56 protein-coding genes (1 of these 56 running past the window's edge) are annotated in these 57,671 nt (G+C 40.6%); 47 read left to right on the top strand and 9 right to left on the bottom strand.

The genetic code is table 11. The features are described 5' to 3' along the window. Nucleotides 1–73: 73 nt before the first annotated feature. From DWZ33_RS06700 to DWZ33_RS06675, 6 genes are all read left to right on the top strand, one after another. On the top strand, nt 74–751 hold the full coding sequence (locus tag DWZ33_RS06700; RefSeq protein ID WP_118454261.1) for a response regulator: 678 nt from the start codon (nt 74–76) through the stop codon (nt 749–751). Continuing rightward, a complete protein-coding gene (locus DWZ33_RS06695; protein WP_118454260.1) occupies nt 748–1,899 on the top strand; it encodes a sensor histidine kinase in 1,152 nt (383 codons plus the stop codon). The genes DWZ33_RS06700 and DWZ33_RS06695 overlap by 4 nt, the downstream gene beginning before the upstream one ends. A gap of 90 nt (nt 1,900–1,989) precedes the next feature. Continuing rightward, nucleotides 1,990–3,744 (top strand): HlyD family efflux transporter periplasmic adaptor subunit, encoded by a 1,755-nt coding sequence (locus DWZ33_RS06690; RefSeq protein ID WP_182425566.1) that lies wholly within the window; start codon nt 1,990–1,992, stop codon nt 3,742–3,744. A gap of 3 nt (nt 3,745–3,747) precedes the next feature. Beyond that, entirely contained in the window at nt 3,748–4,956 is a 1,209-nt protein-coding gene (locus tag DWZ33_RS06685; protein ID WP_118454258.1) for an ABC transporter permease, read from the top strand. Nucleotides 4,957–4,985: 29 nt separating this feature from the next. Next, nucleotides 4,986–5,516, top strand: a complete 531-nt coding sequence (locus DWZ33_RS06680; RefSeq protein ID WP_118454257.1) for a hypothetical protein — start codon at nt 4,986–4,988, stop codon at nt 5,514–5,516. Next, a complete protein-coding gene (locus DWZ33_RS06675; protein WP_182425564.1) occupies nt 5,513–6,187 on the top strand; it encodes an ABC transporter ATP-binding protein in 675 nt (224 codons plus the stop codon). The genes DWZ33_RS06680 and DWZ33_RS06675 overlap by 4 nt, the downstream gene beginning before the upstream one ends. A gap of 45 nt (nt 6,188–6,232) precedes the next feature. Here DWZ33_RS06675 and DWZ33_RS06670 read toward each other — a convergent pair whose 3' ends face one another. Beyond that, the gene (locus DWZ33_RS06670; RefSeq protein ID WP_118454255.1) at nt 6,233–7,264 is read right to left on the bottom strand and encodes a MerR family transcriptional regulator; all 1,032 of its coding nucleotides are present in this window, start codon (nt 7,262–7,264) and stop codon (nt 6,233–6,235) included. Between the two features lie 191 nt (nt 7,265–7,455). Between DWZ33_RS06670 and DWZ33_RS06665 the strand changes: the two genes are divergently transcribed. From DWZ33_RS06665 to DWZ33_RS06655, 3 genes are all read left to right on the top strand, one after another. Continuing rightward, complete coding sequence (locus DWZ33_RS06665; RefSeq protein ID WP_118454432.1) at nt 7,456–9,237, top strand: FAD-dependent oxidoreductase; 1,782 nt, start codon at nt 7,456–7,458, stop codon at nt 9,235–9,237. A 121-nt stretch (nt 9,238–9,358) separates the two neighbouring features. After that, nucleotides 9,359–9,772, top strand: a complete 414-nt coding sequence (locus tag DWZ33_RS06660; protein ID WP_118454254.1) for a DUF3788 domain-containing protein — start codon at nt 9,359–9,361, stop codon at nt 9,770–9,772. A 29-nt stretch (nt 9,773–9,801) separates the two neighbouring features. After that, a complete protein-coding gene (locus DWZ33_RS06655) occupies nt 9,802–10,194 on the top strand; it encodes a hypothetical protein (protein WP_118454253.1) in 393 nt (130 codons plus the stop codon). 163 nt (nt 10,195–10,357) lie between these two features. Here the strand turns inward: DWZ33_RS06655 and DWZ33_RS06650 are convergent, their stop codons facing one another. Further along, the gene (locus DWZ33_RS06650) at nt 10,358–12,082 is read right to left on the bottom strand and encodes an FAD-binding protein (protein WP_022937297.1); all 1,725 of its coding nucleotides are present in this window, start codon (nt 12,080–12,082) and stop codon (nt 10,358–10,360) included. Nucleotides 12,083–12,225: 143 nt separating this feature from the next. Between DWZ33_RS06650 and DWZ33_RS06645 the strand changes: the two genes are divergently transcribed. The 13 genes from DWZ33_RS06645 (at nt 12,226) to DWZ33_RS06585 (ending at nt 22,273) form a co-directional block, all read left to right on the top strand. Further along, the gene (locus DWZ33_RS06645; RefSeq protein WP_118454252.1) at nt 12,226–13,098 is read left to right on the top strand and encodes a LysR family transcriptional regulator; all 873 of its coding nucleotides are present in this window, start codon (nt 12,226–12,228) and stop codon (nt 13,096–13,098) included. Between the two features lie 438 nt (nt 13,099–13,536). Then, complete coding sequence (gene upp, locus DWZ33_RS06640) at nt 13,537–14,157, top strand: uracil phosphoribosyltransferase (protein ID WP_022937295.1); 621 nt, start codon at nt 13,537–13,539, stop codon at nt 14,155–14,157. Further along, nucleotides 14,157–14,345: an AtpZ/AtpI family protein gene (locus tag DWZ33_RS06635; RefSeq protein WP_022937294.1), complete on the top strand. Its 189-nt coding sequence runs from the start codon at nt 14,157–14,159 to the stop codon at nt 14,343–14,345. The genes upp and DWZ33_RS06635 overlap by 1 nt, the downstream gene beginning before the upstream one ends. Further along, complete coding sequence (locus tag DWZ33_RS06630) at nt 14,338–14,700, top strand: ATP synthase subunit I (protein ID WP_022937293.1); 363 nt, start codon at nt 14,338–14,340, stop codon at nt 14,698–14,700. The genes DWZ33_RS06635 and DWZ33_RS06630 overlap by 8 nt, the downstream gene beginning before the upstream one ends. Further along, the gene (locus tag DWZ33_RS06625) at nt 14,701–15,417 is read left to right on the top strand and encodes a FoF1 ATP synthase subunit A (protein ID WP_022937292.1); all 717 of its coding nucleotides are present in this window, start codon (nt 14,701–14,703) and stop codon (nt 15,415–15,417) included. Between the two features lie 21 nt (nt 15,418–15,438). Then, nucleotides 15,439–15,687 carry an ATP synthase F0 subunit C gene (atpE, locus tag DWZ33_RS06620; RefSeq protein ID WP_022937291.1) on the top strand — a complete coding sequence of 83 codons (249 nt, stop codon included), beginning with the start codon at nt 15,439–15,441 and terminating at the stop codon, nt 15,685–15,687. A gap of 34 nt (nt 15,688–15,721) precedes the next feature. Next, nucleotides 15,722–16,240 carry a F0F1 ATP synthase subunit B gene (atpF, locus tag DWZ33_RS06615; RefSeq protein WP_060695860.1) on the top strand — a complete coding sequence of 173 codons (519 nt, stop codon included), beginning with the start codon at nt 15,722–15,724 and terminating at the stop codon, nt 16,238–16,240. Beyond that, nucleotides 16,228–16,767, top strand: a complete 540-nt coding sequence (gene atpH / locus DWZ33_RS06610; RefSeq protein ID WP_118454251.1) for an ATP synthase F1 subunit delta — start codon at nt 16,228–16,230, stop codon at nt 16,765–16,767. The genes atpF and atpH overlap by 13 nt, the downstream gene beginning before the upstream one ends. A 14-nt stretch (nt 16,768–16,781) precedes the next feature. Next, a complete protein-coding gene (gene atpA / locus DWZ33_RS06605) occupies nt 16,782–18,302 on the top strand; it encodes a F0F1 ATP synthase subunit alpha (RefSeq protein WP_026880825.1) in 1,521 nt (506 codons plus the stop codon). A 4-nt stretch (nt 18,303–18,306) separates the two neighbouring features. Further along, entirely contained in the window at nt 18,307–19,143 is an 837-nt protein-coding gene (gene atpG / locus DWZ33_RS06600; RefSeq protein WP_022937287.1) for an ATP synthase F1 subunit gamma, read from the top strand. Between the two features lie 11 nt (nt 19,144–19,154). Next, nucleotides 19,155–20,561 carry a F0F1 ATP synthase subunit beta gene (gene atpD, locus DWZ33_RS06595; protein WP_026880824.1) on the top strand — a complete coding sequence of 469 codons (1,407 nt, stop codon included), beginning with the start codon at nt 19,155–19,157 and terminating at the stop codon, nt 20,559–20,561. 1 nt (nt 20,562) lies between these two features. Further along, nucleotides 20,563–20,958, top strand: a complete 396-nt coding sequence (gene atpC, locus DWZ33_RS06590) for an ATP synthase F1 subunit epsilon (RefSeq protein WP_022937285.1) — start codon at nt 20,563–20,565, stop codon at nt 20,956–20,958. Between the two features lie 163 nt (nt 20,959–21,121). Further along, the gene (locus DWZ33_RS06585) at nt 21,122–22,273 is read left to right on the top strand and encodes an O-antigen ligase family protein (RefSeq protein ID WP_118454250.1); all 1,152 of its coding nucleotides are present in this window, start codon (nt 21,122–21,124) and stop codon (nt 22,271–22,273) included. Nucleotides 22,274–22,300: 27 nt separating this feature from the next. Here the strand turns inward: DWZ33_RS06585 and DWZ33_RS06580 are convergent, their stop codons facing one another. Continuing rightward, the gene (locus DWZ33_RS06580) at nt 22,301–23,152 is read right to left on the bottom strand and encodes an AraC family transcriptional regulator (RefSeq protein WP_022937283.1); all 852 of its coding nucleotides are present in this window, start codon (nt 23,150–23,152) and stop codon (nt 22,301–22,303) included. 51 nt (nt 23,153–23,203) lie between these two features. Next, nucleotides 23,204–24,643, bottom strand: a complete 1,440-nt coding sequence (locus DWZ33_RS06575) for an arylsulfatase (RefSeq protein WP_118454249.1) — start codon at nt 24,641–24,643, stop codon at nt 23,204–23,206. 275 nt (nt 24,644–24,918) lie between these two features. Between DWZ33_RS06575 and DWZ33_RS06570 the strand changes: the two genes are divergently transcribed. The 7 genes from DWZ33_RS06570 (at nt 24,919) to DWZ33_RS06545 (ending at nt 31,819) form a co-directional block, all read left to right on the top strand. Next, entirely contained in the window at nt 24,919–26,274 is a 1,356-nt protein-coding gene (locus tag DWZ33_RS06570; RefSeq protein WP_118454248.1) for a carbohydrate ABC transporter substrate-binding protein, read from the top strand. 70 nt (nt 26,275–26,344) lie between these two features. Beyond that, nucleotides 26,345–27,235 carry a carbohydrate ABC transporter permease gene (locus DWZ33_RS06565; RefSeq protein ID WP_118454247.1) on the top strand — a complete coding sequence of 297 codons (891 nt, stop codon included), beginning with the start codon at nt 26,345–26,347 and terminating at the stop codon, nt 27,233–27,235. A 9-nt stretch (nt 27,236–27,244) separates the two neighbouring features. Beyond that, the gene (locus DWZ33_RS06560) at nt 27,245–28,129 is read left to right on the top strand and encodes a carbohydrate ABC transporter permease (RefSeq protein ID WP_022937279.1); all 885 of its coding nucleotides are present in this window, start codon (nt 27,245–27,247) and stop codon (nt 28,127–28,129) included. A gap of 12 nt (nt 28,130–28,141) precedes the next feature. Continuing rightward, on the top strand, nt 28,142–30,313 hold the full coding sequence (gnpA, locus tag DWZ33_RS06555) for a 1,3-beta-galactosyl-N-acetylhexosamine phosphorylase (RefSeq protein ID WP_022937278.1): 2,172 nt from the start codon (nt 28,142–28,144) through the stop codon (nt 30,311–30,313). Further along, complete coding sequence (locus DWZ33_RS17955; RefSeq protein ID WP_022937277.1) at nt 30,306–30,473, top strand: DUF6903 family protein; 168 nt, start codon at nt 30,306–30,308, stop codon at nt 30,471–30,473. The genes gnpA and DWZ33_RS17955 overlap by 8 nt, the downstream gene beginning before the upstream one ends. An 11-nt stretch (nt 30,474–30,484) precedes the next feature. After that, complete coding sequence (locus DWZ33_RS06550) at nt 30,485–31,576, top strand: ABC transporter ATP-binding protein (protein WP_118454246.1); 1,092 nt, start codon at nt 30,485–30,487, stop codon at nt 31,574–31,576. A 48-nt stretch (nt 31,577–31,624) separates the two neighbouring features. After that, entirely contained in the window at nt 31,625–31,819 is a 195-nt protein-coding gene (locus DWZ33_RS06545; RefSeq protein ID WP_022937275.1) for a DUF1146 domain-containing protein, read from the top strand. Between the two features lie 108 nt (nt 31,820–31,927). On the opposite strand, the gene DWZ33_RS17950 is transcribed toward DWZ33_RS06545, so the two are convergent. The 3 genes from DWZ33_RS17950 to DWZ33_RS06535 form a co-directional block, all read right to left on the bottom strand. Beyond that, on the bottom strand, nt 31,928–32,074 hold the full coding sequence (locus DWZ33_RS17950) for a hypothetical protein (RefSeq protein ID WP_182425562.1): 147 nt from the start codon (nt 32,072–32,074) through the stop codon (nt 31,928–31,930). 167 nt (nt 32,075–32,241) lie between these two features. After that, nucleotides 32,242–33,573, bottom strand: a complete 1,332-nt coding sequence (locus tag DWZ33_RS06540) for an HAD hydrolase family protein (RefSeq protein ID WP_182425560.1) — start codon at nt 33,571–33,573, stop codon at nt 32,242–32,244. A 108-nt stretch (nt 33,574–33,681) separates the two neighbouring features. Then, nucleotides 33,682–34,965, bottom strand: coding sequence for a patatin-like phospholipase family protein (locus DWZ33_RS06535; protein WP_182425558.1), 1,284 nt, complete (start codon nt 34,963–34,965; stop codon nt 33,682–33,684). A gap of 108 nt (nt 34,966–35,073) precedes the next feature. Here DWZ33_RS06535 and spoIID point away from each other — a divergent pair, with 108 nt between their 5' ends. The 14 genes from spoIID (at nt 35,074) to DWZ33_RS06465 (ending at nt 52,234) form a co-directional block, all read left to right on the top strand. Then, complete coding sequence (gene spoIID / locus DWZ33_RS06530) at nt 35,074–36,006, top strand: stage II sporulation protein D (RefSeq protein ID WP_118454243.1); 933 nt, start codon at nt 35,074–35,076, stop codon at nt 36,004–36,006. 40 nt (nt 36,007–36,046) lie between these two features. Then, a complete protein-coding gene (locus tag DWZ33_RS06525; RefSeq protein WP_022937270.1) occupies nt 36,047–36,637 on the top strand; it encodes a M23 family metallopeptidase in 591 nt (196 codons plus the stop codon). Between the two features lie 112 nt (nt 36,638–36,749). Beyond that, a complete protein-coding gene (mreB, locus tag DWZ33_RS06520) occupies nt 36,750–37,739 on the top strand; it encodes a rod shape-determining protein (protein WP_118454242.1) in 990 nt (329 codons plus the stop codon). Between the two features lie 19 nt (nt 37,740–37,758). Next, nucleotides 37,759–38,838: an MraY family glycosyltransferase gene (locus DWZ33_RS06515; RefSeq protein WP_118454241.1), complete on the top strand. Its 1,080-nt coding sequence runs from the start codon at nt 37,759–37,761 to the stop codon at nt 38,836–38,838. A 47-nt stretch (nt 38,839–38,885) separates the two neighbouring features. Further along, nucleotides 38,886–40,130 (top strand): hypothetical protein, encoded by a 1,245-nt coding sequence (locus DWZ33_RS06510; protein ID WP_118454240.1) that lies wholly within the window; start codon nt 38,886–38,888, stop codon nt 40,128–40,130. A gap of 169 nt (nt 40,131–40,299) precedes the next feature. Beyond that, nucleotides 40,300–40,860: a hypothetical protein gene (locus DWZ33_RS06505; RefSeq protein WP_022937266.1), complete on the top strand. Its 561-nt coding sequence runs from the start codon at nt 40,300–40,302 to the stop codon at nt 40,858–40,860. Nucleotides 40,861–40,917: 57 nt separating this feature from the next. Further along, nucleotides 40,918–42,777 carry a SpoIIE family protein phosphatase gene (locus tag DWZ33_RS06500; RefSeq protein WP_118454239.1) on the top strand — a complete coding sequence of 620 codons (1,860 nt, stop codon included), beginning with the start codon at nt 40,918–40,920 and terminating at the stop codon, nt 42,775–42,777. Between the two features lie 120 nt (nt 42,778–42,897). Next, complete coding sequence (gene tilS, locus DWZ33_RS06495; RefSeq protein ID WP_118454238.1) at nt 42,898–44,097, top strand: tRNA lysidine(34) synthetase TilS; 1,200 nt, start codon at nt 42,898–42,900, stop codon at nt 44,095–44,097. 29 nt (nt 44,098–44,126) lie between these two features. Continuing rightward, nucleotides 44,127–44,666 carry a hypoxanthine phosphoribosyltransferase gene (gene hpt / locus DWZ33_RS06490; protein ID WP_022937263.1) on the top strand — a complete coding sequence of 180 codons (540 nt, stop codon included), beginning with the start codon at nt 44,127–44,129 and terminating at the stop codon, nt 44,664–44,666. Nucleotides 44,667–44,693: 27 nt separating this feature from the next. Continuing rightward, nucleotides 44,694–46,748 (top strand): ATP-dependent zinc metalloprotease FtsH, encoded by a 2,055-nt coding sequence (gene ftsH, locus DWZ33_RS06485; protein WP_022937262.1) that lies wholly within the window; start codon nt 44,694–44,696, stop codon nt 46,746–46,748. Nucleotides 46,749–46,810: 62 nt separating this feature from the next. After that, nucleotides 46,811–47,728: an Hsp33 family molecular chaperone HslO gene (gene hslO / locus DWZ33_RS06480; RefSeq protein ID WP_118454237.1), complete on the top strand. Its 918-nt coding sequence runs from the start codon at nt 46,811–46,813 to the stop codon at nt 47,726–47,728. Then, nucleotides 47,700–48,698 (top strand): tRNA dihydrouridine synthase DusB, encoded by a 999-nt coding sequence (gene dusB / locus DWZ33_RS06475; RefSeq protein WP_118454236.1) that lies wholly within the window; start codon nt 47,700–47,702, stop codon nt 48,696–48,698. Before hslO ends, dusB begins: the two co-directional genes overlap by 29 nt. A gap of 9 nt (nt 48,699–48,707) precedes the next feature. Beyond that, nucleotides 48,708–50,210: a lysine--tRNA ligase gene (lysS, locus tag DWZ33_RS06470; protein ID WP_022937259.1), complete on the top strand. Its 1,503-nt coding sequence runs from the start codon at nt 48,708–48,710 to the stop codon at nt 50,208–50,210. A 467-nt stretch (nt 50,211–50,677) separates the two neighbouring features. Beyond that, a complete protein-coding gene (locus DWZ33_RS06465; RefSeq protein WP_182425556.1) occupies nt 50,678–52,234 on the top strand; it encodes a GGDEF domain-containing protein in 1,557 nt (518 codons plus the stop codon). Between the two features lie 81 nt (nt 52,235–52,315). Here DWZ33_RS06465 and DWZ33_RS06460 read toward each other — a convergent pair whose 3' ends face one another. Further along, nucleotides 52,316–53,479 carry an iron-containing alcohol dehydrogenase gene (locus DWZ33_RS06460; RefSeq protein ID WP_118454234.1) on the bottom strand — a complete coding sequence of 388 codons (1,164 nt, stop codon included), beginning with the start codon at nt 53,477–53,479 and terminating at the stop codon, nt 52,316–52,318. A 16-nt stretch (nt 53,480–53,495) separates the two neighbouring features. Continuing rightward, entirely contained in the window at nt 53,496–54,254 is a 759-nt protein-coding gene (locus DWZ33_RS06455; RefSeq protein WP_118454233.1) for a DeoR/GlpR family DNA-binding transcription regulator, read from the bottom strand. Between the two features lie 194 nt (nt 54,255–54,448). Between DWZ33_RS06455 and mtnK the strand changes: the two genes are divergently transcribed. The 4 genes from mtnK to DWZ33_RS06435 all read left to right on the top strand — a co-directional run. Further along, nucleotides 54,449–55,651: an S-methyl-5-thioribose kinase gene (mtnK, locus tag DWZ33_RS06450; protein WP_118454232.1), complete on the top strand. Its 1,203-nt coding sequence runs from the start codon at nt 54,449–54,451 to the stop codon at nt 55,649–55,651. A 9-nt stretch (nt 55,652–55,660) separates the two neighbouring features. Further along, a complete protein-coding gene (locus DWZ33_RS06445; RefSeq protein ID WP_118454231.1) occupies nt 55,661–56,713 on the top strand; it encodes an S-methyl-5-thioribose-1-phosphate isomerase in 1,053 nt (350 codons plus the stop codon). Nucleotides 56,714–56,723: 10 nt separating this feature from the next. Continuing rightward, nucleotides 56,724–57,392, top strand: coding sequence for a class II aldolase/adducin family protein (locus DWZ33_RS06440; protein ID WP_118454230.1), 669 nt, complete (start codon nt 56,724–56,726; stop codon nt 57,390–57,392). A gap of 199 nt (nt 57,393–57,591) precedes the next feature. Then, on the top strand, nt 57,592–57,671 hold the beginning of the coding sequence (locus DWZ33_RS06435; protein ID WP_244925858.1) for a ketose-bisphosphate aldolase. 790 nt of this gene lie beyond the right edge of the window; 80 of the gene's 870 nt are visible here — the first part of the coding sequence; the start codon lies at nt 57,592–57,594; its stop codon lies beyond the right edge, outside the window.

Here is a 57,671-nt window from a genome sequence, read left to right as displayed (position 1 = left end):
ACTATCACCTTTTTCTTATCCTTAACCGCATCTTAACCTTCGTGTGATAAGATTATTGAAAGGATGTGTTAAAATGAAAATACTGATTATTGAGGATGAGATTGATCTGTTGGAAGCGCTGGCTTTGGGCTTTAAAAAGAAAGGCTACGCGGTAGATATTGCCGATGAGGGCAGTTTGGGCTTAGAGTACCTGCTTACAAATGACTATGATCTATTAATTTTAGATTTGAATTTACCGTCTATGGATGGTATTGAAGTCCTGCAGGCGATAAGAAAAGAAAACAAGGAATTAAAGATATTGATTCTTTCCGCGAGAACAGAAATTGATGATCGAGTGAAGGGACTTGAATTAGGGGCTAATGATTATTTGATTAAACCCTTTGCATTTGCGGAATTAGAAGCTCGCTCAGCAGCTTTATTAAGACGTAATTTTATACAGCGTGATCCTTTGCTTCGCCATGGCAGCCTGACGCTTGATATGAATCTTCGAAGTGTTATGATTAATGAAAATAAAATTGAATTAGCACCTAAGGAATATGCCATCCTTGAATATCTGCTGTTTAATGCCGGCCGGGTTGTGAGCGCGGAGGAGCTGATTGAACATGTATGGGAAAGTGATGCTGATTATTTCAGTACATCACTTAAGGTTCATATGAGCAATCTAAGAAAAAAATTAGTGGAAGCAAGCGGTGCGGAAATAATTCTTACGATCCGCGGCGCCGGTTATTTGATTGAGGAGTGTAAAGAATGAAAAAAATATCCTTACGCTGGCGGGTAACGATAGCGGCCGCTTTTGTATTGACCTTGTTTTGTGTGGCGATGACGCAGTCTTCAATCCGTGATGCCAACATTATTATAGCCGATCCAATTCTTAAACTAAGAACCGCGATGAAAGCCGATCCGATTCTTAATGGTGATCAAAATTTTTCGCCGGATACGGCGCTTGATGAGACAGTATATAATGGCTTAGATAATTTTACCCAAAGGAGCTATTTGTTTATGCTGGCAGCGATTGGCGGCGGATCTTTTTTAGTTTATCTATTGGCGGGTTATTCATTGCAGCCAGTTAAAAAGCTAAGCAGCAGCATTGAAGCAATCAGTGAAAAACAGCTGTCATCACGAATTCAAGGCTTTGACAGCAAAGATGAAATTGCGAAACTGGCAGATGATTTTAATGCGATGATGGATCGTTTGGAAATTGCTTTCCTTCGTGAAAAGCGCTTTTCTTCAAATGCCGCTCATGAATTGCGCACACCCTTAACGATTATCCGTACTAATTTAGAAATTTTGGCGATGAATGAAACACCGGCAATAGAAGATTATGAACATGTTGTGAAAATCATTAAAAAACAAAATCAGCGGATGATTGCCCTCGTTGAGGATTTGTTTGCTTTATCGGCAATGAAATCATCAAGCATTGAGGATGTCTTTGACGTCAAGGAGATAATTGTGGATATTATACGGGAAATGCAGCCTTTGGCAAATCAGCGAAAGATTGATATTCAATCAGAATTATCATCAGGACTGATTAAGGGTAATCCAATTATCTTCCGACAGGCAGTAGCCAATTTGATTGAAAACGGCATCAAGTATAATACTGAGCAAGGCACTTTAAAGGTGCGTTCTTTGATTGAAAAGAATCAATATATAATTGCCGTTGAAGATACGGGGATCGGTATTGATCAGGAGCAGGCAGCGCATATTTTTGAACCCTTTTATCGAATTGAAAATTCACGTTCAAGAAATACCGCCGGCGCCGGTCTTGGTTTAGCGCTGTGCCGTGAAATCATTGAGGGACATGGCGGCAGTGTTGCATACAGCCCGCTGGAACATGGCAGTTTGTTTACCATTCAGCTGCCTTTAAATCAAAATCTAACAGCTGTCAACGAACCGGATTAAACCGGTTTTTTTTCTGTAACTTATGCTGAGTCTTAACTTAGTCTTAACCTAATCCCTGATAAACTAAAACCCGGGAAGCGAGGTTTGATGATGAATTTATTAAATAAAAGTGTACATTGGTTTAAAAAGAATCCCAAACGTCTGATTATAGTCGCAGCAGCCTCGGCGATCATACTGGGCGGCTGGTCATTGTTTAAACCAAAGGATATTGATGATGGCGCAATCTTGCGCGAATATCCAGTTACACGCGGTAATATTACGGTAGGTGTAGAAGCAAGCGGCAAATTAACTTCAAAGCGAACGATTCATACTTTTGCGGAAGGTTTGATATTTGAAGAATATTTAGTACCGCAGGGAGGTGAGGTCAAGAAAGGTGACGCACTTGCCAGAATTTCACTGACTAATTTGAATGAGGTGATTGATCGATTAGAAAAAGAGGCAGCAGACGCGAAAGATGCCTATCTCCAAGCAGGCAACGCGATTACCCGCTTTCAGCTTCAGTCTTCTTTATCAGCAGAGGAGAAGCAGCAGAATTCAAAATTAAAATATGAGGCTGATTTGAAGCAGATTACAGAGGAACTGGATGATCTTGCTAAGCAGTTGGAAGCATTGGAAAAGCAGAAGCTGACGCTGTCGCCTAACAATAAGGAAGCGTTGGAAGAGGAAAAGCAAACACTTGAAAAGAGCTTAAAAGCAGCCCGAGCGGAATTAGACGCGCTAGAAGAAGCTCGTGAAGCAGAGCTGGAACGTGAAATGGAAGAGGCTGCTTATCAAAGTAACATTAATAAGGAACAGCTGATTGCCTATCAAAATGCGATTGAGGAAGCCGCAGCGGCATTAAAAAAAGCTGAAGCGGAGGCCGAAGAGGAAGCTATAAAGCGTGCTAAAGCGGCGCTTGAACAGGCGGAAGCAGCCAAGCGTCTTTATCTGATGCAGAGTAATAAGGGCTTAAGTGACCGCTTTGAAGCAAGCCGTTTAGCCTATGAGGAAAAGAAAAAGCAGGCCGAACAAAATATCTCTGATCTGCGTGCGAAAATCAGAAATCTCGCAAATAAATCAGAGGAAGTGCTGGCCAAGCAAAGCGCTGAGCTGGATACTCAGATTGCGGAAATAAAGGATAAAATTGAAAAGGCAAACCGTCGGCTGGAGGATTTGAAAAAGCAAAGAAATGAAGAGCTGGAAAGAGAAGCGGCTGCTGGAGATACACAGGATAAGCTGAACGAACTTGAGCTATCTTCTTTGAGAGCCAGTGAACAAAGAGCTTACCGGACTTATGATACTGCACAGCAGGAACTTGAAAAAGCAATAAAACTGTTGGATGAGCCTATATTATATGCCGAGACGGACGGTATTGTTTTGACCGCACCTTACCGCAGTCAGGAAAAGATAACGAATGAGAAAGCGGTTGTTGAGATTGGCAGCTTAAAAGACATGGAGCTTGAATTAGTCATTGAGCCGGTGGATATTAACGATATTGAAATCGGTCAGTTTACATCAATCAGTGTCAGCGTCTTTCCATCTGATGAATTAGAAGGTGAAGTCATCTCTAAAAACTTGGCGGTGAATGACGGTAACTATAGCATTAAAGTAAAACTGAAAGAGAATCCATTAAGTCTGCTTGAAGGAATGGCGGCAAATGCGACCATCGTTACAAAACAGAAAAAAGATGTTCTGATATTATCCAATAAAGCAATTAAGCTTGTTGATGGAAAACAGGTTGTAAAGGTTAAGGATGAAAAAGGACATTTACAGACAATTGAAATCACGGCGGGATTTTCAGATGGTCAGGTTAGTGAAATACTCAGTGGTCTTTCTGAAAATGATGTAGTTATCGTAGAGGATTAGGTCATGAAAATAACCGAGCTGATCCGTCTGATTTGGATCAATGTTAAACAGAATCGATTCAAGGTAATGCTGACATCATTGGGTATTATTGTTGGTACGCTGACTATCGTTTTAGTTATAGCGATCGGCCGCGGCGGTGAACAGGAGGCAGCCCGTCAATTCTCGGGGTTGTCGGCGGATACGATTTATATAAAGCCTGATTGGGCATCCATTTATTCAATGCAGGGCAGTAATAAGATTGAAAAGCTGGATGAGGAAGACCTTGGTCACATCATGGATGAAACAACGGTACTGAGTGGTATTTATCTAAGAGAAAGCGGCTATAAGCAAGTAAAGATTAAACGTCAAAAGGCTAATCTTTCAATTGTTGGTGTAACAGAAGGATATGCGGAAATATCAAACTTCACCTTTGCCGCCGGCAATGATTTCTCAGAATCGGACTATGAACAAGGAAGCAGTATTGTTGTGATCGGACATGGAATCGCAGAGACATATTTTAATGGCGCTGAGGGTGCTGTCGGAGAAAAGTTGGTGATTGATCAGACCGTCTATAAAGTCGTTGGCGTACTCAGCAGAAGCGGTGATGGCTTACAAGGATTAACCAGTGATGATTCAGTTTTTATGACTTATAAAACTTTTAAAAAAGCAAAAATCACTGCCGAGGATAACTATGCTGAAGCGGTAGGCAAGGCAATCAGTATAAAAGCTGTTCCCCGTGCGATTAAAGAAATCACCAGCACCTTGAATTATTATATGGTGAATGGCGATAAGTACAATGTTGAGGATGCCGGCAGCCGTATTGAAGCGGCTACCAAATCAGCACGGACGATGAAACTGCTGCTGATCGCGGTGGCGGCGATTGTCTTTGTGGTCGGTGGTATCGGCATTATGAATGTACTGTTTGTGACGATTAAAGAGCGAACTAAGGAAATCGGTATTCTAAAAGCTCTTGGTTCCAAGCAGCATGACATATTACTGCAATTTCTGCTTGAATCGGTAGCAATCGGCATCTTTGGCGGCGGTGTCGGAGTGTTATTGAGCTTTGGTGCATTACCGCTCCTAAGCCGTTATACAGATATTCCAATTGCCCCGTCATTTGAAGGCTTTGTGCTGGCATTTGGATTCGCGGTATTGACCGGAACTTGTTTTGGCTTCTATCCAGCATATAAGGCATCACAGCTTGTACCGGTGGAAGCATTAAATCATGATTAACGCTGTAAACAGCAAGAAAGGAACAATTTATGAAAAAAACAATTAAATTTATGAGCGCATTACTTTGCGTTTTGGCATTAGCTGCCTGTTCAGCACAGCCAAAAGAAAATACAAATCAAAATCCAGGCAATGATGTAAACATCAGTGATAACGGAGCGCAAGAAACGCCAAAAGAAGAAAGCAAAGAATACTTTGGCCGTGTAGAAAGTGTAGCCGGTAATGAAATTGAATTGCAATTAGCACAGACGCCTGGAATTACGGACGGCAATAATGAAGGTTCAGCCGGCGGCATGGAAGGCGAAACAGCAATCGGCGGTGTGGCAGACGGCGGCGGTTCAGATGCAACCGCTAAAGACCCGGTTACCGAGTCACCGAAAAAATTATCCGAAATGATCGAATACAGCGGTGAAAATAAATCATTTATCCTGCCGGCGGGCATAACAATTAACAGCCTAAGCGGCGGCAAAGCTGATTTGACATCAATTCGCAAAGGCTCCGTCATCCTAATTCAAGTTGATGAAGCTGGCAATGTTACAGCTTGTGAGATTTGGGAATCATGATTACGCTGAAAAATATCAACAAATCTTATTGGATCGGCGAAAATAGGCTGCATGTCTTAAAAGACGTAAACCTTACCGTTAAGCAAGGTGACTTTGTAACGATTCTTGGTGCTTCAGGTTCAGGCAAAAGTACGCTGATGAATATTATCGGCTGTATGGATAACTTTGACAGCGGCAGCTATGAATTAGATGGTTTATCAATCACGCCCGATGACGAAGATCGCATGGCGGAAATCCGCAATCATAAGATTGGCTTTATCTTTCAGAAATACCATCTTATTCCCCAGTATGATGTGCTGCAAAATGTCGTAATGCCTTTGTTGATTCGAGGCGTGGATCGGAAACAGGCAATTGAAAGAGCCTATCAAGCAATTGAAATGGTTAATCTTAGTGAAAGAACCGATCATTTGCCCAATGAATTATCCGGCGGTCAGCAGCAGCGTGTTGCGATTGCCCGTGCCTTAATTACTCAGCCCTCACTGCTTTTGGCTGACGAACCAACGGGTGCGTTAGATTCAAAAACAAGTGAAGACATCCTGGCACTGTTTAAAGAATTAAATGCGAAAAGAAATACCATTATTCAAATCAGTCATGATGTGAAGGTGGCGCAAGCAGGAAAACGCATCGTTTATATTAAAGATGGTGTATTAAGTGATACGGAAAGCGATTAAGAAACAGAAAGCCATGGTGAATTTCAATCCCATGGCTTCATTTAATTATTCACTGGCTAAAATCTTCTTCATAACTGGAATCGGTAATTGTGTATATAATGCTTTTTCAAATGAATTATAACCAATAATACCTGGATAATTTTCAATATCAAATTGATCATGCAGCACTTGTTTTAAAGATTGATATAAATTATTCAGACTGCCATGCAGCAATTCCCATGCTACTTCATTTACACAGATATTTAAGTGATCTAGGTAGAGCTTATAATTTTCATTGTATTGGATCATCAGCTCATTAAGCGGGCCGTTTTTAAGATTGAATATAGGAAACATAACCTTTTCATAATTAAGATTCCAATAGATCTGCAGCGTTTCATCATTTGACAGTGTAACTAAATCATTGATGAGCCGCTGTTTTACATTTTCTTTAGAAGCATTGTTCATTTTGATCACCAGCATCGAATCCTGATAGCGATTTAATGAATTACTGCGGATATATTTAGGGTCTGTGGAATAAATTACCTTGGCTACATAACGCAGAGAACCGCTTAATTCTTTCTGGGTTAATTCAGTCATTTTACGCCATAAAAAGTGCCGGTATTCACTTTCTTCCACATCCAGAAAAGTACACCAGATAAATATTGATACCATGCGGGCGTCCTGTGATGGGCATAAGAAATCAAGGGCCGAACGTTCCTGATCGGTTAATTGATATTGGCGGTCTAAAAATTCATCAAGTGAATCAATGTTGTACTGAGGCGGCATCGACAATAATAACGAACTGATTGAACGTACGTTTTCAAGATTGGAGGCAAGCTGCTGACGCAGAGTTTCCATATGCTGATGCATAAAAAAATTAACCATATTCGGATAGCGGAAGGCTAATTTCATCTGTTCACAGGACATGCCAAAGTTACGCATGACCGCGATAATGCGCAGACGGTGAAGATCTTCCTCACTAAAATGATGATAGCTGTTATGCTTATCGCGTTCAGGATTTAAAAGTTGGGCATTTATATAATAATAAATCGCTTTCTTAGTTAAACCGGTCGCTTTGCAGACATCGCTGATTTTCATTCTATCATCCTTTCAAACTGTTCCCTGGGGTATGCTTTATTTTACATGATTTTGTTAATTATTGCACTAATTTCAGGAAAATTGCTTTAAAAATATTAAATAAAGCTTGAAAAAAGGAGGGTTGACTCGTGCTTCACAGGACAGCTTATAATTTAATTGCGAAAGCATTAACAAAGAAAGAGGAGGATATAATGAAACAAAACATGATTAAATTATCTTCATTGCTGATGTGTGCGGCTTTGGCCTTATCACTAGGTGCATGCAGTAAGCCGGCAGAGCCTGAAACAGAGGCAGGCAGTTATACAGCTGGTACTTATACAGGTGAAGCAGCCGGCATGAAGGGGCCAATTGTGGTTGAGGTAACATTTACTGACAGTGAGATTAAGGAAGTAAAGGTAAAGGAGCATAACGAAACATTTGGTATCGGTTATGGTATGACAACGACACCTATTGAAGTGCTGCCAAATGAAATCGTGGAAACACAGTCATTGAACCTTGATGCTATTACGGGTGCGACAATTACTTCAGCGGCTGTTAAATCAGCGGTTGCTGAGGCGGTGAAGCAGGCTGGCGCAGATCCGGAAGTCTTAAAAGCTGTGCCGGCAGTAAAGGATGAAGCAAAGGATGAGGTTTATGATGTGGACATTGTCATTGCCGGCGGCGGTGTAGCCGGTTTGAGTGCAGGCATTGAAGCGGCTGCTCAGGGCGCTAAGGTACTGATTGTTGAAAAACAGGGAATTGCCGGCGGTACGACTTCACGCAGCGGCGGTAAATTATTAGCAAGCGGTACTTCTTGGCAGACAGCGCAGGGTTTTGATGACAATCCTGAATTAATGTTTGAATACTTAAAAAGTGTCGGCGGTGATCTGCTTGATGATGCTAAGCTGATGGAATTCTGCAATGAATCGGTGGCCAATCTTGATTGGGTTGCTGAACAAGGTGTTCCAGTACAGGATGTAGAAGCCATTCATTCATCATTAACCCCTTGGCGTGTTCATAATGTAGAAGGCGGCGGCGGAATGACCAACGGTCATGGCGGTCAGATTATTGTACCGCTGTTAGATAAATTCTTATCACTTGGCGGTGAAATCATTTATAATACCGCGGCTGATGAACTGCTGGTTGATGAAAACGGACTTGTCAGCGGTCTGCATGCGCTAAAGAGTGATGGTTCGAATGTTACTGTAAATGCGCAGGCCACAATACTGGCAACCGGCGGTTTCTTCCAAAATAAAGAATTAATGTCACGCTATCCAGCAGCTGTTAACGCTAATACAAGCGCGCCAAAAGGGAATGTCGGTGACGGCTTGAAAATGGCAGAAAAAGTGGGCGCTGATGTATTCATGAGCAATGGTGTACATATCGTATTCTGTAATTTCGCAAGCGGTGTCGGTATTAATGAAGAAGCGGGACTGATTGTCAATGAGGAAGGCAAGCGGTTTGGCAATGAATATACATATCAATATCACGTTGCTAAGAATCTGATGGATACCGGCAGTGTGAAAGGGTATTATATCGCTGCTGAAAATGATCCTAATAAAACTGTACAATATGCATTAACCCTTGATTCAACATTAAAATCTGACAGTATTGAAGGACTTGCTGAACTGATGGGTGTTGATGCCGAAACATTAAGGGCTACAGTGGATCGTTATAACGAATTATGCGCGGCTGGCAATGATGAAGATTTCAATAAGCCGGCGGATAAAATGATTCCTGTTGAAGGTACGACCTATTATGCATTAGAAATGAAACCAGCCGGTTCAGTGACTTACGGCGGTTTAGTCACCGATCTTGATTCAAGAGTATTGGATAAGGAAGGCACGCCAATCGATCATCTGTATGCTGCCGGTGAGGTTGCTTTTACAGGCTTCTTTGGTGAAGAATATCCATGCTGCGGGATGGCTATATCAACAGGTGTTTACATGGGCAGAGATGCTGCGAGAATAGCTGTTGCTGAATTAAAGAAATGAGCTGAATAGGTACTCGGCAGAGTGCCTTTTTATTTGATTTATTGAGCTGAGGATGCTTTGACATAAACCATAAAATCAATTAAACTGATAGTAGATCATGATAAAGCAGGAGGTAGTTAACATGGGCGAGCGAATGCTTAATAAACAAGTAATGCCAACGATGGATGAAATGAGGGCCACCTGCGGCAGCAACGCAGAATTATTTACAAAACTGAATCAATGGCTGCATGAAACTTACAACACTGAGGAAAAGATTGTTTTTCCTTACGGCAATAATTACGGCTGGGGAGTAGCGCATAAAATTAAACAGAAATTAATATGTAATGTATTTGCGGAAAAAGATGCATTTACGGTAATGTTACGCTTAACAAATAAACAGTTTGATGCTGTTTATGATCAGGTGCGGAAGGATACGCAAGTCTGTATAGATAATAAATATCCATGCAATGATGGCGGCTGGATCCATTATCAGGTTACAAACATGGAGAATTTTGAGGATATTCAGCAATTGCTGGCGGTTAAGTGTGGGAAATAAGCAGTCAGCGTAATATTGGGGGAACAATTATGAAAAATAAATGGCTAATATCAGCGATAATTGTTTTAGTGCTATGTAATTTAGGTTTGCTTTCTATGTACATGAGTGAAAAAAGCGATAAAGTATATCCGCTTTTGGGTACTTATTCAAATCAAACTGAAATAAATGATAATCTTATCTATTTTGTGTTTGACCGCGATAATAATTATTACTTTTATAAGGTCAATACTTTGGTTGATCAAGGTAATTGGCGCAAAGCAGAGGATAATGTCTACCTGATACAAGGTGATCATACAGATACGATGGTTGTTACCGATGAGGATCATTTTTATTATTATTTGCCGGATTATCGTAAAGAGGTGATTGAGTTTAAACGCGTTTCCTTTACACCAACACTTTTTGGATCAGAGGATCAGGAATAATCCTTATCTTTAAGCTATTTTATGACAGCGCTTGAGAGTGCATTGCTAGTAATCAAGTGGGGTAGCTGAACGGAATTATGAATCATTTAAATTTTTATAAACATGAAAAAATCTGTGACTTTCGCGTATTTCAGCTGAATCACAGATTTTTAATTTATTAATCTTATTCTAAACTAGCCGCAGCATTTTCACCAGCCACACGACCGAATGAAACTGACTGTGAATAACCGCCTGACTGCCATGTAACTTCACCAGAAGCGTACAGTCCTTTTACAACTGAACCATCTTCATAAAGTACCTGAGCTTTTTCGTTTGCAACGACACCGCCCTTAGTCATATGATTGGCTGATTCAACACGTACTGCGTAATAAGGCCCCTGAGCATCCATTGGACGATTTTCAGGCTGACCTGAGAATTCATCATTTTCACCAGCTGCCGCTGCTGCGTTGAAGCTGTCAAAAGTTGCCTGTAATTGTTCAGCATCAATACCTAATTGTTCAGCAATTTCAGCCATTGTCTGACCTGTTACATAATAACCAGCATTTACATGCTTTCTGATACGATAGAAAGAATCATAGCCTGATTGGTCAGTGATATAATAAGCTGCACCATCGCTCTGAGCTTGGATTGTTGTACCTAATTTAATACCGCCGGCACTTTCAGCAATGAAACGATTACCTTCTTTATTAACAAGAATGAATTGATCGGCACCGCCAGTTAAATCACGGCGTACAGAAATAATTAATGGGAATACACGAACCATGTCCATGTTCTCCATTGCGAAACCATTCTTTTCAAATACTTTTACGAAATCACCTGTTGTACCTAATTGATTGGATGTATTTAATACTTCATAACCAGGAGCGTATTCAGCAACCAATTCCTTGTTAGAACAGAAGCCGCCGGTTGCGATGATTGTTGCAGCTGCCAGAATGTTATAGCTTTCATTGTTATTGTTAGTAACCATAACACCTTTGCATTCACCGTTTTCCATGATTAAGTCATTACCCTTAGTACCAGTGCGGATATCAATATTTAATGCCTGTGCACGTTTTTCTAAACCAGCTTGTACAACCTCACCGGCATATTGGTCTTCTTTAGCCATGTGGTTTGTACTGCCATAGTTGTAATCAAGTTCAACACCCATGCCTCTCAGCCATGCATCAAGCTGTGCTTCCTGCTCAGCCCATACCTGCAGACGCTCAGCCGTATCACCGGCATCCTTCATATCTTCAATGAAGTTTTCCACAGCATTTTCAGTGTAGCGTTCTGTACCTGCTGCTTTTTGTGCTTCAGAATTAATCAAGTCATAGAAGTTCATATCGAACTTACCATTACCGCTCAGAATATCAAATTTTTCTACCAGAATAACATTCGCATCAGGATTTGCTTCTTTAGCCGTAATTGCTGCAGCCAATCCAGAAGGACCGCCGCCGACAACTACGATATCAGCATTTACATCTTCAATCGTTTTAGCTTCTTTAGCTGGGCCTGCAGTTGTCATGGTGATCGCCTCAACCTCCATGCCAGCCTGTTTCATTGCGTCAGCTACAGCGCTCTTTACTGCGAAAGATGAGAATGTAGCAGCACTCACGCTGTCAACGACAGGTGAATTAGCTTCTAAAATACGATCCCTGATAATTGGGAATGCGCGGTCGATAACGACATTTGTTTCATGGTTTTCACCTAATGCGATATCTGTAATAACATTGTTGTCAATGGTAACTGTCAGATTCAGTTCACCACCGTAGCCTGAAGCTTTCGCTTCAAATGTGCCAGCTGCTGTTTCTGGTTCTTTGTTGTCAACCGGAGCATTGCTGCTGGAACAAGCGCCAAGACTTACAGCCATTAAGCCGGCAAGACTTGCCTTTACAAATTTGTTGTTCATATTTCCCTCCAAGAAAAAGGTTCCTGACCTTTTAGTTAATATATTATCAAGCCTAAAACATTATGTAAAATTATGATTACTTATTTAACGATAAGAATATCTTATAGATAAAAAATAAGTTATACTTAATATGAGGTGATTTTATGTTAGACGTTAAAGTTGAAACCTTTTTAGTTGTCTGTGAAACCATGAATTACACAAAGGCGGCTCAGCTGCTGCATATTACCCAGCCGGCAGTCTCCCAGCATATTCGAGCTTTGGAGGCTCAGGTAGGTACCCGGCTTATCAGCTATGAAGGCAAACAGCTGATACTGAGTGAGGCTGGCATGATGTTTCGGCAGGCGGCTACTACGATGCGTCATGACGCGCAGAAGCTGATTGAAATGATTCATCAGCAAACCTCAAAAAGAGTTCTGCATTTCGGAGCTACCCTGACGATTGGGGAATATATCATGCCGAAGGTCTTGCTGAAGGTTTTAGAACGTGAACCTGACGCGGAAATACGCATGTTTGTTACCAATACAGCAAAGCTGATTCAAATGCTGGATGATGGAGATATTGACTTTGCGATAGTTGAAGGCTTCTTTGCAAAGTCCTCCTATGACAGCATCGTATATAGCTGTGAGCGATTTCTGCCGGTTTGCGCCTATGATACTCAATGCTCAGCAAAATCAATGGCTGATCTGCTGAATGAAAGACTGCTCGTCCGTGAAGCTGGTTCAGGAACACGTGAAATGCTGGAGCGGAAGCTGAAAGAGAAAAATCTGACACTGAATGATTTTGCACATAAGGTTGAAATCGGCAACCTGAATACAATTAAGAAGATGGTTTGTGCGGGCGCCGGTATATCATTCTTTTATCAGCCGGTGGTTCAGCAGGAATTGGATCAGGGAATCTTACGGGAAATTACATTAAATGATTTTTCCGCGACTCATGAATTTAATTTTATCTGGCGTAAAAACAGTATATATAAGGATATATATCATGAAATCTACAAGATGCTTGGGAAAGCATAAAAATTATCGTTAAACATGGTCATAATATAGGGAATTATCGGCTAATTTGTCAATATTCATGACCATGGAAATCCCAATTATGCAATTTAGACAGAAAATTGATTTTGTGTAAATACAAGATTCAATTTTAAGGGTATAATTATATCTGACAGAACTGCTGAGGCTGTTAGTAAGTATATTTTTCTATGCTGAATGGTGGTTGTTAAAAATATTGCTATTATCACAAGATGAAAAAGGTTACTTAGGAACACTTATGCTTGATGTATGCGCTTTATATAAGTGACTGCCTAGGCAACTGCTTAAAAGCAGTGAGGTGAACTCCTTTTATAGTTTGTGAAAATGGCTAAAAAAATTAGCAAACGGGCTACTCATTTGGTGTCAGAAATGGTATACTTATCAAGAATTAGTGGCTGTGATCCACAGTAATGGAGGAAACGTATGTTACATGTTTTAGAACACCCTTTGATTACGCATAAACTGGCTATCATGCGGTCGAAGGATACGTCTACCAAAGATTTTCGTCAGAATCTTGACGAGATTGCCGGTTTGATGGCGTATGAAATTACCCGTGATGTTCCAACCCGTGATGTGGTTGTGGAAACACCGATGGGTGACTGTCATACCAAGACATTGGCAACAGATATTGTTTTAGTGCCAATTCTGCGTGCGGGACTGGGTATGGTTAATGGTATCTGCGATCTGGTGCCGACGGTAAAGGTAGCACATATCGGATTGTACCGTGATGAAGAGACGCTTGAACCACATGAATATTTTGCGAAATATCCAAAATGCATGGATGATGCAGTTGTGATGATTGTTGACCCTATGCTGGCGACCGGCGGCAGCGCGAATGCGGCAATCACCATGGTAAAACGTCAGGGCGCGAAGAATATTCGCCTGGTTTGTCTGGTTGGCGCACCGGAAGGTGTTAAAGCTGTTGAGGCGCAGCATCCGGATGTTGATATTTATCTAGCGGCATTGGATGATAAGCTGAATGAAAAAGGTTATATCGTACCAGGTCTTGGTGATGCCGGCGACCGTATCTTTGGTACAAAATAATGAATGGCTATCATAAGGCGACGCGCTTTGTCACACGGATCGTTGTGGGAAGTATCTTTGCGATATTTTTTGGTAAATGGGTTGATGAACAATTACATACGACACCATGGATCATGATTGCGCTGCTGCTTTATGTGCTGTTTGGCAGTTTGTATTTATTAATAAGGGAGACTTCAAAAAATGGATGAAAAAACCATACTGGCCTATCAGATACGCAAGCTGACATTGCTCTTAGCCGGAGTCCTGATTGTACTCTCGCTTATTTTTAAAGAAGCATCGATTACAGGTGGAATTGCGATTGGTGCATTGGTATCGATCATCGGCTTCAACATGGTAGTTAAAATGGCTTATAAAATCAATGGGCCAAGTGCCGGCCGCAGTGCCCGCGCGAACTATCTGCTGCGCTATATGATCTATGCGCTGATTTTCGGCGTCAGCTATTGGCGGGGGTTTAATATATTCGCGCTGTTAGCTGGTTTCCTTTGCAACAAGGCAGCAATTTTAATCTATACCCGCTTTTTTGCGGACAAGGAGGTGAAATAGTTGGAGAATTTTGATGGCATATTGCTTACGATCGGTTCGCTTGAGATTCAGATTCATGTTTCAATTCTGGTCTGGCTGGCGATCTGTACGATTGTAGCTGTACTGATGGTCGTACTTGGCAGCAAGTTCAAGAAGGCTGACGCTTCACAGGCACCGCATGGCGTTTTGCTGGTTGCGGAAGCGGCTGTGCAGTTAGTGATCTGGATCGTAAACAACAGCCTCGGTAAACGGACGCGAAAGTTCCTTCCATTATATGGAACCATGATTATTATCATGCTGCTTTCAAATCTGAGCAGCCTGTTAGGTGTACAGGCACCGACATCCAACTTAAGCGTCAATGCAACACTTGCCGTAATCATGTTCTGTGTGATTCAGTTCACCGCCTTTAAGGAACAGGGGATTTTGGGTCATCTTAAGGGATGGACCGAGCCTATCTGGATTCTGACACCATTGAATATTCTTGGTGACTGCGTATTCCCGCTTTCGCTCTCATTGCGTCTGTTCGGTAATATGCTGGGAGGAACGATCATCATGACGCTGATTTACAGTTTGTTTGCGGTGTTAAACAATCTGTTTACAGGATTAGGCGTTTCGTTGTTCATTGTTACACCATTTCTACATATGTATTTTGATATTTTCTCAGGATGCATTCAGACTTACATCTTTTTCACTTTATCAACCTTTTTCTTGGGACAGGCTTTCCCGGAAGAAGACTAAAAGCTATAGGAGGAACACAAAATGGCTGAGTTTAATGAATTTTTCGTTGCCGGTATGGCAGTTTTAGGTGCTGGGATCGCAATGGTAGCTGGTCTTGGTCCTGGTATCGGTGAAGGTATTGCCGCTAGTAAGGCTTGTGAGGCTGTGGGCAGAAATCCGGATGCTGAAAGCAAGATTCGTAATATGATGGTATTAGGTATTGCATTATCAGAAACAACAGGTATCTATGCGTTAATTATCGCTCTGATTCTGATTTTCCTTAAAGCGTAGTCTAGGTAGTGAAAATTAAGAAAAGGAGGGTATCATGAATATTAATATTGATAACTATCTGCGTCTGAATGTCACAGATATGATACTCGTTCTGATTTCTACTGTGCTGATCTGTCTGCTTGCTAAACATTTTTTCTGGCCTCAGGTGCTGGGGTATTTTGACCGCCGTCAGAAACTGATTGCCGATGAAATTGCCAGCGGCCAGCAGGCACATGCGGAAGGTGAAGCATTTAAACAGCAGTATGCTCAACAATTAAAAGGAGCTAAGAATGAAGCTCATGAGATTATTGAGGCGGCAAAGCTCAGCGCGAAGCAGGAAGGTGCTCAAATTTTGAGCAAGGCTCGTGTTGACGCGAACAATGCTGTTGAAAAGGCACAGCGTGATATTGAACGTGAAAAGATGATGGCTGAAAAAGACATCAAGAAAGAAATCACAGAGGTTGCCTTCCTTGCGGCTGAAAAGATTGTCGGCAAGGAGTTAAATGATGAAGAACAGAAGAAGTATATCGATGACTTTATCAATAATGCAGGTGAAACACCATGGCAGGGTTAGTAGCGAAGGGTTATGGTGAAGCGCTGTTTGAGATCGGCCTTGAATGCAATAAGCTGGATCAGTTTAAACAGGAGTGTCGTGTTGTCTTATCAACGATGACGCCTGAATTGGCGAAGGTTTTGAATCATCCAAAGGTTCGCAAACAGGAAAAGAAAGAACTGCTTGAAAAAATTTATGGGAAAGATATCGATCATTTATTATTGAATTATATGAAGTATATGATTGATAAGAACCGTTTTGTCAAGTTTAAGGATGCTGTTGAGGAGTTTGAAGCATTGTATAATAATCATTTTCATATTGCGGTTGCCTATGTGGCAAGTGCCGTTGAATTGGATGAGAATGAGAAAAAGCGTGTTTCAGAAATGCTTGAACAGAAAATGAATCAAAAAGTTGAATGCAGGTGGTCAGTGGATAAAGCACTGCTTGCGGGTCTAAGAATTAAAATCAATGACCAGATTCTTGATAACTCTGCGGCTAATCGTTTAGCCCGTCTCAGGGAAGAAGTTGTCAATACTGCGCTGCAATGAGTGAGGTGACGAATGTGAATTTAAGACCTGAAGAAATTAGTAAAATCATAAAAGAGCAGATCATGCACTATGATGAAGAACTTGAAGTTGCGGAAACAGGAACAGTAATTACGATTGGTGACGGTATTGCCCTGATTCATGGGCTGGAAAATGCCATGTCCGGAGAATTGCTGTTATTCCCGCATGATGTATATGGAATGGTACTGAATCTTGAAGAAGAACATGTCGGTGCTGTTTTAATGGGAAGTGATACACTGATCAGTGAAGGTGATACGGTAAAGCGTACCGGCAGGATCGTTGAGGTTCCGGTTGGTGATGATCTGCTTGGCCGTGTGGTTAACGCATTAGGTCAGGCAATCGACGGCGGACCGGAAATCAAAGCGGATAAATTCCGTCCGATTGAGCGTGTTGCACCTGGTGTTATGACGCGTAAGTCAGTGCATCAGCCGGTTCAGACTGGTTTGAAAGTTATTGACTCAATGATTCCTATCGGCCGCGGTCAGCGTGAGCTGATTATCGGTGACCGTCAGACTGGTAAGACGGCAATTGCAGTTGATACGATCATCAATCAGAAAAATGAAAATATTAATTGTATCTATGTAGCGATTGGTCAAAAAGCCAGTACAGTCGCTCAGATCGTTGAAAAGCTCCGTCAGCATGGCGCGATGGATTATACGACCGTGGTAGCTGCTACGGCTTCTGAGCTGGCGCCTTTACAGTATATCGCACCATACAGCGGCTGCGCGATGGGTGAAGAGTGGATGGAACAGGGCAAAGATGTCCTGATCGTTTATGATGATTTAAGTAAGCATGCGGTTGCTTATCGTACACTGTCATTGCTGCTGAAACGTCCGCCGGGCCGTGAAGCTTATCCAGGTGATGTATTCTATCTGCACAGCCGTCTTTTAGAGCGGGCAGCGAAGATGAATGAGGAATATGGCAATGGTTCATTAACCGCTCTGCCAATCATTGAGACGCAGGCGGGTGATATTTCGGCTTATATTCCAACCAATGTAATCTCAATTACTGATGGTCAGATCTTCCTGCAGACAGAATTGTTTAATGAAGGTATAAGACCGGCAGTTGATAGTGGTTTGTCCGTATCCCGTGTAGGATCGGCAGCGCAGGTTAAAGCAATGAAAAAAGTATCTGGTTCTTTGAAGCTGGAACTTGCTCAGTATCGTGAGCTGCAGGCATTTGCTAAATTCGGCTCGGATCTTGATCCGGCGACGAAAGCAACCTTAGATCACGGTGCAAAATTGACTGAATTGCTGAAACAGAATCAGTATGATCCGATGAGTGTCGCAGATCAGGTTTTATCTTTATTTGCGGCTAAATATGGCTATCTCAAGAATGTGGATGTGGAGAATGTCCATTATTATGAGACTGAAATGCTTAAGATGATGCATGAAAAGCATCCTGAAATTGTGGATGAAATCAATGAAAAACACGATATCAGTAATGAATTGAATGCACATATCAAAGAAGTGCTCGACGAATTCGCTGACGTTTTTTCAAAGCTGATCGAAGGTTAGGCTTATGGGAGCTAGTCAATTAGCCATCAAGAGCCGTATCCGTTCCGTTGATTCAACGATGAAGATCACAAAAGCGATGCAGCTGGTTGCCGCCAGTAAATATACCCGTCAAAAGGAAAGAATGAAGCAGAATAAGGAATATGCTCATTATCTGAAAGAAGTATTGGAACAGATTTTAGCAAACCTTACAACTTTTGATAATCCTTATCTGGTAGAAAATACGGATGCACCGACGCTGACGATCGTTTTTACTTCCGATATGGGTTTATGCGGAGCTTATAACGCAAATGTTTATCGTCTTTTGGAAGCTGAATGTCCGCAGGATGAACAGCTGGTAATGCTTGGCACACAGGGGGCTGTCTGGGCTAAAAGCCGTCAGCGCAATGTGGTTGAGGAGTATATCCAGGTTGAGGATGATAATTACGCGCTGTTAGCGCAGCTTGCGGAAAGTGCTCTTGCGAAATATCGAAATCAGGAAATTGGTAAGATTCGTATCGTTTATACGGAGTTTATCAATCCGCTGCGGTTTGAACCTAAAATCGTCACTTTGCTGCCGGTTGAAAAGGTTGAAAAGAAGGGGGCATCTGCTGATACCATCTTTGAACCGAGTGAAGAAGAAATTTTAAATGATCTGATCCCGATGTCAATTAAATCGTTGGTTTATTCTTATTACCTGGAAACAAAAACGAGTGAGCAGGCATCAAGGAGAACTTCGATGGAAACAGCAACGGATAATGCTGAGGATTTGAAGAGTACATTAGAATTAGCATATAATCAAGCACGCCAGGCGGCAATTACCCAGGAGATTACGGAAATTGTCGGCGGAGCGAATGCTTTATAATGAGAGGAACAATGATGAAAAATATTGGAAAAATTGTTCAGGTCATCGGACCGGTTGTCGATATTCTATTTGCTGACGGACATCTGCCGGCATTGCTGACAGCCATTGAAATTGACAATGTCAACAGCCATGAGAAATTGGTTGTTGAGGTTGCTCAGCATATTGGTGATGATCGGGTGCGTACGATTGCGATGGGTTCTACCGACGGATTGGTTCGCGGTATGGATGCTGTTGATACAGGTGCGCCGATCAGTGTGCCAGTTGGTGAACAGGTGCTGGGAAGAATGTTCAATGTTTTGGGCCGTGAGATCGATGGACTTGAGCCGCTTCCGGATACTGTGAAGCATATGCCGATTCATCGCAGCGCCCCAAGTTTTGATCAGCAGCAGACAACCGCCGAGGTACTTGAAACAGGTATTAAGGTTATTGATTTGCTGTGTCCTTATGCCAAGGGCGGTAAAATCGGTTTATTCGGCGGTGCCGGTGTTGGTAAAACCGTATTGATTCAGGAGCTGATTCATAATATCGCGACAGAACATGGCGGTTTATCCGTAGTTGCCGGTGTCGGTGAACGTACCCGTGAGGGTAATGATCTGTACCATGAAATGAAAGAAACCGGTGTTTTAGATAAAACGGTTCTGGTTTACGGACAGATGAATGAATCACCGGGCGCTAGAATGCGTGTAGGTTTATCAGGATTAACAATGGCAGAGTATTTCCGTGATGTTAACCATCAGGATGTACTGCTGTTTATTGACAATATCTTCCGTTTTACACAGGCGGGTTCAGAGGTTTCAGCGCTGCTTGGCCGTATGCCGTCTGCGGTAGGTTATCAGCCGACATTGGCAACTGAAATGGGTCAGCTGCAGGAGCGGATCACTTCCACAAAAGATGGATCAATCACTTCTGTACAGGCAATTTATGTACCTGCCGATGATTTAACTGACCCGGCGCCAGCGACTGCGTTCAACCATTTGGACGCGAAGACGGTACTGGATCGTTCAATTGCCGCGTTAGGTATCTATCCGGCTGTTGATCCATTGGAATCAACATCAAGAATGCTTGATCCTTTAGTTGTCGGTGAAGATCATTATGAAGTAGCCCGCGGTGTTCAGCAGCTGCTGCAGCGCTATAAGGAGCTTCAGGATATCATCGCTATTTTAGGTATGGATGAATTAAGTGAAGAAGATAAGGTCGTGGTTGGCCGTGCCCGCCGTGTCCGCAACTTCCTGTCACAGCCTTTCTTTGCTGGTGAACAATTTACTGGTATGAAGGGACGCTATGTTCCGAAGGAAGACACTGTCCGCAGCTTCAAAGCACTGCTGAATGGTGATTATGATGAATATCCGGAACAGGCATTTATGTTTGTCGGATCAATTGAAGAGGTAGTGGAAAAAGCAAAGGCACTTGGTGAATAAGATGCTGAAGGTTAAAATCATAACTCCTTATGGTTTATATGGGAATTATGAAGCAGAGAAAATTCATTGTACAACGACAACGGGGGAATGTGCGATTCTGCCTAACCATATGCCGTTAGTCGCAATGATTACTACCAGCAGTATGATCCTGACAATTAATCATGAAGAACGTGTCTATGCCATCACCGGCGGTCTGCTGCAGCTTAACGATAACGAGGTGCGGATTCTGGCCGATGCCTTTGAAGGCAAGGATGAAATTGATGTTGAACGCGCAAAACGCGCTAAGGAAAGAGCTGAAAAACGGCTTGCAAGAAAAGACGCTAATACGTCAATTCGCCGCGCTCAGGTTGCCTTAGATCGGGCAATGAACCGGATTCGGGTTGCCAATTTCAAATAAAGAGCTTCGGCTCTTTTTTCTTTAACTCAATGAATTAATATTTGATAGGTATAAGGTTATAACTTTTTATTACAGTCAGCCAAAGAAATTCTTTCAATTTTGTGACATTCCTAATGAACTGACTGAAACGTGCTATAATAAGAATCATCTAAGGGGTGAGTCTTTGATTAACCTAATTATTAAAGAAGCCAAATCTTATACAATGCATCAGCTGATGCTGCTAACCTGTCTGTTATCAATGTTTATGCCTTTTTATATTGGCTTAATGATGCTGGCGGCATTGACCTTAGGGCTGATGATGAATGGTGAGCTTAAAGCGCTGCTGCAAGAAACACCGCAGGCGAAAGCAGGTCTGCTGGTTATCCTTGCCGGCTTTATCGGCGCGCTGGTTTATGGCAATTTATTAGGTGTCGGCTGCAGTTTTATGATGCTGGTGATATTGATTGCCGCCTGTGATCTGCGCCGGCATTGTGACGCTCATTTTTATGACCGCTTTATTAAGCTGATATTGCTGATGAGTGTTGTATGCTTTGCTCATGCACTGCTTGAATATTTGAATATTACAGAATCGCTGAATTATCAGTTTACCGATTTAATTATTCCTGATCTGCCTAAATATCGGGTCAATTCAGTCTTTTTTAACGCTAATTATTATGCGATGATGTGTGAATTTTTCATCATTATTGCTTTAGCTAAATTAATCACTTCCGAGAATAAGGGAATCTATTTCTTTATCATTTTATGCAATCTTAGCGGTTTATATCTAACTGGCTGCCGCAGCGCATGGCCGGCATTGGCAGTGGCAATCCTCATTCTGTTTTACTTTGCAGGCAAGCGAAAAACAGCAGCGCTATTGCTGCTGATTGAAATCTGTTTAGGTTTGTTTGTACTCATGGAACCTGAATTATTACCGCGTCTTGAAAGCTCTGATTCATCGATGGATGTGCGCATCGGCATCTGGCAGACAGCGATTCAGCAGTTTAAAGTGAATCCATTATTGGGACATGGACCATTGACCTATATGCAGGTTTATCCGCAATTTAACGGCATTGCCACCCAGCACGCCCACAATATATTCTTAGACGCATTAATCAATTTTGGTGTCCTCGGCGTTGTGCCATTAATCATATTTATTGTGAATCGTTTAAAAGAGGCGTTCAGACTTTGTGATATCCGCAAAGCTTTAGTATTGGCATTAACGGTCATTGTCATGATTCATGGCTTGTTAGATGCGACAATTTTTTGGAGTCAGACAAGCTTTCTTTATTTATCCTTGTTAATGATGACAGCCAATTTAAAAACTGATGAAGCATAATAAAAGCTAAGTACGAAACTTAGCTTTTTATTGAGACTTTTCCTCACGCTTTTTCTTGCGTATTTCAAAGGGCGTTGTACCCATAGTCTTCTTAAACACTTGTGAAAAGTATGACTGTGATGAGAACCCAACAATATCCGAAATCTGTGAAACCGAGTAGTTTGTAGTTTCAAGTAAAACCTTGGCTTCCTCTACACGCTTAGATATCAGATAATTTATCGGGGATAAACCGATATACTTCTTAAAGGCATGAACAAGATAATACTTATTTACATATGTAAGACGGGATAATTCATCAAGGGTGATATTCTCTTGATAGTGAAGATCAATGTATTGCTTCACATAGGAGCATTCCTTGTTCATTTTTTTAGTAGAAGCGATACTGAAGGTATTATTAGCACGGCGGATCATGTTAATGATACATACTTCAAGCAGATCCTGACACAGGCGATCATAATGATCTTCCTTATTCTCTACCTCCGCAACCAATGTTTTTAGATAAAAGAGAACTTCATGCTTATAGTCTTGATAATTCTGAAGAAAATAATCGGCATGAGTATCTTCATTTTTAATGATCTGTGAGAAGAGCAATCCTTCAATGCCCAGCGCAATATATTCCAATGGCGATTGTTCACTGGAAACTTCAGTATGAGAAACATTTGGATTAACGATGATCATATCGTCGGCTTTTACCTCAAATTCACTGTCTTCGACGATGAAACTGCCATCACCGCGCACAACATAGAATATCTCAGTAAAATTATGGAAATGAATTGTCGAATGCCAGTCAGAGTCATAACGAGCCGTCGTGACATAGAGCAATTTGCAGTTAATTTTATCCAGATCAGTATCGGATAGTTTATAACGTGTATTGGCCATAAATTTCCTCCTTTCTATATTATAAACGAAAGAAGGTGAAGTGTATAGTTTCTAGAACAGCATATTTTTTGATGGACGGCCAGAAATTAACTTAAAACCATCACTATATCCCTCTTCACGGTCAGCAAGCTCATCGATCAGCAGCTTACGCAGCTCATGAATCCGATCCCGGTATTGTGTATCATGAATGGCATTGTGGGTTTCATGAGGATCATTGATAAGATCAAAATATTGTTCTTGTCCGGTTTCTGAATACCAAATGAATTTATCTTTATTGGTGACAATGTAATGATTGCTTAAACCGGAATGAAAGGAATGCTCGCCATGCAGCCATGAGCGGATAGATGTATTGGCGGTTATGGCGGGCTGTAAGGATTTGCCGTCAACCGTGTCCGGACAATTCAGTTTGGCATAATCAAGCAGGGTCGGCATGATATCACGCAATTCAGCAATCGTATCGGCATGATGCGGTTTAATATCCGCGATATGCTTTCCGATTCGGAAGATCAACGGGATATGAATACTGCCTTGATATGGGTAGACTTTGCGCCAGCAGTGATGATCAAACAGCATTTCACCATGGTCAGAGAGAAAGAGAATAATTGTATCTTCATAGCTGCCATCTTCAATCAGACTCTGTATAATACGTCCTAATTGATGGTCGATATGCGTAATGCTCGCATAATAGCCAGCCATGGCATCATGACGCAGCTGTTCGTCTGAGCAGCCATAAATTGAGTCTTTAATGCGTCCATATGTTTCCGTCAGCGTTGGATCTGACCAATCATCTTCAAAAGGCGGGCGCAGCGCTTTATCTTTGTATAAATCATAATAAGACTGGGGGGCATCAAAAGGCTGATGCGGGCGGACATAGGAAGCCATTAAGAAGAAGGGCTTCGTTCGATCACGGGTTTTTAAAAAACGAATGGATTTATCACTGACCCAATTTGTCGGGTGCAGGTGTTCAGGGTAGATCCATGGATGCGTAACCCATGAATTGCATTCTACCCCGGTTGATGTGATATCGGCGTCCTGTCCCATCGCGTTTTTCAAATCATAAAGATAATCATCGCTGACTTCCTGATGCATCCAATGCGGTATCGTCTGTGAACGATAATGTCCCAGATAACCGTCATGCAGCTGAAGGCCCTGAAACCCGCATAATAAGCGCGGCGGGTGTACGTGCATTTTGCCGATGCATTGGGTTTGATAGCCAGCATTACTGAATTCCTCGGCCATATAATGCTGATAATCCCAGTCAATACCATCTTCATAACCAACCCGGCCATGCTTTTTCTGAGAACGTCCGGTTAATAATGCGGCACGGGCAGGGATGCAGCTGGGGCATGCGGAATAGGCATGGTCAAAACAGACACCCTGTGCAGCCAGGGTATCTAAATTCGGTGTTTTTACATCGGGATGCTGCTGACATGACAGCGCGTCACCGCGGTATTGATCACACATGATCAGTAAGATATTTGGTTTTTGCATACTTGTACCTCTTATGGTATCATTATAGCACTTTGTTTAGCGCCAAACTTCTTATATCTTCAGTTGTTTTTTAGTTATTTTGCTCAAAATCAATAGAAAAAGGGCTTCAAATGGCATAAAAATGGGAATATTTGTATAAAAATTGCAGTTTTTTAATAAATATTGAAAAAATTAAACGTTAGCAATATAGTTAAAAATGCGACCAAGATTTGTATAGAAAAAGCGCTTTCATCAAGGTATACTGAAATCAAGAAATAACTTAGGAGGCAATAGTTATGAAAAAGATATTAGCAATGGCATGTGCATTGTTGATGGCAACAAGCTTAGCTGCATGTTCAAAACCAGCGGATCAGCCTGTTGACAACGGCGGCGATGACAAACCGACAGAAAATCAAGTGTTGAAGGTAGCTGCTTTCAAAGGTGGTTATGGGGAAGTTTGGGAACCACTTGCACGTAAATTCGAAGAAACACATGAAGGTGTTACAGTTGAATTAGTTACAAGTCCTAAACTTGATGAAGAATTACGTCCACAATTACAGGCTGGTGACTATCCAGATGTAATTCAATACAATATTGGTCAGCCAAGCGGCTTTACAGAAACATTAATTAAAGAAGACGCGCTGCTTGATATCTCTGATGTATTTGCAGATCCAGCAATTAAAGATAAGTTAGCAGATGGTTTTGCTGACAATGCTATCACTGCTCCTTACGGCGATGGAAAAACTTACTTAGCACCAATGTTCTACAGCCCTTGCGGTCTTTGGTACAATAAGGCATTATTTGGTGAAGGCGGTTATGCCCTGCCTGAAACATGGGATGACATGTGGGCACTTGGCGATCAGCTGAAGAGTGAAAACAACGGTGTTTCATTATTCACATATCCAGTTAAAGGCTATTTTGACTCAGTATTATACGCGCTGCTGAATCAAGCAGGCGGCGATGAATTCTATGGCAAGGCTTTAAATTATGATCCTGAAACTTGGACTTCTGAACCAGGTAAATTAGTATTAGATACAATTGGTAAATTAGTTTCTGAATATACAGCTCCTGAAGCAAGTGCTAACGCAAACAGCGGTAACTTCAAGATGAATCAGCAGGCTGTATTAGACAACACTGTATTATTCATGCCTAACGGCAACTGGATCATCGGTGAAATGGGTGATGCTCCGCGCGCTGAAGGATTTGAATGGGGCTTTATGCCAATGCCTGCATTTGAAAAAGGCGGCGCTCGTTATTCTTACACATTCTTTGAACAAATGTATGTTCCAAAGGAAGCAGCTAATCCTGAATTAGCAAAAGAATTCATTAAATTCATGTATTCTGATGAAGCTATCGAAATCATGCTGAACAATAAGACAGAAGAAGGCGCTCCTTCAATCGTTGTTCAACCAGTTAAGGGTATCGTAGAGAAATTAGATGGCGATAACAAACTGATTTACAGCATTTATGAAACACCGAATACATTCCCTGCATTAGGTGGTTTCGCAGCTACCGATTCAATCGAAGGCTTAGAATTAAAACCTGTAGTATTTGGTCCGATCGATACGATCTTAGAAGGTACAACTACAGTTGACGAATGGCAAACGCAATTAACTGATGCTTTTGTTAAATTCCACGCTGCATTGAAATAAATCGGATTAAGGATTCAAAAACGGTGGGTGAATGTCACTCACCGTTATTCTTTAAATAAGGAGGAGAACCATGAACAAAAGAAGAGCAAAAAGACGGTTTATCATCGGCTGTCTGACTCCTGCGATTATCTTAGTGACAATCTTCATGATTATACCGACAATTAATGTATTCTACATGTCGTTATTCAAATGGGGCGGTTTGTCTAATAATAAAAAACTCGTATGGTTTGATAATTTCAAAATATTATTTGAGGATGATAACTTCCTGCGCGCCATGCAGAACACGATTCTGCTGATTGTCGTAGTTACAATTATCACTTTATTCTTCGCAATTATTTTCGCTTCAATTTTATCCCGTGAAAAAATCAAGGGACAGAATTTCTTCAGAATTGTATTCTATATTCCAAATATTCTGAGTGTTGTTGTTATTGCGGCTATCTTCGGTGCTATCTATAACCCAACGACTGGCTTGCTGAATTCTTTGTTTGATATGCTGAGTCTGCCGGGCTTGAAACAGATGTGGATGGGAAACAGCAACATTGCCCTTTATTCACTGGCGGCAGCTTTAGTATGGCAGGCAATTGGATATTATATGGTAATGTATATGGCCAGTATGAGCAGTATTCCTGAGAATCTATATGAGGCGGCAAGTCTTGAAGGGGCTGGCAGAATGAAACAGTTCTTCTTGGTTACACTGCCATTAGTATGGGATAACATTCGTACGACACTGACATTCTTTATTATTTCAACAATTAACCTGAGCTTCCTGTTTGTTAAGATTATGACCGGCGGCGGGCCAAACGGCGCGACGGAAGTATTCCTGAGCTATATGTACAATCAGGCTTATACAAATTCAAGCTATGGTTATGGTATGGCTATCGGTGTTATCGTCTTTATCTTCTCATTTATCCTGTCAGGTATTGTCAATAAAGTCACCGAACGCGATGTTCTGGAATTTTAGGAGGGTGTCATGAACAAAAAGAAAAAATCAATAGGTCTTGATACCTTATATAAAGCATTCATTTATGTGGCTTTGATTACGCTGGCAGTAGTTATTCTGGTACCGGTTGGCTGGGTTTTCCTAGCTTCAATCAAAACCAATGCTGAATTCTATGGCAATCCATGGACATTGCCGGCAAGCTTCTATTTCCAGAATTTCATCGATGCTTTCCAAAAGGCAAAAATGGGTGAATATTTCATTAACTCGGTAATAGTTACCGGAATTGCTTTAATTATCATGCTGGTAGTAGCGCTGCCGGCGGCTTATGTTCTCGCGCGTTTTAATTTTAAAGGCCGAAAGTTCTTGAATACAGCGTTTATGGCGGGTTTGTTTATCAATGTAAACTACATTGTTGTACCGATTTTCCTAATGCTTTTAGATGCTGATAAATTTTTAAAGGGTATAATCGGAACTGGCTTTTTCTTAAACAATCGTTTTATTTTAGCGCTTGTTTATGCGGCTACCCATCTGCCGTTTACGATTTATTTACTGAGCGGTTATTTCAAGACATTGCCGAAAGCCTATGAGGAAGCGGCATTTATTGATGGCTGCGGATATTTTAAAACGATGACGGATATTATGATACCGATGGCAAGACCTAGTATCATTACGGTCATATTATTTAACTTTCTATCCTTCTGGAATGAATATATCATCGCTTTGACATTAATGCCAAGCGGCCCGAAAACATTGCCGGTAGGTTTGGAAAATCTGATGGCTGTACAGAAAACAGCGACTAATTTTGGACAGATGTATGCAGGCTTGGTTATTGTAATGCTGCCAACGCTGATCTTATACATCATGGTGCAGAAGAAACTGACTCAAGGTATGAGCCTTGGCGGCTTAAAAGATTAAGGAGACACACAAATGGCAAAATCAAAAGGCAGAGTTACGCTGCCAAGCGAAAGTAACTTTTTATCGCAGACAAAAGAATTGCTTGAACGCTGGGGGGCAGATGCAATTCGTGACAGTGACGGTACAAAATTAAGTGATGATGTAAAAGAACTGGACGCGAAAATCTATACAACATATTTTGTAGCTCGCGGACATAATGACTTTGCACAAAAACATATGGATGAATGTCAGCAGGCATTCTTAATGAGCAGTTATACACTGGCAACAGAAGCAACTGTGAAGATTGAATTTTTAAAAGATTATTTTGATCAGCAAGTCAAAGCGGATTATGATCATGATCCAAAATTATGGTGGGAAGTTTATGACCGTACTGAGAATCAATTAATCAGCACAGATGCATGGTATGTTGATCAATGTACAGATACGGTAATTGTTGAAAATTGTAAACCATTTCATGAATATACAGTATCATTTTTAGCTTATCTGATTTGGGACCCAACGCAGATGTATAACCATATCACGAATGATTGGGGTGATAAGCCGCATGAGATTCCATTTGATGTAAGGAAACAGGCATCACGTGAATATGTCAAAGATTATTTGAAGCAGTGGCTGAAAGATAATCCGAATACGGATGTGGTTCGTTTTACTACTTTCTTCTATCATTTCACATTGATTTTCAATAATCTTGCTAAAGAGAAATTTGTTGATTGGTGCGGTTATGGCGCCAGTGTTTCCACAGAAGCGATTCTGGCATTTGAAGAAGAATATGGGTATCGTTTAAAGGCTGAGGATTTCGTTAAGAACGGTTATTACAACTCGACCTTCTGTGTACCAAGCAAGCAATATCTTGATTATATTGACTTCCAGCAGCGTTTTGTGAAGGATCGTGCAAAAGAATTGGTCGATCTGGTTCATGAAGCTGGTAAAGAAGCCATGATGTTTTTAGGCGATAACTGGATTGGGACAGAACCGTATGGTAAGTATTTTCCACAGATCGGTCTTGATGCAGTGGTTGGCAGTGTCGGAGATGGTGCAACCTTACGATTAATTTCTGATATACCTGGGGTGAAGGTACATGAGGGCAGATTCTTACCGTATTTCTTTCCGGATACATTCTATGAAGGCAATGATCCTACATTGGAGGGTATCCGCAATTGGCTGAATGCCAGAAGGGCAATCATGCGTAAGCCGGTTGACCGTATTGGGTATGGCGGTTATCTGAGTCTGGCCTATAAGTTTCCTAAATTCGTAGATTATATTGAAAAGGTCTGCGATGAATTCAGAACGATTTATGATACAATTCAAGGCGTCACACCTTATTGCGGCTTGAAGGTAGCTATCCTTAACAGCTGGGGAGCATTGAGGAGCTGGCATCCATATATGGTAGCGCATGGCTTATATTGCAAACAGATTTATTCCTATAATGGAATGCTGGAAAGCTTAAGCGGCGCCAGTGTAGATGTGCAGTTTATCAGCTTCTCTGATATAATGGAACATGGCATTCCTTCTGACATTGATGTTATCATCAATGCGGGTGATGCGGAAACGGCATTCTCAGGCGGCAGTGTCTGGGATGACAGTAAGCTGGTATCCATGGTGCGTGAATGGATTTATAACGGCGGTGGTTTTGTCGGTATCGGTGAACCTGCGGCTTATGAGAAGGGCGGTCATTTCTTCCAGCTTGCTGATGCGTTAGGTGTTGACAAGGAGCTTGGTTTCACACTGCATACAGATAAATATTTTAAGGATGTTGTGAAGTCGCATTTCATTACTGAAGATATTGTAGATGAATTTGATTTCGGGGAAGGGATGAAAAATATCTACGCGTTGAGTGAAAACACAGAGATTATCGTTCAATCGAAGGATGAAGTAAATTTAGCTGCGCATAGCTATGGAAAAGGCCGCTGTGTTTATATTGCCGGTCTGCCGTACAGTCAGCAAAATACTCGTCTGTTGATGCGTTCTATGTATTATGCAGCGAATAAGGAAGCTGATTTTAAAAAATGGTATGCCGATAATCTATTCTGTGAAGTGCATGTTTATCCATCCATCAATAAATATGCAATTCTGAATAATACGAATGAGTATCAGAAAACAAAGGTTTACGATGGGGAAGGAAACAGCGTTGAACTGACTTTAGAGCCAGGTGAAATTAGCTGGAAGGAAATTAGCCATGAGTGATTTAACTAAAAACATAGTAATGGCAGTCTTGTTTGTTTTCTTTCTTGCATTGATTTTTATAGGTCAAAAAACAATCAGCCGCATGAACCTAGTTATAATGCTTGTAGGATTGGCAGGCTTGCTTGGTTTATTGTATGTTTATAACCGGAAATATAAATAAGGAGTGAAAACATGGCAGAACTATCATTAAAACACATCGATAAAGTCTATGACAATAATGTACAGGCTGTATTTGATTTCAATTTAGATATTAAAGATAAGGAATTTATCGTCTTTGTAGGCCCGTCAGGCTGCGGTAAGTCAACGACATTGCGTATGATTGCCGGATTAGAGGATATAACAGCAGGGGAATTATCAATTGACGGCAAGGTTGTCAATGATGTTGAACCTAAAGATCGTGATATTGCGATGGTTTTCCAATCTTACGCATTATATCCGCATATGTCTGTTTATGATAACATGGCATTTGGCTTAAAGCTGCGCAAGGTCAGCAAGGATGAAATTGACAAGCGTGTGCGTGATGCCGCGAAGATTTTGGAAATTGAAGAATATTTAGACCGCAAACCTAAAGCGCTGTCCGGCGGTCAGCGTCAGCGTGTTGCGTTAGGGCGCGCGATAGTGCGTAATGCGAAGGTTTTCCTGATGGATGAACCATTAAGTAACCTTGACGCCAAGCTGCGTGTACAGATGCGCAGTGAAATCATTAAATTACATGAGCGGATCGGTGCTACGACCATTTATGTAACCCATGATCAGACTGAAGCAATGACAATGGCGACCCGCATCGTTGTTATGAAAGGCGGCTATATCCAGCAGATTGGTACGCCGAAGGAAATTTATAACAACCCGGCTAATATGTTCGTCGCTGGCTTTGTCGGTTCACCTGCTACTAATTTCTTGAATGGCCGTTATGAGAATAAAGGCTTTATCATCAATGGTCAGCGCATTGAATTGCCGGAAATGTTTATTGAATCATTAAAAGATTATGAGGGCAGGGAATTGGTGTTCGGTATCCGTCCTGAGGATATTCATGGTGAAGGCATCGTCGCTGAGACATATCCATCAAGCAGCATGCAGTTCTATGTTGAGGTCAGTGAATTACTGGGCCATGAATTCATTCTGCATGGTAAGGTAGGCGAACAGCGTTTAGTCGCGAAAGTTGCGGCACGTCTGGAAGCAAGACCGCATGATACAGTGCAGATTGCATTGGATTTAAGTAAAGCGCATTTCTTTGATCCGCAGACTCAAAACTGCATTATTTAGTCAAAAACACTCTCCTATGGTATAATAACCATAAGGGAGTGATTTTTTATGTCATATAAATTTATAAGTGTGTGCATCGCGCTGTTTTCATTTGTTGTATCTTTTTATGCGCTGAGTGCTATTAAATTTGATAAATTTTGTCAGGTGGAAAAACCGGCAAAGGTTCAGACGTTGCTGATTGTCTTATCGTTTGCGCTGGCTGGCTTGGTAGCTAATTTTTTAATGATGTTTATCAATTTCTAAAGCTGAAATTTCATAAAAGTTAAAGCTTAAGCATGTAAATAAACAAAGAGTATTCAAAATAGAAAAGGTCATGTTTCTAAATTGAATACTCTTTTATATAGCCGGAAACTAAAGCTGATTCAGATCATTTTTGCTCTCTGTCAGACAAGACCTGATCGCTTTTAAATCTTGATGAATTTTATACAAAACACTATTCATAATAATAACACAAATCATAGCGGCTATTTGCAATGCTAATAACAAGAAACCTAACATATAGACCCCCCCTTTTTAATAACATTATCATTAACAGAAGCTAATGAACAGTCTATAATTTATTTATATATATGTTATAGTTAAATAGTTGGGGACAAGTTATGTAATCCTGATAAATAAAAAGTATTCAGCATGGATGTCTTTGAACTGAATACTTCTTATATGATTTATTTACCTTGTGGTTTACGTCTTACAGGTTTATTAAAGGCAGCTGTTTCAGACTTCTTAGGAGAATCCTTATGGAAGTCTTTTTTATAACCTTCTTTATTAAATGATTTTTTATCATCTTTATTATATGGTTTTCTGTCATCCTTGCGGTAAGGCTTCTTATCATCCTTGTTGAAGGGTTTTCCATCTTTACGATAAGGTTTTTTATCATCGCGGTTGAACGGTTTTCTGTCATCTCTGCTGTATGACTTTTTATCGTCATGATTGAAAGGTTTGCGGCCATCTCTTCTGAATGGTTTCTTATCATCGTCGTTTGATGGTCTGCGCTCAGAAAACGCTTTTTTTGGCTTTGGTTTCAAAAGTTCAAGATCGGCTTCTGTGGCAATGCCGTTATCGACATTATACTGTGCACGCCGTCTTGCTTTTTCAGCTTCACGCCGTGCCATCTTAGCATCTTCACGGGCATTGTCACGGTCACGTTCCGCCTTTGTGTCATTGCTGATCGTTGTGTAGATAGCCTTGGAGGCATTCAGCGCGACCGAAGAAGCACGGCTGATTAATTCTTGTTCACTGCCTTGAATCGCACAGCAGTTAGGATAAGCTTCAAATAAGGATAAGCTGTCCTTACAGCCTGAAATAATCAATGTTTCACCTGCTGTAACTTTTACCGCATTCATAAATTTTAAAATCATCTGATCAAAAGTTGCAGTCTTATCTGTAATTGTAAACTCATGTTTATTTAAGTCATGGAAAGCAACGCCGCTCATAGCCTTGATCGTATGTTCAATCGCGCCAATTCTTGCTGGATTTGCCGCAAATACTTCAAAGCGGTACACCCTGCGGTTTGTTAGTTCATCAAGAGTTTCAAATTGATGCAGATGGTCAAAGAAATGATTGTTTTGAATCAGCGCTTTAGCTGTTTTCTTATTCTTTTTCAACTGCTGACTCATAATGAATTCACTATATTCTTCACTCAGCTGATTCTCATCATAGGGACTGTAAATGCCTTTATCCGTATCACAGAAAAACATCAGCTGTTGATCAATCAATAATTGAGCGGCAGCAGCAACATCCTCAGCATTCATAAAGATTTCCTGTAACAAGTGACCATTCTCATCAATGGCCTTGGCACCGTTCATCAAGATTTTATCACATTTGATATGTGACTTTTCACAGGCATTCTGAATGCGCTGTGCATTTCTCGGCGTAAAAATAACAAAACGCTTTCCCTTTGCACGAGCTACTTCAACAGCATCAATATTAGCTGCTGAGATTTCATATGTATTGTTTAACAATGCTTTTTCTAAATCAGAAAAAATTAATTGAATCATAATTCTACCTCTATTTCCATCCATTATTATAACAGACATAAGGGCTATAAAGCTACTTTATCTTCATAAATATCAGCATACCAAACCCATATTGTCTGTGAGAATTATTTATTTCATATTGGCAAGATAGAGTGCCGCTACATATTCTTTATCGATTAATGGGAAGAAAGAGCGCGGTTCAAAGAGATAGGTCTCTGATTTCATGATTTGTGAAACAATTAAACTTAAAATCTGCTTGCTGTTTAAGCTGTTAAGCAGCATCTTTACCGTTGACAGGTTTTTGTTGCGCATACCTTCCACAATCTCATCTGTATTACTGCGCTGTTTCAAAAATTCTGAGCGAATCAGCTTCCTCAGTTCCTTGATTTCATAAATAGGAGTAACATTAATATCCAGAATCTGCGCGCAGATTTCCATTGCCGCATGGTCATAATCTTTGATAGCAAGTGCTTGTTTACGGGTATAATTTCGCAGAACGTCAGTTAAAGGCTGAGGATTGAATACTTTCACTTTTTTGCGGATCATGCCATCATTAAGCTCGGCTTCAATGTCGAGAATCAGGTTGTAAAAACGGATCGCTGCCGCATCGGTACGCCGCTGTATATATGTATAGACAAAGCCATCGTAGGCATTAAAGGCTTTCATTGTATCAAGATATCCCAGCTGAATGCGGCGGTCGAGGTTTTCACGGTCAAAGTCCAGAAAATTACCAAGATCCTGACTTGGAATGATATATTTAATATTAGGCCGGTGCAGATATTCCTCATGAATAATCTTTTTATGATTTAAGTCGACAAGGACAAGCTCATCAGCTCCCATTTTCATCGCCAGACGTACCGGCAGATTATCATAATAACCGCCGTCTACATATTCCTTGCCATCCATGACATGAGCTGGGAAAGCTGGATAGCAGGAGGCACTGGCAATCAGATAATCTTTTAAAGTATCCGGCGCCATTTCATGCTTCGTAATCTGAACTGGCTTTAACGATGGATATTCCACCGTCACCAAGCCAAAATCAATCGGTGATGCCAGCAGTCTTTCTTGATCGCTGAGCCGGATAATCATTTCCTTCAGGGGGGTGATATCAGCTCCTTTATCATGAATGAATTGTTTAAAGAAGGGAACAACACGATTGCGCTGCGTCACTAAGGAATCAATATTCATACTGACAGAGATACCATTGTTCATTACCTGTGTGATATCCATATTCTCCCATAAGCGAACTGCTTCTTCATAATCATTTTGAGCAATCATACAGCCAATCAATGCACCAATACTCGTGCCGGTTACGATATCAGGCTGGATACCCAGCTCCTGAATCGCTTTATAAAAACCGATTTCATAGGCTCCCTTGGAACCGCCGCCGGCTAAGACAAACGCACGTTTCATATGCCACCTCATTTCTCAATTAGCATACCACAATCTAATCAAAAAAGTGTCTTTTTATGAATTTCTCATAAAAAGTTATGCAGAGCATATAATTCTTTGAGGTGCAATATGAAGATGATAATGAAAAGCTTCGCCATCCTGCTTTTTTTAGGTTATACATTTTTTCTGATTTTTCATCCGCAGACAAAAGCTGTAAATCATGCGGCCAGTGTTCTGATTAACAGAGGACCAGATATGCCGATTAATAATGAAGCTGTTGATGCACCAGTACAGTATGTGGCGGTAATGCGCGGCAATACACAGGTCGATTTGCCGCTTGAGGAATATTTGATCGGTGTGGTAGCCTCAGAAATGCCGGTTACTTTTGAGTTAGAAGCATTAAAGGCGCAGGCGGTAGCTGCCAGAACATTTGCCAGCGCCAGAGGTTACAGCGTTGATGATACGACAGCTTCACAGGTATATAAAGATAATGAACAGCTGAAAAGTCAATGGCTTGATCAGTATGATGAATATTATAAGAAAGTAAAACAAGCAGTTGAAGAAACTGCTAATCAGATCCTTGTCTATCAGGGAGAGCCGATTACCGCTGCCTTTTTTTCATCGTGTATGTCAGCAACGACAAACGCGCAGGATTACTGGCAGAATGAAGTTCCCTATCTGCGTTCAGTCGCTTCACCTTGGGATAGTGAAACGGTAGATATAACTAGAAGCAAAGAGGTGGATGACAGCACTTTAACCAATGCTTTAGGCAGCAGTCAGCTTGCGGTTCTTTCATATTATGATAATGGGTATGTGAAGACTGTTCAAGCTGGCTCTCAGCAGTACACTGGCCGTCAGATTCGTGAAATGCTGGGATTAGCTTCAAGCTGTTTCACCATAGAACGCATTGAGAATGGTTTGCGCTTCATCACTTACGGCAGCGGTCACGGCATCGGCATGAGTCAATATGGCGCTCAGGGAATGGCATTGGCCGGCTATACCTATGATGAAATTCTGCATCATTATTATACAGATGTGGAAATTAAGACAACCCTTGTATAATTCAATTTCATGCGGGCATACTCATGCATGAGGTGAAACAATGATTGCTTATGAAAAAAAGTCAAATAAGACAAGAAGAGCATTAATTTTAAGTCTGTTGGTTGTACTGTGTGTCAGCGTCTTTCTGCTGAGTGAAAAAATGATGCAACAAGGAGAGGAAACACTGGTATTTAATGAAACTGTACCGGTGATTAAACTGCCTGATGATGAAAGCATTCAGCTTCCTTATTCAGTTTCGGCAATAATCGCTATTGATTATTTTGACGGCAAAGAAGGAGATATTCCTAAAGTTGTAGAATTTGAAGGTGTATTCCGACCGTCACAGGGCATTGATGTCGTATATAACGATGAAGCTTTTGATGTTACAGCTGCGCTTAGCGGGGAAGTTATAGATGTGAAAGAAGATCCGCTGCTGGGTTATTCAGTGACAATTCAAAGTGATAATTTAAAAATCACTTATCAAAGTCTTAGCGATATGAAGCTGCAGAAGGGTGATTCCGTGAAGCAGGGCGATGTATTATCAACAGCAGGAAAGAATGTTTACAACCCTCAGTTGGGAAATCATTTACACTTAATTGTGGAAAAAGATGGGAAAATTGTCGACCCAAAAAGTGTTTTTAAACTTCAATAGTACCTGCCGGGTACTATTTTAATTTGATAATGAAATTCACTTTATAAATCAACGAAATGTGTTATAATGGTAATGCTAATTGTAAAAATTTTATGAATGGAGGAGACCTGTTATGTTATTCACAAAAGAGGTTGGTATCGACTTAGGTACGGCCAATTTATTAATCTACGTAAAAGGTGAAGGTATTGTCATTGATGAACCTTCCGTTGTTGCTATAGATGCTGAAACAAAGAAATGTCTGGCAGCTGGCCAGGATGCCAAGGATATGCTGGGCAGAACCCCAGGCCGTGTATTGGCAATCCGTCCGTTAAAGGATGGTGTTATTGCTGATTTCGAAGTAACTGAAATCATGCTGAATTTTTTCTTGAAGAAATTATCGCTGAAAAGTATGTTTCAGCGTCCAACGATTTTGATTTGCTGTCCAAGTAATATTACCTCAGTAGAAAGAAATGCGATTCGTGACTGTGCTTACCGTGCCGGCGCGAAGAAAGTATATATTGAAGAAGAGCCTAAGGTTGCGGCCGTAGGCGCCGGTTTGGATATTTCTAAACCTAGCGGCAATATGGTATTGGATATCGGCGGCGGTACTACTGACGTAGCAGTTCTCTCCTTAGGTGAAATTGTAAGCTCAACCTCTTTAAAGGTTGCCGGTGATACCTTTGACCGTGATATTATCAAGTATGTTAAAGATGAAAAGAAGCTGCTGATTGGTGATCGTACAGCTGAAGAAATCAAAAAGCAGATTGGTACCGCTTGGAAGGGTTCACGTTCTGAGACGATGGAAGTCAGCGGCCGTGACTTAGTGACAGGTCTGCCTACTTCAATTACCCTTGTATCTGAGGAAATTGAATCTGCTATGCGTGAGAATCTTCAGAATGTCGTGCGCGCGTGCCGTACTGTCTTAGAACAGACGCCGCCTGAATTATCCAGTGACATCGTTACCCGCGGTATTGTTTTAACCGGCGGCGGTGCCCTGCTTCATGGCATTGATGAATTATTACGTAATGAATTACATATTCCGGTTTATGTAGCTGAAAATGCTCTGCGCTGTGTTGCCGAAGGTACAGGAATTCTATTGGAAAACTTGCATTTGGTTCGTTAAAGAGAATTGAGGTGGCAGTATGCAATGGATCTTGTACTTGCTTGTTCCTTTTGTTATAGCAACCATTGCGACGCCGATTGTTAAGTGGATCGCGAAAGATCTTAAGGCGTACGCAGAAATGAATGAGCGGACAATTCACACGAAAATCATTGCGCGTATTGGCGGTGTGGCTATTTATGTAGCTTTTATTATCTCCATGGCGATTTTTATGAAAGCGGATGTTCAGATCCGCGGGGTTCTGCTTGGCGGAACGGTAATGTTTATCGGTGGATTGATTGATGATCTGGTTAATCTGTCACCGAAGAAGAAGTTTGCGTTTCAAATCATCGCAGCGATGCTGCTGATGTTTTATGGCAATGTGATGCTGGATAAGATTTATCTGCCGTTAGGCATTGTCATTGATATGGGTATTGTATCTTTTATTGTTACTTTTTTCTGGATTACCGGCATTACCAATGCGATCAATCTGATTGATGGTCTTGATGGTTTGGCCGGCGGTATCTGTGTGATCATTATGATCGTTGTCGCTTCTCTGTCAACCATTGACGGCAGAACGGATATTTGTACGATGGCGCTGATTCTGGCAGGTTCGATACTTGGCTTTCTGTTGTTTAACTCTTACCCGGCTTCCATATTTATGGGCGACTGCGGGGCTCTCTTTTTAGGCTTCATGGTTTCCGCGATTGGGTTAATGGGTTTTAAGAGTTCAACCTTTATTACGCTGGGACTGCCGATTTTGCTTTGCGCGGTACCAATCGTTGATACGCTGAGTGCAATCGTAAGGCGTAAATTGAGCGGCAAACGCTTCGATGAGGCAGATAAGAATCATCTGCATCATGTGCTGATGCGCCGTTTCGGACACCGCAATACAGTATTAATCCTATATGCGGTTACCGCGAGCTTTGGCGTCGCTGCTTATCTCTACATATTGAATCGGGCGTTAGGTCTGCTGTGTTTATTTATCATGGCAATCGTTGTAGAGGTTTTCCTTGAAAAGTCACATATGATTTCTGTGTCTTATCATCCATTAACTTCCTTGGTTGATATGATATTTAAGAAAAAAGCACCGGTTGCTGAAGAAACAAAAGATAAAGAATAAAAACTTCAGGGGCTGACATCAGCCCTTTTTCTGAAAGGAGGAGGACAATGAAGAAAATCTGCTGTTTATGCTTAACCTTGCTGTTGGCTGCGGGCTGCAGTAAAGAGATTACAATTTCACTGACTACGGATATGATTACGGTGAATGTTCATGATGAATTGCCGGATGCAAAGATTCTGCAATATGTGAACTGCAACAACATGGTCTGTTCAGAAGATATTGAACTTGATATCCGCAGAGATGAATTGAATCTTGATAAGGTTGGTGAATATACGATTGATGTACTATACAATGGCAGCGGCTATCCGCTGAAGGTAAAAGTCATCGACGTTGAAAATCCGACGATTCATGTTGAACCATTTACGATTGAACAGTATGAAAATATTATCTGGGACCGTGAAATGTATAACCGTATCCAGCTGACTGTCAGCGATAATGCAACAGATGAGAATACATTGTACAATTCCATTAAGGTAGAGGGACTTGATCCATCGATTGCCGGTGAACAGCTGGTGACTTTCACACTTAAGGACGCGAGCCGCAATGAAACATCAATCAGTGTAACGGTTACTGTCGAGCCGAAACCAGTGGTGGTTGTTAAACCGACACCGCCAGTTGTCGTGCCGCCAAAGGAACCTGAAATAACTACGCCAAGTGATGCGACACCAAACGATGCGACTGGCAGTGATGCAACAGGCAGCGATGCGACACCAAATGATGCAACGCCATCTGATGCCACACCAAACGATGCAAGCGGAACCGATGCAACGCCATCTGATGCCACGGAAAGCGACGCGACACCAAGTGACGCAACGCCGTCTGACGCAACGGAAAGTGATGCAACGCCTAATGATGCCACTGATACAGACAGTGAAGACGATACGCCTGAGATCCTTCGCCGGGTAACCATGACTGCGAAGGATGTGCTGAATCTGCTGGATAGCTCACGCAAAAATGAGGTAATTTATGTATCACAGACATGGTGTTCCCACTGTCAGGCATTTGTGAAGACTTTAGACAGCTATCTTGCTGAACGTGATGATTTGATTGTGCGTGAAATTGTACTGGATCTTGAACCCCAGACCGAAGTAATTACGCAAAATGTGAATGGCGAGGATGTCATCCATTATGAATATGCTGATTTTGAGGCGTTCAAGAAACAATATAATATTGATTTTGTAGGAACGCCAAGTATCTTTATCATTCGTAACGGAAAGGTTAGGGAAACTCTGATCGGCAATCAGTCAATTGAAATCCTGCATGATAAGCTGGATTCGATTTCTAATAATTAAATATTTAAAAACGAGGAGCAATCTTCGTTTTTTTGTTTAACAGCTTCCTTCTTAATCAAGCTTGATTTGCGGCTTGAAGCAATCAAAAGCATTTTCTTGAAGATAAATCTGATTTTATTGTTAGGAAACTGCAAATTTTGAGCATATTAAGAGGTAGGAGGAGATTTGAATGCAAGTAAAAGAAATTGAAGCATTTTATGATGTCTGTACAACCTCGGATCAATCGTTAATCAAACAGGAGTGGAATAAGCTTTGGAATTGGTTTATTAAAGAGAAACGTCAGGAATATTCATCAATCAGCTATCGGGAAAGTGTTCAGCGGCTGATCAGTGAGAAGAATTATAATGTCCGCCGAAATATCCAAAGCAGCAAAGCGATGGGACTTCAGGTTTATCCTGGTGATATCTGTTATATTGATTTTGGCCAGGCTTATCTTTATGAAGCAGGTTATCAGCATTTTGGCTTAGTCTTATCAATCGTTCATTATAAAGCACTGGTAATTCCCATGACCAGTAATCCGCAGACGTATCAGAAAGCGTTTGGCAAGGATGGTACATATTTATATCCGTTAGGTAAAATTGAAGGCATGAATCGTGAGTCGGTACTCTTTTTAAATGACGCGAAATTTATTAATACTGCGAGAATTATCGATGTAAAGGCACATTTAGATGTGGCTGGCTGGAAATTTAAGGAGATAAAGGAAAAATTTAAAACTTCTATGCTGGACTGAAATTCGACAAAACACTTGTTCTGCAACCGTTAGAATAAGGGCAAGTGAGGTGTCTATATGAGTGAAAAAGTACTGATGCAGAAGAAGACAAGGGAGCGTCTGCTGACAGCTGGGGACGGCTGTGCTTTTATCAGCGGACTGCTGCTTTCAGCGCTGCCAATTGAAACAAGCTGGTGGCTGCTGCTTTTGTTGTTCAGCTTCTTTTATGTGCGCAAGCGCAAGGAAATGATTCTTTTAAGTATTGCATGTATCGGCGGCACCATGCTTTTCTATCCGGATCAGTTAATTGAGATTGTTTTATTAAGCGGCTGTGTCTGTGCATGGATGTTAGTGATGCAGCTTTTAAAACGGCCAAGTTATAAAACACTGCCATGGTTTTTGATGCTGATGAGCGGCGGTGTGGCTTATGCGATGAGTGAGCCTGTATCAAAAATCATCGTGCTGATGCTGGGACAATTTATTCTGGCTTTAGATACATATAGGGATTGCGGCTGGATCAGAAAGGAACTGCAGCTGCCTGACGCAGTCTATGGCAGTTTGATTTTTATCGCTGGACTTCTGTTGATGCAAATACTGAATCAGGAATATTTCGCATTATTAATTTTTGTGTTTATGCTGATGAGTGTTAAGCCAGCAGTGTCAATCTTGTTTTATTTATACTTAGAAATGTTAATGCCGGGTTTAATAACGCCAGTTGCCTTTGGCTTTTTATTATTGGTAAGTCTGCATCAGGATCAGCCATTGGCAATGAATGGGTTGATGCTCGTAGGTATTGCGGCTCAAGGCTTTGATTTTATCGCTATTGTGCAAGGCTTGGTGCTGTTGCTGCTGTTTGATTTGCTGCGTACTTCTGAATTGCCGTTTAAGGGCATGATGGAACGTGTGGCATTGAGTGATATGAACCGGATTGCGGTAATGAATCGGCAGCTGAATAATTTCTCTGTGATATTTGAGAATCTGGCGGATTATTATGCGAGTCTGTCAGAAGTTGAATCAGAGATGCTGGAGACGATGGCTAAGGCTTTAAGTTATACCGCTAACAATTGCACAAGACACCAGATTGATGTGGAAAAGCGGAAGGATCAGCTGTTGGATTTTCTTGACGGTTATAAGATTGATGTTGTATCATGCCTGCTTGAAGAAAATGAAGAGGGCTGTATCTATTTAGAATTGGAATTAAAGGAGCTGCCGAGAAGTGAGGTTGAAGCTACCCTGATGCCTTTATTAAATCATGTGCTGCCAACCCGCATGGAATTGGTAGAAAAGAAGAATAACCGCAATTATTCAGGGCTTTTTCATTATTCATTTATCTCATCAGCACCAATTATGATTGATGCCTATGCCGACAGTATCCGTCATGACAGCCAGGCATGCGGCGACAGCTTTTCGATTTTTCGCTATTCTCGTTTTGTTCTCTGTATGATATCAGACGGCATGGGCAGCGGCGAAGCGGCTTCAAGAATCTCAAGGAGCATTACTGCTATCTTTCAGCGGATGATTGCCAGTAATATCCCGCAGGTTGAGGCTATACGCTGTATCAATAAATTAATTTTATCGGATAATTACGCCACCTTTGATGTATTGAATTTTGATCGGTTTAAAAAGACAGTGACGGTTTCTAAATCAGCGGCATGCCCTACTTATTTGATTCGAGCGGATGAGGTATATGAAATCAATGGTTCATCGTTGCCGGTAGGTATCGTGGCATCGATTGAGGTAGACTCAATCCATGTGGAAGTAGAAAAGGGTGACTGGTTCTTAATGAGCAGTGACGGCATTTATGTTGATGAAATATATCGTTGGATTCACCAAAGACGATTGGGCAGCGCTAAAGAGGAAGTAGACGCAATGATGGAAATACTGAGGGAAAAGGAAAGAAATGATGATTCCACCATTTTGTTGGCACAAATTAAATAATGTATGATCAGGGGCGATAAGCTTCTGATTTTATTTTGATTAAATGTTAAATTAATTGACGGAAAGGTTTCTTTTGCTGGCAGCGCTGATTTTACATGCTATAATATTTGCGGTGATGTTATGCTGAAGGGTAAATGGGTTGTGGCAGTAAGCGGCGGCAGTGATTCTATGACTCTATTGGATCAATGTGTTAAGGCTGAGATGGATCTGATTGCCGCGCATGTTAATTATCAGAAACGAGACAGCGCCTGGCGTGATATGAAGCTTGTTGAGGATTATTGTGAACAGCATGGTATTCCCTGTTATGTTAAACTTTCACATTATGAAGGGAAGGGTAATTTTCAGGCATATGCCCGTGATTTTCGTTATGCATTCTTTAAAGAATTAGCAATGAAATACGAATGTGCGGGTGTATTGGTGGCCCATCAGCTGGATGATGTGATTGAAACTTATCTGATTCAAAAGGAACGCCGGCAGATTCCGATGTGTTATGGTTTGGCTTATGAAACAGTAATTGATGGCTTACGGATTGTCAGACCGCTGCTTTCAATGAGCAAACAGGCATGCCGTGATTATTGTGTTATGCATCACATATCCTATGGTGATGATGAGAGTAATTTCACTGATGATTATACGCGCAATCGCATCCGTCATCAGATTGTGGAAAAAATGAGCCTTGAGGAAAAGCAGTCGCTGGCTAAGCAAATCCAGATGATGAATGAAGAAAAGCGGCAGCTGGATCAAACGGCAAAACAGGCAGCGCAGCAGACGGGCGAGTATCTGGCAGTCGATGATCTGCTGGCGAGGGCTGATGGTGATAATGTTTTGCGGCAATGGCTGCTGCTGAATAATGGCGGAAAAAATCATAGTCAGGCATTTATAGAAAGTTTGTTTCAGCGGATGAGCAGAAATGGCAACTGGTGTGCTGATCTGCCGGACAACAAGCGGTTATATTGTGACTATGGCTTTTTGAATGTAGTCGATGAGCAGCTCACATACAGCTACACCCTTGAAAAATTTGAACCTTTAGATACGCCATGGTTTAAAGTATCTGCGCAGGGAACTTCTTTGCAGGCGGTAAATGTTGCTGAAAATGATTGGCCGCTGACGATACGCTCCCCGATGCCGGGCGATGAAATTGTGCTGCGGCTAGGTACTAAAAAGCTGAACCGATGGTTTATTGACCGCAAAAAATCACATAAAGAACGTAAATGCTGGCCGGTTGTTGTGAATCGTGTGGGAAAAGTGATTTTAGTGCCTGAAATCGGCTGTGAAGTTGCACATTTTACTAACAAACCGAATGTATTTGTGATAAAATAGAACATATACTTTTAGGAGGAGTTTTTGGTATGCATCAGGATATGAAGAAAATACTAGTGAGTGAAGACCAAATCATTGCCAGAAGCAAAGAGCTTGGCAAACAGATTTCTGAGGACTATACTTGTGCTAAGGAATTACCGCTGGTAGTAGGTTTATTAAAAGGTTCTGTGCCTTTTCTGGCAGAACTGATCAAACACATCGATTTAGATGTCTGCATCGATTTTATGGATGTATCTAGCTACGAAGGAACCGAGTCAATCGGTGATGTGAAAGTGAACATGGATTTAAGCAGTTCAGTGAAAGGCATCCCGGTTTTACTTGTTGAAGATATTATTGATACAGGAAGAACTTTAAAAGAAGTGACACGCCTGTTGAAAAATAAGGGTGCCAGTGATGTTAAGGTAGTATCCCTGCTTGATAAACCTGACCGCCGTACGGTTGAAATTGAAGCTGATTATGTCGGCTTTGTGGTACCGAATGAGTTTGTTGTTGGTTTTGGTTTGGATTATGATCAGAAATATCGTACTTTACCATATGTTGGTGTATTAAAGGATGAAGTTTATCAATAAAAAAGAAAGTAGTAAAGGAGGTTAACAATGAAGAAAAAGCGTTTTATTAATATAATACCGTATTTATTAATATTGCTGGTTTTCTCTAGTTTGCTGAGCTATTCCTCAACAAGCAATACGACGCGTTTTGCTTATAATGAGTTTGTAGCCCGCGCTGAGAAAATGAATTTCGGTGATACGAATATCTCAATTGGCCGAGCTAAATTGGATATCAGCGGTTATTATTATGATGGCGAACAAAAGGTTGCGTTCTCAGCAAGTATTCCTAATACTGATGAGAATTTAGCATGGGCAAAGCAGGTGCTTGATGAGGGTACCGGCGCTGATGGCCAGCAGGCAAACAAAATTACGATTACTGACCCTAACGAAAGTAATTATTGGTTAGATGCGCTGCTGAATATTGTGCCGTTGGTAATTCTGATCGGCGCCACTGTATTTTTATTTTCTAAAATGAATGCCGGCGGCAATAAGCAGGCGTTTGAGTTCACGAAGTCGAAAGCTAAAATTGAAGGGAACATCAAGGTTCGTTTTAAGGACGTTGCCGGCTGTGATGAAGAAAAAGAAGAAGTTAAAGAAATTATTGATTATTTGAAGAGTCCTAAGAAATTTGCTGATATGGGCGCCCGTATTCCAAAGGGTGTACTGATGGTAGGTCCTCCGGGAACTGGTAAAACATTATTGGCAAAGGCGGTTGCCGGTGAAGCTGATGTGCCGTTCTTCTCGATTTCAGGTTCTGATTTCGTTGAGATGTTTGTCGGTACTGGTGCGAGCCGTGTCCGTGATATGTTTAAAAAGGCCCAGCAGACAGCGCCTTGTATCGTGTTTATCGATGAAATTGACGCGGTAGGCCGTCAGCGCGGAGCCGGTATGGGCGGCGGCAATGATGAACGTGAACAGACACTGAATCAGCTGCTTGTTGAAATGGATGGTATTGGTGAAAATAAGGGTATTGTAATTATCGCCGCTACCAACCGTCCGGATGTTCTTGACCCGGCACTGCTGCGTTCTGGCCGTTTTGACCGACAGATTACAGTCAGCCTGCCTGATAAAAAAGGCCGTACAGAGATTCTTGAAGTTCATGCGAGAAATAAAAAACTGGCACCGGATGTCAGTCTTGAAAATCTTGCGAAGCGCTGCCCTGGCTTCTCAGGCGCAGATCTTGAGAATGTATTAAATGAGGGTGCTATCCTGGCGGTTAGAGATGATCGCAAGATGATTACAATGGATGATCTTGATGAAGCCATCGACCGTGTAATGATGGGACCAGCAAAGAAATCAAAAACTTATACACCAAGTGAAAAGAAATTGGTTGCCTATCATGAAACTGGGCATGCTATTATCGGGTTAAAACTGGAGAATGCAAATATTGTTCAAAAAGTTACGATTATTCCTCGCGGCAATGCCGGCGGCTATAACTTGATGACACCAAAAGAAGAGAAGATGATGCCGACAAAGACAGACTTCTTGGCCAAAATCACTGGTTATTTAGGCGGCCGTGTTGCTGAAGAGTTAGTATTTAATGAAATCAGCGCCGGTGCCAGCAATGATATTCAGGAAGCAACGAAGATTGCTAAGATGATGGTTCGTTCTTATGGTATGAGCAAGCTGGGGCCGATTCAGTATGATGATGGCAGCGGCAATGTATTCCTTGGCCGTGATTACACAAGCGGCAGTAACTATTCAGGTGAAATCGCTTATGAAATCGATAAGGAAGTGCGCAATATCATCAATGAGTGCTATGAACGCGCTAAGCTGATTATTCAGGAAAACCGCGCTCTGCTTGATTTGATTGCTAATACACTGCTTGAAGAGGAAACACTGACGAATGAGCAAATCATGAATCTGGTTAACTACGGAAAGGTTAGTGCTCCTGTGAAAGAAAATCTTGATGAGAAACCATCTACTGAGGTAAGTGAACAGAGTGAGGTTGTTGACAGTCTGGATCATGTACCAAATGTTGAAAACATCGAAATCGATGAAGAGACGATGATTACTACACCGACTGATGAGCCGGAAGGACCGGTTAAGGTTGAAGAGGGTGTAGATAAGGATCCTGTTGCTCCTAAAGACACAGAAGAATAAATCATAAAGGTGCGCAGGCACCTTTTGTCTGTAATTGAGATAAAGGAAAAGGAAGTGAATATATGGAAGATACTTTAATAAAAGCACTGGCTTGTGAGGGCCGTGTGCGTGTAATCATTGCCGCTTCGACTAATCTGTGTGAGGAAGCGAGAAAGCGTCATGACTGCTGGCCGACAGCGGCAGCGGCTTTAGGCCGTGTGCTGACAATTGGTTCAATCATGGGCAGTATGCAGAAAAATCAAGATGAAAAGCTGACAATTCAGATCAATGGCGGCGGCCCAATCGGAACTATTTTGGTAGATTGTTTTCCAGATGGCAATGTGCGCGGCTTCGTCTCTGATCCGCATGTGCATATGACCTATAATGACACGGGTAAGCTGGCGGTAGGTATTGCGGTTGGTAAAGAAGGAACGCTGAAGGTGATTCGTGATTTAGGAATGAAAGATGATTTTGCTGGCACCGTGAATCTGCAGACTGGGGAAATTGGTGATGATTTCGCATACTATTTCACCGTCAGCGAACAGACACCTTCAGCAGTCAGTCTCGGTGTATTGGTAGATACGGATAATTCCGTGATCGCGGCTGGCGGTTTGTTGATTCAGATGCTGCCGGATGCGATTGAAGAGGATATTGAGAAGGTAGAAGCAATAGTCAAACAGCTGAAACCAATGTCTGCCTTGATCCATGAAGGAAATAGTCCTGAGGATATCCTTCATCAATATTTTGATGATATTGAAATTCTTGAGAAGCAGCCGATCCGTTTCACATGCAGCTGTTCAAAAACAACAATGAAGCGGGCCTTGCTGACGTTAAGTAAGGAAGAACGACGTAAACTCATCGAAGAAGACCATGGCTGTGAAATCACTTGTCACTGGTGCAATGAGCATTATACATTCAGTGAGGAAGAACTGATAGATTTAGAAAATTTTTATGAATCAGTAGGAACAAAACATGTGGAAGATCAGAAACATATCCATTGATAATCAAATTGTTATTGCACCTATGGCAGGCATCAGTAATCCGGCATTCCGCAGTATCTGCAAGAAGTTTGGCGCTGGTTTGATTTATACTGAAATGGTATCTGATAAAGCAATTTGCTATTCAAATACGAAGACAATTGGTATGACACAGGTGAATGAGGATGAGCATCCTTTAACGATGCAGCTGTTTGGCCATGATATTGAAAGTATGGTGCAGGCTGCGGTATTTATTGATACGCAGACGGATTGTGATATTTTAGATATTAATATGGGCTGTCCGGTTAATAAAATTGTGAAAAGTGATGCGGGCAGCGCATTGATGAAAGATCCTGAACATGCCGCTGAAATTGTGCGCGAGATCGTTAAGCATGTGCAAAAACCTGTTACGGTAAAAATGCGCGCGGGCTGGGATAAGGATTCGGTGAATGCTGTTGAATTCGCGCTGATGATGCAGGATGCCGGTGCCAGTGCTTTAGCGGTTCATGGGCGGACTCGAAAACAGATGTATGAAGGTAAAGCGGATTGGCGTATCATTAAAGCGGTTAAGGATGCGGTATCAATACCCGTGATGGGAAATGGTGATGTGACTTCACCGCAGCTTGCGAAACAGATGTTGGATGAGACAGGTGTGGATGCGGTAATGATCGGCAGAGGTATACTTGGTGATCCATGGTTGATCCGGCAGACGGCTCATTATCTTCAGACAGGAGAACTGCTAGGTGATTCTGATATTGATGAAAAGTTTGAATTAGCAAGACAGCATGCGCAGTCATTAATTGTGTTAAAAGGTGAAAATGTGGGCATGAAAGAGATGCGCGGCCATGCTTCTTGGTATATGAAGGGCTTAAAATACAGTCATCGTGTAAAAGATTGCATTTCACAAATGACTACTTACGAAGAATTTGTTATAATATTAGAGAATTATAAACAGTCGCTCATAAATGATGAGTGGAAATGGTTAGATAGGTAGGAAAAACATATGGAACAAAACAATGAAACAACACTCTCGCTGACTGAACAAGAAGCAGTCAGAAGAGAAAAATTGAAGTGGCTTGAAGAACGCGGAGTTAAGCCGTTTGGTGAACGTTATGATCGTACTTATAAATCAGGGGAGCTGAAAGGTAAGTATGAGAATTGCACGAAAGAAGAGCTGGAAGAGCTTGATCTGAAGGTGAAGATTGCCGGTCGTATCATGACGCGCAGAAATCAAGGTAAAGTTGGTTTTATGCATATTCAGGATATCGACGGACAGATTCAAATCTACGTGCGTAAGGATGCTATCGGTGAAGAGGCATTTGAAATCTTTAAAAAGGGTGATTTAGGTGATATCGTAGGTATCGAAGGCACTTTGATGAAAACGAATCATGGTGAATTGACTATTAAGGCCGAGGTGTATACGCATTTGGTTAAGGCATTGCGCCCGCTGCCTGAGAAATTCCATGGTCTGCAGGATGTCGAGGAGCGTTTCAGAAGACGTTATGTTGATTTGATCGTTAATGAAAGTTCTAAGAAAATCGCGCTGACACGGCCAAAGATTATCCGGGCGATTCAAAATTATTTAGATGGTCAGGGTCTTGTGGAAGTTGAAACGCCAGTGCTGCAGCCTATTTTGGGCGGTGCCGCGGCACGTCCGTTTGTAACTCACCATAATACACTGGATATGGATTTCTATCTGCGTATTGCGACTGAGCTGCCATTAAAGCGTTTGATTGTCGGTGGCTTAGAAGGTGTTTATGAAATTGGCCGTCTGTTTAGAAATGAAGGTATGGATGCGACGCATAATCCTGAATTTACGACGGTTGAGGCTTATGTGGCTTATTCGGATTTGAATGGCATGATGGATCTTGTAGAGGGTCTGTTTAATGATTTGGCTGTGAAAATCTGCGGTACGACGGAAATTGAGTATCAAGGCACAGCGTTATCATTGAAGGCACCATTCAGACGCGTACATATGGTTGATGCGATTAAGGAAGCATGCGGTGTTGATTTCTGGCAGGAAATGACATTGGATGAAGCTAAGGCTTTGGCTAAGGAGCATCATATTGAGGTTGAAGCACATCACACAGGTGTGGGTCATATTATTAATTTATTCTTTGAAACATATTGTGAAGAGAAGATGATTCAGCCGACTTATGTATATGGACATCCAGTGGAAATTTCACCGCTTGCTAAAAAGAGCGAGAAAGATCCTCGTTTCACAGATCGTTATGAATTATTTATCTGTGGTAAGGAATACGCAAATGCGTTCTCTGAATTAAATGATCCGATTGATCAGCGTGAACGTTTTGAAAAGCAGGTTCGTGAAAAGAATCTGGGTAACGATGAAGCTAGTGAGATGGATACAGATTATGTAGAGGCGTTGGAATATGGTATGCCGCCAACGGGTGGTGTTGGTATCGGTATTGACCGTACAGTTATGCTGCTGACGAATCAGAGTACGATTCGTGAGGTATTGCTGTTCCCGCACATGAAAAATAAATAAAGATTTTATAAATTATTAAAAGCTCGTTATAATCGTGAATTTTACAATTTAGCGGGCTTTTTATATTGCTTGTAGATTATTAGGATTAAGTATAGAACTGTGTATTAGTGAGTCTGATAATAAGGATGGTGAGAATAAAATTAAAGACTTGAAATAATAAAGAGGCGTAATTAATCGGATACAGACGAAACTGTTCAGAAATTTATGTTTCGTCAGTACAGTTTTAATTCGTCTTTAAAGAATGCAAATATATCAGCAATAGTGATGAGCGGTATACTGGTTACAAGACATTATAAGATGAGGTGATCGTTATTCATCACAGTTTTATGAAAATTGTATTATGTTATTGTGATGATACATATGACTAAGCGTTTTTAAAATATTTTTTAATGAATTTTAAAAGAATATTTATACTTGGTTTAACGTTTAAAATACAAAATTCATACAAATTATGCTATGATTATACTATGTTAGAAGAAATGCGCAATATAGAACAACAAATAGATATAGAACGGCTATCTAAGAATATGGATGCTATTTTCGTACTGGCTAAAAAGCTGAAGGATTTAGCTGAAAATGAGCGTGATGATTATTACATGGCGGTTGCTTGTTACTATATAGCTAATTATAATTTAAATAAAGGTAATTATCAGGAGGCGCTGGATTTTGCTCTTGATGGGATTACTTATGGAGAAATTATTTCTGCTAATTTTTATCTTATACAATTAAATAACTTGGTTGGAATGATTTATGGAACCTTGGGTGATGAGGTTAATTCTGTACAATATACATTAAAGGCATATTATATTGCGAAAATGAATAATGTAAATCGTTCGGTTTATATACTCACTAATAATTTGGGCGTGCTTTTTTATGATTTACAGTATTATGATATTGCTTACGAATATTTCCTTGAAAGTTTCAAGGAAAGAGGCATTACTGACAGCAGCTTATTGAAGATTAATGATGGTTTTAATATTATTAATCTAGTTGGATGCAGTCTTCATTTACACAAAATGGATGATTATAGACAATGGATGTCTTATTTGGAAGTGTATAGAGAGAAATATACTGAATTTACCGTAGAAGATGATTATCTATTATATCAAGTTTATGAGGCGTATTATGCTGCAGATTATCAGTTGATGATTGAAAGAATATATCAGTTTTTGAACCTATGCAGTAAGGACCTGGATCAGCTGCACACTTATAAGGATATGGTACAAATATTTAAATTGTGTGTGGAGGCAGGTTTTGAAGAATTAAGTAATGTCTTGCTGGAACAGCTGAATATTTATATGAAGCAGTATCCTGAGTATAAACGGACATCAAGACTTATGGAGTATTACGTTGAGTACAGTATAAAATTCCGCAAGGAACAGTTAAAGGATGTGCTCTTTAATTATTATCTTTCTAAGAAAAAGGAAGATGAGGCTTGGAAGCGTGAAATGAAGTCTACATTAATAACTAATATCAATATGGAAAAGATTGTCTATGAGCAGAAAATTATTCTAAAAACCAATGAAGAATTAAGAAAAAATATGGAGTTAGAAGAGTTTACTCGAGTGCTTAATAAAAATGCTTTTACAAATTATGTAAAAGCAGAGCTTGAAATGATGCATCAGGATCAATATATGGCATTGTTTATCGTTGATATTGATAAATTTAAAAATATTAATGATACATTGGGGCATTATTATGGTGATCAGGTATTGATACAAATTGTTGAGGCTATTAAAAAGAATTTGCGTGATAATGATTATTTAGGTAGAATTGGCGGCGATGAATTCAGTATTTTTATGAAGAATATTTTGTCAATGGACTACCTGAATGAGAAGACAGAGAATATTATGAAAAGTATTCAGAGTATTGCCGGTGAATGTCAGGTCAGTGCCAGTGTGGGGCTTAGTGTGATATCACAGAAATGTGATTTTGAAAGCTTGTTTAAGTCAGCAGATGAGGCGATGTATGAGGCGAAAAATAATGGCGGCAATCGCTATTGTCTGAAGATGTTGGATGAATAAAGAGAAACAGTTGTTAATGAGCATTGAGCCTTAACAACTGTTTTTATACTGATAGTGAGATGTATTTTATATGTTAATTGGTTACAGACATAAATTCAATACATCAACAATTTTAGCTGCATTTAGAGGAATGTAATGACCTACTGTATGAGTATCATTATCTGTTGCTCGCTGAGCCATAATGTCAAATGCCTCATTACTGATATTAAATTGCGTTAAGTTTGTTCTTAAACCAAGCTTTTGAAAAAAATGTTCAAATTGGCTGATTACATGGATACATTTTTCATCATCAGTAATATCATTCTGATCTGCAAACAAACGATTATACAATTGAATCAGCTTATGCGAATTATGCTTATGGTAATACTTTAAAATACCCAGCATTGTTACACTCATACCTTCACCGTGTGTTATTCCATATTGTGCACTTAGTTCATGTTCAATGCGGTGAGCACCCCAGTCACTGATACGACCTATATCTAAAAGATTATTATGCGCAATAAAGCCAAGACATTGAATCTCTGAACGTGCATTTAAGTTACTAGGGTTATCTACTAGGCGGCATGCATTGATCATTAAGGCTTGAATAGCACCTTCAATCAAATAATCAGTTGTGTCAGTAAACTGAGTATTAGACAAATAACGTTCTAACAGATGAGATAGAATATCAGCACACCCGCAGGATGTCTGATATTTAGGCAAGGTTATTGTATATGAAGGATCAAGTATTGCAAATTGAGGTATGAGACAGTCAAATTCAATCCCCCTTTTTAACAGCCCATTTGATATAATGGACGCATTTGATGATTCAGAACCACTGGCAGGAATTGTTGAAATAACACCAACGGGCAAGGCGCTGCTTGGCTCAATAACATTAGTAAAGAAATCCCAAACATCATTTTCATAAGGTTGTCCAATAGCCACAGCTTTAGCGGTGTCAATAACACTGCCGCCGCCAACAGCTAAAATAAAGTTGATCTGCTTGCTTTTAGAAAGTGTGATTAATTCTCTTACCAATTCAATTTTGGGATTCGGTGTAACATTTCCATTTTCATAAAAAGTGATATTTAACTTTTGGCTGAGATCTGTCACATATTTTCTAATTCCTAATTTTTCAACATAATCACCACTGTATATCATCAGCAATGATGTTACATGATACTTCTTTAATTGATCTTCAAGATTTTGTATTGCATCAACACCAAAAATTATTTTGGCTGGATTATAATAACTGAAATTTTCCATGTGTTTCCTTTCATAGTCAGAGAATCTGTATATGATGCTCTGTAAGATATTTTATCCATTCACTATCCAAAGGTTTATCAGTAATAATGATATCTATATCAGACAACGAAAAAAACAAATTGTCAGCTACATCTATAAACTTTGTATGATCGACTACCAATACTTTTTGTTTTGTATGAGTGAGCATTGCTTTTCTTATTTCTGCTTCATTCGCATCATCGTCAGATAATCCAAAATTCATATTAATTTTAGAACAGGATATAAAAGCAATATCTGTATAATATTGATTTATAAATTCCACAGCACGATATCCGCTGAAAGAATTGCTGATTGAATGATATGTGCCGCCAGTACAAAGTATTAAGTTATCAAATGCAGAGCCAGCGTACAGATTACAAATACTTAAAGAGTTTGTCAAAATTGTCGGCTTTGCTTCTTCGCTTAAAATAGCCTGTGCGATATTCAGGCAAGTTGAACTAGAATCCAGCATGATTGTTGAATCCTTGTTAATTAAACTGACAGCTTTTTTAGCCATAGCAATTTTTTCTGCTTTATAAAGATTTTCGCGTGTAGAAAAAGGAACATTCTTATCAGCATTTTTTAAATAAGCTCCGCCATAAGTACGCGTTAGATTACTGCTTTTTTCAAGTTCCTTTAAATCTCTGCGAATTGTTTCTTCTGAACACTGAAAAAATATGCTTAATTCAGCTACATTTAATATGCCGTCTTTTTCAAGTCTTTGAGTAATCAGCTTTTGCCTCTTTGCTTTTAACATATTAAACCTCGGGATATTTTAGTTGTTTACGATACATCTATCTGAAGTATAAGGTAAATTAGAATTAAAATCAACATAAATGTATCAAGTTTATATAAAATAATTATAAAACAGTCAATTAATATTGACAAAACAACATAAAAACCTACAATGAAGATAAAGAGTTTCAATTTTATCACATGTGAGGAGATAATATGAATAAATTTAATAAGCATCATTTAATGGATGTAAAAGAGGTTTGCGAATATGTGAAAATCAAATATAAACTATTTAAGCCTGAGGAAGAATTATTTTGTGAAGAAATTGGTGATGGTAATATTAATTATATTTTTAAAGTAACTTCTATGCAAAGCGGAAAATCTGTTGTCATCAAACAAGCTGACAAATTTCTGCGTTCCAGCGGCCGGCCGCTGGACTTGAATCGTAATCGAATTGAAGCAGAAGTCTTGCAGCTTCAGCGTAAATATGCAAAACCTTTTGTTCCTGAGGTTTATTCTTATGATGATGTTATGTGTGCGATGGTGATGGAGGATATTTCTGCTTATCATAATCTGAGAGATGAGCTGTTCAATGGTGAAATTTATCAGCATTTCCCATTACAAATTGCTCAGTTCCTGGCAGCCTGTCTGCTAAATACATCTGATTTAGTGATGCCAAGGGATGAAAAAAAGTATTTGATGCAGAAATATGTAAATGTTGAACTTTGCGATATTTCTGAGGATTTGGTATTTACTGAACCGTATAATAATTATCGGCACCGCAATGTAGTGCCTTCCGCTATGCAGGAATTTGTCGAACATAATTTATATCAAAACGAATTATTAATCGGTGAGGCGGCCAAACTTAGAGATCGTTTTATGAATGTATCGCAGGCATTGATTCATGGGGATCTGCATACAGGTTCAATTTTTGTGAATCAGGCTGGTTTAAAGGTTATCGATCCAGAATTTGCTTTTTATGGGCCGATGGGATACGACATCGGTAATGTTATTGGTAATTTAGTTTTTCCTTTAGTTGTCAGAAAAAAATGCAATGAACAATCAAATAATTTCATAGAGTGGCTGGTGTTATGTATCAGTCAAGTATATGATTTAGTGAAAGCCGAACTGTCGTCGCGGTATGATAAACTAGTTACGCTTGATTTATACCATAATGAAAAATTTAAGCGAGATAAAATGAATGAGATTATGGCAGATAGTATTGGTTATGCTGGAACGGAAATAATTCGTCGAAGTATTGGAGACACAAAAGTGCGGGAGTTATATACAATCAAAAATACAGATCAATTAGTAGACGTAGAAAAAACTTTGATTATTATTGGCAGTAACTTGATTATGAATCGTTTCAAGATTCAAGATGGCAAGGCATTAATTGAAAATATTATGAGTCAATTATAAGGAGCAAGTATGCAAAGAGAAGATTATAATTTAGCCTTTTTATTAAGGTATGAAAATGTAGCGTGGTATGAGAATGGTAAAGTTAGAATCTTGGATCGCCGTGTTTATCCGTATAAGATAGAATTTGTAGAATGCACGAATTATATGCAGGTTTCAGAGGCAATTCGAGATATGGTAACCCAGAGTGCAGGGCCCTATACTGCTGTCGGTATGGGAATGGCCTTGGCAGCTTATGAGGCTAGGCATTTAAAGCGTGAAGATAAGCTTGCTTTTTTGAATGAAGCAGCAGATAAGCTGGCTCATTCACGCCCGACTACGGCTAACCGTTACGGACAAATTACAATGAAATGTGTGGAAAAGGCAGAAGAAGCTTTATCGTTGGGGCTTGATCCGGTGCAATGTATTTTTGAACAAACTATTGAATCATTGAATCGCCGTTACCATACGATGGAAAAAGCAGCCAGATATTTAGTCGAACAAATACCGGAAAATGGTGTTGTATTAACACAGTGCTTTGGTGAGACAATTATTGGTATGATGTGCCGAATAGCAAATGAACAGCATAAAAGTATCCGCTTCTACCATGCAGAAACAAGACCATACCTGCAGGGAGCCCGTCTGACGGCCAGCGTCTGTCATGAAATGGGATTTGATAGTACCGTTATCAGCGATAATATGACAGCCTATGTACTCGAGAAGAAAGATGTGGATTTATTTACATCGGCAGCAGATACGATTGCTATGGATGGTCATATTGCCAATAAAATCGGTACTTTCCAAATAGCAATTTTATGCAAATATTTTGGTATACCTTATTTTGTAACTGGTATTCCTGACATTGATAAATCATCAGTAAAGGATATAATGATTGAAGAGCGTGATGCTGAAATGGTTCTTTCTATGAATGGACTTAAACATACAATGGAAGGCGTTAAAGGCTTATATCCATCTTTCGATATTACACCTCCTCACTTGATTTCCGGCATTATAACTGATAAAGGGATATTTTCCCCTTATGATTTACATTCATATACCAAAACAGCTGTAGAAGCTTTTTATTAAGGAGAAAATTATGTTGATGAATGAAGAAAGAAAACAGATTGTTGAATATGGCCGAAAACTCTTTCAGTCAGGTTTATGCAAAGGAACTGCGGGTAATATTAGCGTCTTTGATCGTGAATCAGGTTTGATGGCAATATCCCCTTCAGGGATTGATTATATGGATATTAAAGTTGATGACATTGTCATTATGAATACCTCCGGCAAAGTTGTAGATGGTAACTGCAAGCCTTCCAGCGAATACAATATGCATCTGGCAGTATATGATACAAGCGACGCAGCTGCCGTTGTCCATGCTCACTCGATGTATTGTACAACATTTGCATGTATGAACCAACCAATTAAGGCCATCCATTATGGGATTGCCTCAGCTCATACGCATCTGATTCCAGTAGTGCCTTATGCGACTTATGGCAGCCTGGAATTAGCTGAAATGGTAAAAGCTAGTATGAAGGATTACACCGGCTTGGCTTTGCTGCTTGCAAATCACGGTATTATCACATGGGGTAATAGTCTTGCTCAAGCATATAATGTTTGTGAGAATGCTGAATTGTGCGCGGAAATTATGTGGCGCTGTCAATGTGCCGGTCAGGCTGTTATCCTAAGTGAGAGTGAAATCAATAAAGTGATTAATAAATTTGAAAACTACGGTCAAGCTGCCGCTGAAAAAAAAGGCTATTAATTCGAGCACTATCGATATTATTGGATATTCCAAAATATCGGCGGTGCTTTTTTTGTGTTTTAAAAGTGTTCAAAAATTAGTTTCCAGTGTCGAAAACGATATTATTTTGATAATTTTAACGATAAATATTGTGAAAATTTCCAACGGTGCAGGATTCAATCAATTAAATTATAGAATAGAGGTAACAAAGGAGGAATGAATGATGTTAATGAATATGAATGAACTTCTGAAGGTTGCCAAAGAAAACCATTTTGCGGTAGGTGCTTTCAATGTCTGTGA

It is taken from the genome of Dielma fastidiosa (assembly GCF_003475485.1).
GTDB lineage: Bacteria > Bacillota_I > Bacilli_A > Erysipelotrichales > Erysipelotrichaceae > Dielma > Dielma fastidiosa.
The sequence above is the reverse complement of the archived record's forward strand: the minus strand, read 5'-3'. Positions and strand labels throughout refer to the sequence as shown.

Excerpts from the sequence above, each read along its gene's own strand:
- DWZ33_RS06630 (WP_022937293.1), top strand. The coding sequence starts at position 14,338 with ATGGATGAAAAAACCATACTGGCCTATCAGATACGCAAGCTGACATTG.
- upp (WP_022937295.1), top strand. The coding sequence starts at position 13,537 with ATGTTACATGTTTTAGAACACCCTTTGATTACGCATAAACTGGCTATC.
- tilS (WP_118454238.1), top strand. The coding sequence starts at position 42,898 with ATGCTGAAGGGTAAATGGGTTGTGGCAGTAAGCGGCGGCAGTGATTCT.
- DWZ33_RS06570 (WP_118454248.1), top strand. The coding sequence starts at position 24,919 with ATGAAAAAGATATTAGCAATGGCATGTGCATTGTTGATGGCAACAAGC.
- atpF (WP_060695860.1), top strand. The coding sequence starts at position 15,722 with ATGAATATTAATATTGATAACTATCTGCGTCTGAATGTCACAGATATG.
- DWZ33_RS06545 (WP_022937275.1), top strand. The coding sequence starts at position 31,625 with ATGTCATATAAATTTATAAGTGTGTGCATCGCGCTGTTTTCATTTGTT.
- DWZ33_RS06655 (WP_118454253.1), top strand. The coding sequence starts at position 9,802 with ATGAAAAATAAATGGCTAATATCAGCGATAATTGTTTTAGTGCTATGT.
- DWZ33_RS06690 (WP_182425566.1), top strand. The coding sequence starts at position 1,990 with ATGAATTTATTAAATAAAAGTGTACATTGGTTTAAAAAGAATCCCAAA.
- hpt (WP_022937263.1), top strand. The coding sequence starts at position 44,127 with ATGCATCAGGATATGAAGAAAATACTAGTGAGTGAAGACCAAATCATT.
- DWZ33_RS06440 (WP_118454230.1), top strand. The coding sequence starts at position 56,724 with ATGTTGATGAATGAAGAAAGAAAACAGATTGTTGAATATGGCCGAAAA.
- DWZ33_RS06650 (WP_022937297.1), bottom strand. The coding sequence starts at position 12,082 with ATGAACAACAAATTTGTAAAGGCAAGTCTTGCCGGCTTAATGGCTGTA.
- DWZ33_RS06680 (WP_118454257.1), top strand. The coding sequence starts at position 4,986 with ATGAAAAAAACAATTAAATTTATGAGCGCATTACTTTGCGTTTTGGCA.
- DWZ33_RS06700 (WP_118454261.1), top strand. The coding sequence starts at position 74 with ATGAAAATACTGATTATTGAGGATGAGATTGATCTGTTGGAAGCGCTG.
- atpG (WP_022937287.1), top strand. The coding sequence starts at position 18,307 with ATGGGAGCTAGTCAATTAGCCATCAAGAGCCGTATCCGTTCCGTTGAT.
- DWZ33_RS06455 (WP_118454233.1), bottom strand. The coding sequence starts at position 54,254 with ATGTTAAAAGCAAAGAGGCAAAAGCTGATTACTCAAAGACTTGAAAAA.
- atpE (WP_022937291.1), top strand. The coding sequence starts at position 15,439 with ATGGCTGAGTTTAATGAATTTTTCGTTGCCGGTATGGCAGTTTTAGGT.
- lysS (WP_022937259.1), top strand. The coding sequence starts at position 48,708 with ATGGAACAAAACAATGAAACAACACTCTCGCTGACTGAACAAGAAGCA.
- dusB (WP_118454236.1), top strand. The coding sequence starts at position 47,700 with ATGTGGAAGATCAGAAACATATCCATTGATAATCAAATTGTTATTGCA.
- DWZ33_RS17950 (WP_182425562.1), bottom strand. The coding sequence starts at position 32,074 with ATGTTAGGTTTCTTGTTATTAGCATTGCAAATAGCCGCTATGATTTGT.
- DWZ33_RS06535 (WP_182425558.1), bottom strand. The coding sequence starts at position 34,965 with ATGAAACGTGCGTTTGTCTTAGCCGGCGGCGGTTCCAAGGGAGCCTAT.
- DWZ33_RS17955 (WP_022937277.1), top strand. The coding sequence starts at position 30,306 with ATGAGTGATTTAACTAAAAACATAGTAATGGCAGTCTTGTTTGTTTTC.
- DWZ33_RS06645 (WP_118454252.1), top strand. The coding sequence starts at position 12,226 with ATGTTAGACGTTAAAGTTGAAACCTTTTTAGTTGTCTGTGAAACCATG.
- DWZ33_RS06525 (WP_022937270.1), top strand. The coding sequence starts at position 36,047 with ATGATTGCTTATGAAAAAAAGTCAAATAAGACAAGAAGAGCATTAATT.
- DWZ33_RS06505 (WP_022937266.1), top strand. The coding sequence starts at position 40,300 with ATGCAAGTAAAAGAAATTGAAGCATTTTATGATGTCTGTACAACCTCG.
- DWZ33_RS06560 (WP_022937279.1), top strand. The coding sequence starts at position 27,245 with ATGAACAAAAAGAAAAAATCAATAGGTCTTGATACCTTATATAAAGCA.
- gnpA (WP_022937278.1), top strand. The coding sequence starts at position 28,142 with ATGGCAAAATCAAAAGGCAGAGTTACGCTGCCAAGCGAAAGTAACTTT.
- DWZ33_RS06670 (WP_118454255.1), bottom strand. The coding sequence starts at position 7,264 with ATGAAAATCAGCGATGTCTGCAAAGCGACCGGTTTAACTAAGAAAGCG.
- DWZ33_RS06660 (WP_118454254.1), top strand. The coding sequence starts at position 9,359 with ATGGGCGAGCGAATGCTTAATAAACAAGTAATGCCAACGATGGATGAA.
- DWZ33_RS06550 (WP_118454246.1), top strand. The coding sequence starts at position 30,485 with ATGGCAGAACTATCATTAAAACACATCGATAAAGTCTATGACAATAAT.
- DWZ33_RS06500 (WP_118454239.1), top strand. The coding sequence starts at position 40,918 with ATGAGTGAAAAAGTACTGATGCAGAAGAAGACAAGGGAGCGTCTGCTG.
- DWZ33_RS06510 (WP_118454240.1), top strand. The coding sequence starts at position 38,886 with ATGAAGAAAATCTGCTGTTTATGCTTAACCTTGCTGTTGGCTGCGGGC.
- DWZ33_RS06575 (WP_118454249.1), bottom strand. The coding sequence starts at position 24,643 with ATGCAAAAACCAAATATCTTACTGATCATGTGTGATCAATACCGCGGT.
- DWZ33_RS06515 (WP_118454241.1), top strand. The coding sequence starts at position 37,759 with ATGCAATGGATCTTGTACTTGCTTGTTCCTTTTGTTATAGCAACCATT.
- DWZ33_RS06445 (WP_118454231.1), top strand. The coding sequence starts at position 55,661 with ATGCAAAGAGAAGATTATAATTTAGCCTTTTTATTAAGGTATGAAAAT.
- hslO (WP_118454237.1), top strand. The coding sequence starts at position 46,811 with ATGGAAGATACTTTAATAAAAGCACTGGCTTGTGAGGGCCGTGTGCGT.
- DWZ33_RS06580 (WP_022937283.1), bottom strand. The coding sequence starts at position 23,152 with ATGGCCAATACACGTTATAAACTATCCGATACTGATCTGGATAAAATT.
- DWZ33_RS06675 (WP_182425564.1), top strand. The coding sequence starts at position 5,513 with ATGATTACGCTGAAAAATATCAACAAATCTTATTGGATCGGCGAAAAT.
- atpH (WP_118454251.1), top strand. The coding sequence starts at position 16,228 with ATGGCAGGGTTAGTAGCGAAGGGTTATGGTGAAGCGCTGTTTGAGATC.
- DWZ33_RS06665 (WP_118454432.1), top strand. The coding sequence starts at position 7,456 with ATGAAACAAAACATGATTAAATTATCTTCATTGCTGATGTGTGCGGCT.
- ftsH (WP_022937262.1), top strand. The coding sequence starts at position 44,694 with ATGAAGAAAAAGCGTTTTATTAATATAATACCGTATTTATTAATATTG.
- DWZ33_RS06565 (WP_118454247.1), top strand. The coding sequence starts at position 26,345 with ATGAACAAAAGAAGAGCAAAAAGACGGTTTATCATCGGCTGTCTGACT.
- atpC (WP_022937285.1), top strand. The coding sequence starts at position 20,563 with ATGCTGAAGGTTAAAATCATAACTCCTTATGGTTTATATGGGAATTAT.
- DWZ33_RS06635 (WP_022937294.1), top strand. The coding sequence starts at position 14,157 with ATGAATGGCTATCATAAGGCGACGCGCTTTGTCACACGGATCGTTGTG.
- spoIID (WP_118454243.1), top strand. The coding sequence starts at position 35,074 with ATGAAGATGATAATGAAAAGCTTCGCCATCCTGCTTTTTTTAGGTTAT.
- DWZ33_RS06540 (WP_182425560.1), bottom strand. The coding sequence starts at position 33,573 with ATGATTCAATTAATTTTTTCTGATTTAGAAAAAGCATTGTTAAACAAT.
- mreB (WP_118454242.1), top strand. The coding sequence starts at position 36,750 with ATGTTATTCACAAAAGAGGTTGGTATCGACTTAGGTACGGCCAATTTA.
- DWZ33_RS06685 (WP_118454258.1), top strand. The coding sequence starts at position 3,748 with ATGAAAATAACCGAGCTGATCCGTCTGATTTGGATCAATGTTAAACAG.
- DWZ33_RS06465 (WP_182425556.1), top strand. The coding sequence starts at position 50,678 with ATGTTAGAAGAAATGCGCAATATAGAACAACAAATAGATATAGAACGG.
- atpD (WP_026880824.1), top strand. The coding sequence starts at position 19,155 with ATGATGAAAAATATTGGAAAAATTGTTCAGGTCATCGGACCGGTTGTC.
- mtnK (WP_118454232.1), top strand. The coding sequence starts at position 54,449 with ATGAATAAATTTAATAAGCATCATTTAATGGATGTAAAAGAGGTTTGC.
- DWZ33_RS06460 (WP_118454234.1), bottom strand. The coding sequence starts at position 53,479 with ATGGAAAATTTCAGTTATTATAATCCAGCCAAAATAATTTTTGGTGTT.
- DWZ33_RS06695 (WP_118454260.1), top strand. The coding sequence starts at position 748 with ATGAAAAAAATATCCTTACGCTGGCGGGTAACGATAGCGGCCGCTTTT.